Source organism: Streptomyces showdoensis (genome assembly GCF_039535475.1).
Taxonomy (GTDB): domain Bacteria; phylum Actinomycetota; class Actinomycetes; order Streptomycetales; family Streptomycetaceae; genus Streptomyces; species Streptomyces showdoensis.
In genome coordinates this window covers 285,319-342,989 of the sequence record NZ_BAAAXG010000028.1, presented here as the reverse complement: position 1 = coordinate 342,989, position 57,671 = coordinate 285,319, and the positions used below count along the sequence as shown (strand labels likewise).

At 73.1% G+C, this 57,671-nt stretch carries 44 protein-coding genes and 1 riboswitch (2 of these 45 only partly in view); of the genes, 30 read left to right on the top strand and 14 right to left on the bottom strand.

From position 1 onward, the window contains the following. Together ABD981_RS36235 and ABD981_RS36230 are read left to right on the top strand one after the other, a co-directional pair. Nucleotides 1–199 carry the final stretch of a ribonuclease HII gene (locus ABD981_RS36235; RefSeq protein ID WP_046912397.1) on the top strand. The gene continues 512 nt to the left of window position 1, outside the view, so only the last 199 of its 711 coding nucleotides appear in the window; its start codon lies beyond the left edge, outside the window; it ends in the stop codon at nt 197–199. 133 nt (nt 200–332) lie between these two features. Beyond that, nucleotides 333–965 (top strand): hypothetical protein, encoded by a 633-nt coding sequence (locus ABD981_RS36230; protein ID WP_046912398.1) that lies wholly within the window; start codon nt 333–335, stop codon nt 963–965. 334 nt (nt 966–1,299) lie between these two features. Here the strand turns inward: ABD981_RS36230 and ABD981_RS36225 are convergent, their stop codons facing one another. Further along, a complete protein-coding gene (locus ABD981_RS36225; protein ID WP_046912399.1) occupies nt 1,300–1,926 on the bottom strand; it encodes a hypothetical protein in 627 nt (208 codons plus the stop codon). Nucleotides 1,927–2,147: 221 nt separating this feature from the next. After that, nucleotides 2,148–4,331 carry a RecQ family ATP-dependent DNA helicase gene (locus ABD981_RS36220; RefSeq protein WP_046912400.1) on the bottom strand — a complete coding sequence of 728 codons (2,184 nt, stop codon included), beginning with the start codon at nt 4,329–4,331 and terminating at the stop codon, nt 2,148–2,150. Nucleotides 4,332–4,464: 133 nt separating this feature from the next. Here ABD981_RS36220 and ABD981_RS36215 point away from each other — a divergent pair, with 133 nt between their 5' ends. The 7 genes from ABD981_RS36215 (at nt 4,465) to ABD981_RS36185 (ending at nt 15,261) form a co-directional block, all read left to right on the top strand. Continuing rightward, nucleotides 4,465–6,027 carry a DUF4192 domain-containing protein gene (locus ABD981_RS36215; RefSeq protein ID WP_345530520.1) on the top strand — a complete coding sequence of 521 codons (1,563 nt, stop codon included), beginning with the start codon at nt 4,465–4,467 and terminating at the stop codon, nt 6,025–6,027. A gap of 169 nt (nt 6,028–6,196) precedes the next feature. Next, nucleotides 6,197–8,233 (top strand): glycogen debranching N-terminal domain-containing protein, encoded by a 2,037-nt coding sequence (locus ABD981_RS36210; protein WP_123955326.1) that lies wholly within the window; start codon nt 6,197–6,199, stop codon nt 8,231–8,233. Nucleotides 8,234–8,412: 179 nt separating this feature from the next. After that, nucleotides 8,413–9,183: an NUDIX hydrolase gene (locus ABD981_RS36205; protein WP_046910807.1), complete on the top strand. Its 771-nt coding sequence runs from the start codon at nt 8,413–8,415 to the stop codon at nt 9,181–9,183. 120 nt (nt 9,184–9,303) lie between these two features. Continuing rightward, nucleotides 9,304–11,139: an ABC transporter ATP-binding protein gene (locus tag ABD981_RS36200; RefSeq protein ID WP_046910808.1), complete on the top strand. Its 1,836-nt coding sequence runs from the start codon at nt 9,304–9,306 to the stop codon at nt 11,137–11,139. A gap of 160 nt (nt 11,140–11,299) precedes the next feature. Then, entirely contained in the window at nt 11,300–12,187 is an 888-nt protein-coding gene (locus tag ABD981_RS36195) for a FadR/GntR family transcriptional regulator (RefSeq protein WP_123955009.1), read from the top strand. A gap of 581 nt (nt 12,188–12,768) precedes the next feature. Next, on the top strand, nt 12,769–14,310 hold the full coding sequence (locus ABD981_RS36190; protein ID WP_046910837.1) for an RNA polymerase sigma factor: 1,542 nt from the start codon (nt 12,769–12,771) through the stop codon (nt 14,308–14,310). A 132-nt stretch (nt 14,311–14,442) separates the two neighbouring features. Next, entirely contained in the window at nt 14,443–15,261 is an 819-nt protein-coding gene (locus ABD981_RS36185; RefSeq protein ID WP_046910810.1) for a serine protease, read from the top strand. 100 nt (nt 15,262–15,361) lie between these two features. Here the strand turns inward: ABD981_RS36185 and ABD981_RS36180 are convergent, their stop codons facing one another. Further along, nucleotides 15,362–15,592: a DUF7455 domain-containing protein gene (locus ABD981_RS36180; RefSeq protein ID WP_046910811.1), complete on the bottom strand. Its 231-nt coding sequence runs from the start codon at nt 15,590–15,592 to the stop codon at nt 15,362–15,364. Between the two features lie 435 nt (nt 15,593–16,027). Between ABD981_RS36180 and ABD981_RS36175 the strand changes: the two genes are divergently transcribed. From ABD981_RS36175 to ABD981_RS36165, 3 genes are all read left to right on the top strand, one after another. After that, entirely contained in the window at nt 16,028–18,145 is a 2,118-nt protein-coding gene (locus ABD981_RS36175) for a DNA gyrase/topoisomerase IV subunit B (RefSeq protein ID WP_046910812.1), read from the top strand. 192 nt (nt 18,146–18,337) lie between these two features. Then, nucleotides 18,338–18,811: a DUF485 domain-containing protein gene (locus ABD981_RS36170; protein ID WP_046910813.1), complete on the top strand. Its 474-nt coding sequence runs from the start codon at nt 18,338–18,340 to the stop codon at nt 18,809–18,811. Further along, nucleotides 18,808–20,400, top strand: coding sequence for a solute symporter family protein (locus tag ABD981_RS36165; RefSeq protein ID WP_046910814.1), 1,593 nt, complete (start codon nt 18,808–18,810; stop codon nt 20,398–20,400). The genes ABD981_RS36170 and ABD981_RS36165 overlap by 4 nt, the downstream gene beginning before the upstream one ends. Before the next feature lie 212 nt (nt 20,401–20,612). On the opposite strand, the gene ABD981_RS36160 is transcribed toward ABD981_RS36165, so the two are convergent. Beyond that, on the bottom strand, nt 20,613–21,305 hold the full coding sequence (locus ABD981_RS36160) for a response regulator (protein ID WP_046910815.1): 693 nt from the start codon (nt 21,303–21,305) through the stop codon (nt 20,613–20,615). Then, entirely contained in the window at nt 21,302–23,047 is a 1,746-nt protein-coding gene (locus ABD981_RS36155; protein ID WP_123955011.1) for a sensor histidine kinase, read from the bottom strand. Before ABD981_RS36155 ends, ABD981_RS36160 begins: the two co-directional genes overlap by 4 nt. A gap of 137 nt (nt 23,048–23,184) precedes the next feature. On the opposite strand from ABD981_RS36155, the gene ABD981_RS36150 reads away from it, so the two are divergent. After that, nucleotides 23,185–24,252, top strand: a complete 1,068-nt coding sequence (locus tag ABD981_RS36150; RefSeq protein WP_046910816.1) for a CobW family GTP-binding protein — start codon at nt 23,185–23,187, stop codon at nt 24,250–24,252. A gap of 15 nt (nt 24,253–24,267) precedes the next feature. On the opposite strand, the gene ABD981_RS36145 is transcribed toward ABD981_RS36150, so the two are convergent. Further along, nucleotides 24,268–25,785: an FAD-dependent monooxygenase gene (locus ABD981_RS36145; RefSeq protein WP_123955012.1), complete on the bottom strand. Its 1,518-nt coding sequence runs from the start codon at nt 25,783–25,785 to the stop codon at nt 24,268–24,270. A gap of 100 nt (nt 25,786–25,885) precedes the next feature. Between ABD981_RS36145 and ABD981_RS36140 the strand changes: the two genes are divergently transcribed. Further along, nucleotides 25,886–26,557 (top strand): TetR/AcrR family transcriptional regulator C-terminal domain-containing protein, encoded by a 672-nt coding sequence (locus tag ABD981_RS36140; RefSeq protein WP_046910817.1) that lies wholly within the window; start codon nt 25,886–25,888, stop codon nt 26,555–26,557. A 237-nt stretch (nt 26,558–26,794) separates the two neighbouring features. Here the strand turns inward: ABD981_RS36140 and ABD981_RS36135 are convergent, their stop codons facing one another. Beyond that, nucleotides 26,795–29,254: a DNA gyrase/topoisomerase IV subunit A gene (locus ABD981_RS36135; protein WP_046910818.1), complete on the bottom strand. Its 2,460-nt coding sequence runs from the start codon at nt 29,252–29,254 to the stop codon at nt 26,795–26,797. 231 nt (nt 29,255–29,485) lie between these two features. On the opposite strand from ABD981_RS36135, the gene ABD981_RS36130 reads away from it, so the two are divergent. The 4 genes from ABD981_RS36130 (at nt 29,486) to ABD981_RS36115 (ending at nt 34,229) form a co-directional block, all read left to right on the top strand. After that, nucleotides 29,486–30,829, top strand: coding sequence for a M16 family metallopeptidase (locus tag ABD981_RS36130; RefSeq protein WP_046910819.1), 1,344 nt, complete (start codon nt 29,486–29,488; stop codon nt 30,827–30,829). Nucleotides 30,830–30,855: 26 nt separating this feature from the next. Then, nucleotides 30,856–32,223, top strand: a complete 1,368-nt coding sequence (locus ABD981_RS36125) for a M16 family metallopeptidase (protein WP_382748611.1) — start codon at nt 30,856–30,858, stop codon at nt 32,221–32,223. A gap of 203 nt (nt 32,224–32,426) precedes the next feature. Next, nucleotides 32,427–32,593, top strand: a riboswitch (cyclic di-AMP (ydaO/yuaA leader). Between the two features lie 12 nt (nt 32,594–32,605). Then, nucleotides 32,606–33,376: a M23 family metallopeptidase gene (locus ABD981_RS36120; protein WP_046910821.1), complete on the top strand. Its 771-nt coding sequence runs from the start codon at nt 32,606–32,608 to the stop codon at nt 33,374–33,376. A 169-nt stretch (nt 33,377–33,545) separates the two neighbouring features. Further along, on the top strand, nt 33,546–34,229 hold the full coding sequence (locus ABD981_RS36115) for a GntR family transcriptional regulator (protein ID WP_046910822.1): 684 nt from the start codon (nt 33,546–33,548) through the stop codon (nt 34,227–34,229). A 191-nt stretch (nt 34,230–34,420) separates the two neighbouring features. Here ABD981_RS36115 and ABD981_RS36110 read toward each other — a convergent pair whose 3' ends face one another. Continuing rightward, nucleotides 34,421–34,702: an HPr family phosphocarrier protein gene (locus ABD981_RS36110; protein WP_046910823.1), complete on the bottom strand. Its 282-nt coding sequence runs from the start codon at nt 34,700–34,702 to the stop codon at nt 34,421–34,423. A gap of 175 nt (nt 34,703–34,877) precedes the next feature. On the opposite strand from ABD981_RS36110, the gene ABD981_RS36105 reads away from it, so the two are divergent. The 4 genes from ABD981_RS36105 to ABD981_RS36090 all read left to right on the top strand — a co-directional run bounded on the left by ABD981_RS36105 (nt 34,878) and on the right by ABD981_RS36090 (nt 40,514). Next, the gene (locus ABD981_RS36105; RefSeq protein WP_123955015.1) at nt 34,878–37,901 is read left to right on the top strand and encodes a bifunctional acetate--CoA ligase family protein/GNAT family N-acetyltransferase; all 3,024 of its coding nucleotides are present in this window, start codon (nt 34,878–34,880) and stop codon (nt 37,899–37,901) included. A gap of 86 nt (nt 37,902–37,987) precedes the next feature. After that, nucleotides 37,988–38,581: a DUF5998 family protein gene (locus tag ABD981_RS36100; protein WP_046910841.1), complete on the top strand. Its 594-nt coding sequence runs from the start codon at nt 37,988–37,990 to the stop codon at nt 38,579–38,581. Further along, nucleotides 38,581–39,786 (top strand): alkaline phosphatase family protein, encoded by a 1,206-nt coding sequence (locus tag ABD981_RS36095; RefSeq protein ID WP_046910824.1) that lies wholly within the window; start codon nt 38,581–38,583, stop codon nt 39,784–39,786. The genes ABD981_RS36100 and ABD981_RS36095 overlap by 1 nt, the downstream gene beginning before the upstream one ends. A gap of 80 nt (nt 39,787–39,866) precedes the next feature. After that, nucleotides 39,867–40,514 carry a thymidine kinase gene (locus ABD981_RS36090; protein ID WP_046910825.1) on the top strand — a complete coding sequence of 216 codons (648 nt, stop codon included), beginning with the start codon at nt 39,867–39,869 and terminating at the stop codon, nt 40,512–40,514. Between the two features lie 210 nt (nt 40,515–40,724). Here the strand turns inward: ABD981_RS36090 and ABD981_RS36085 are convergent, their stop codons facing one another. Further along, nucleotides 40,725–42,407 (bottom strand): recombinase family protein, encoded by a 1,683-nt coding sequence (locus ABD981_RS36085; RefSeq protein WP_046910826.1) that lies wholly within the window; start codon nt 42,405–42,407, stop codon nt 40,725–40,727. Nucleotides 42,408–42,447: 40 nt separating this feature from the next. Here ABD981_RS36085 and ABD981_RS36080 point away from each other — a divergent pair, with 40 nt between their 5' ends. Continuing rightward, entirely contained in the window at nt 42,448–43,050 is a 603-nt protein-coding gene (locus tag ABD981_RS36080; RefSeq protein ID WP_123955016.1) for a thymidine kinase, read from the top strand. A 13-nt stretch (nt 43,051–43,063) separates the two neighbouring features. On the opposite strand, the gene ABD981_RS36075 is transcribed toward ABD981_RS36080, so the two are convergent. Beyond that, on the bottom strand, nt 43,064–44,056 hold the full coding sequence (locus ABD981_RS36075) for a GlxA family transcriptional regulator (RefSeq protein WP_046910827.1): 993 nt from the start codon (nt 44,054–44,056) through the stop codon (nt 43,064–43,066). Between the two features lie 254 nt (nt 44,057–44,310). On the opposite strand from ABD981_RS36075, the gene ABD981_RS36070 reads away from it, so the two are divergent. From ABD981_RS36070 to ABD981_RS36060, 3 genes are read left to right on the top strand one after another with little or no spacing between them, the layout of a single operon-like run. Continuing rightward, nucleotides 44,311–46,941 carry a YfhO family protein gene (locus ABD981_RS36070; RefSeq protein WP_046910828.1) on the top strand — a complete coding sequence of 877 codons (2,631 nt, stop codon included), beginning with the start codon at nt 44,311–44,313 and terminating at the stop codon, nt 46,939–46,941. 48 nt (nt 46,942–46,989) lie between these two features. After that, nucleotides 46,990–47,955: a glycosyltransferase family 2 protein gene (locus tag ABD981_RS36065; protein ID WP_046910829.1), complete on the top strand. Its 966-nt coding sequence runs from the start codon at nt 46,990–46,992 to the stop codon at nt 47,953–47,955. 2 nt (nt 47,956–47,957) lie between these two features. Beyond that, the gene (locus tag ABD981_RS36060; RefSeq protein ID WP_046910830.1) at nt 47,958–49,232 is read left to right on the top strand and encodes a polysialyltransferase family glycosyltransferase; all 1,275 of its coding nucleotides are present in this window, start codon (nt 47,958–47,960) and stop codon (nt 49,230–49,232) included. 98 nt (nt 49,233–49,330) lie between these two features. Here the strand turns inward: ABD981_RS36060 and ABD981_RS36055 are convergent, their stop codons facing one another. Next, complete coding sequence (locus ABD981_RS36055) at nt 49,331–50,107, bottom strand: VOC family protein (RefSeq protein ID WP_046910831.1); 777 nt, start codon at nt 50,105–50,107, stop codon at nt 49,331–49,333. A gap of 210 nt (nt 50,108–50,317) precedes the next feature. On the opposite strand from ABD981_RS36055, the gene ABD981_RS36050 reads away from it, so the two are divergent. Further along, nucleotides 50,318–51,145 carry a sulfurtransferase gene (locus ABD981_RS36050; RefSeq protein ID WP_046910832.1) on the top strand — a complete coding sequence of 276 codons (828 nt, stop codon included), beginning with the start codon at nt 50,318–50,320 and terminating at the stop codon, nt 51,143–51,145. A gap of 73 nt (nt 51,146–51,218) precedes the next feature. Here the strand turns inward: ABD981_RS36050 and sepH are convergent, their stop codons facing one another. Continuing rightward, a complete protein-coding gene (gene sepH / locus ABD981_RS36045) occupies nt 51,219–52,274 on the bottom strand; it encodes a septation protein SepH (RefSeq protein ID WP_123955018.1) in 1,056 nt (351 codons plus the stop codon). A 454-nt stretch (nt 52,275–52,728) separates the two neighbouring features. Here sepH and ABD981_RS36040 point away from each other — a divergent pair, with 454 nt between their 5' ends. Further along, nucleotides 52,729–53,508 (top strand): hypothetical protein, encoded by a 780-nt coding sequence (locus ABD981_RS36040; RefSeq protein WP_240495418.1) that lies wholly within the window; start codon nt 52,729–52,731, stop codon nt 53,506–53,508. A gap of 3 nt (nt 53,509–53,511) precedes the next feature. Here the strand turns inward: ABD981_RS36040 and ABD981_RS36035 are convergent, their stop codons facing one another. Then, nucleotides 53,512–54,852 carry a D-arabinono-1,4-lactone oxidase gene (locus ABD981_RS36035; protein WP_046910835.1) on the bottom strand — a complete coding sequence of 447 codons (1,341 nt, stop codon included), beginning with the start codon at nt 54,850–54,852 and terminating at the stop codon, nt 53,512–53,514. Then, entirely contained in the window at nt 54,791–56,053 is a 1,263-nt protein-coding gene (locus ABD981_RS36030; protein WP_046910836.1) for an MFS transporter, read from the bottom strand. The genes ABD981_RS36035 and ABD981_RS36030 overlap by 62 nt, the downstream gene beginning before the upstream one ends. A gap of 160 nt (nt 56,054–56,213) precedes the next feature. Here ABD981_RS36030 and ABD981_RS36025 point away from each other — a divergent pair, with 160 nt between their 5' ends. Both ABD981_RS36025 and ABD981_RS36020 read left to right on the top strand, forming a co-directional pair. Further along, a complete protein-coding gene (locus tag ABD981_RS36025) occupies nt 56,214–57,341 on the top strand; it encodes a ferrochelatase (protein ID WP_345530519.1) in 1,128 nt (375 codons plus the stop codon). 44 nt (nt 57,342–57,385) lie between these two features. Next, a protein-coding gene (locus ABD981_RS36020; RefSeq protein ID WP_046911488.1) for an inositol monophosphatase family protein crosses the window boundary here: on the top strand, nt 57,386–57,671 show its beginning. The gene runs 515 nt beyond the window's last position; only the first 286 of its 801 coding nucleotides appear in the window; its start codon is at nt 57,386–57,388; its stop codon lies beyond the right edge, outside the window.

Sequence of the window (57,671 nt, the reverse complement as noted above, 5' to 3'; positions counted from 1 at the left end):
GTACGCCTTCGGGGCCAACGCGGGCTACCCCTCGCCGGTTCACAAAGCCGCGCTGGAGGAGCGGGGTCCGACCCCGTACCACCGGCTGTCCTGGTCGTACCTCGACGCCATGCCCCGCTGGCGGCATCTGAAGAAGGTCCGCCTCTCCGCCGAGGCGGCCGCGCTGGAAAGCGGGGGCCAACTCGGCTTCGACTTCTGACTTCCGACCGCTGGTTCTTCTCCGGCGGGATCCCGTACGGGGTCCTCTCGGCGGAGCCTTCCCAGTGGCCGGGGCACCCCTGCGTGCCCACCCGCCGGAGCTTCCCGCGACGGCGTTTGATAGACATCCACCCATGCCTCTCATCCCCGAGGAGCCTCAGATTTCTGAGAGTGCCCAGGGTCCCCGCGCGACTGCGGCCGCCGGCCGCCCCGTGCCGACCCCCCGACCCGTACCCGGCCCGCGCACCGCGGCCACCCCGCGACCCGGACGCCCGGGCCCCGGCCCGGTCCGGCCCGCGCCGCCGGTGCCGCGCCCGCAGCCCGCTGCCGGACCGACCGCTCCGAGTGACCTGGAGAATCGTTCCGACCAGCGGTCCGGTGCCCAGATCCAGCTGATCCCGGCCACCGCCGACGGCGCTCTCGACGCCGCCGAGGAGGCCGTGGACCTGCTGCTGGAGTCCGGCCGCGCCCCCGGTGACGTGCTGGTGCTCACCACCGGCGAGCAGCACCCCTGGGCGGCGCACGAGCTGTCCTTCGGTGAGCCCGCCTACTGGGCGCAGCAGGATGCCCGCGAGGACGTGTTCTTCGCGGACGCCGCCGCCGTGGAGCGGGCCGCGGCCCGTCCCGTGGTGGTCGTCGCCGTCAACGGCGGTTCCGGCGACGCCGTCTCCCGATCCCTGCCCGAGGCGCTGAAGCGGGCGACCGCGCTGCTGATCGTCTGCGGCGACGCCGAGCGCGTCAACGCCGCACTGGGCGCCGGCGTCTGACCGACGCCCGCCCGGGACCCGGCTGCCCCTGAGGGGGCGGCCGGGCGGCGGTGCTCCACCGAGCAGTACTTCCCCGGCGGTGCTTCCCTGGGCAGTACTTCCCCGGCGGTGCTTCACCGAGCACTACTTCCCCGACGGTGCTCCACCGAGCAGCGCTTCTCCGGCGGTGCTCACCGGCGGTGCCCCTCGGGGCAGTGCTTCTCCGGTGGCTTCGCCGATGGTGCTTCCTCCGGCGCCGCGCCGGACGGGTCGCGCACGTGCCTGCCTCCGACGACCGCGCGCCGATGTCCCGGGCCGGCCGTCCGACGCCCGACGGGTCCGTGGCGGTCGTGCGTCAGCGTGCGGCGGCCCGGCGCAACGGCTCCGGCGCCCCGCTCGCGATCCGCGGCACGAGCCGGTCGAACGCGGACTCCTCGCCCAGTGGCACGGGCGGAGAGTCGGAGCTCGGCCGTCGGCCGCCGCGGCCCTCGCCGAGCACCTGCCAGCCCCCTCGGGTCAGCGTGATGTACGCACCACAGCGCAGCCCGTGGAGCGTGCAGGCGTCCCGCAGCCCCCACATCCAGGCCCCGTCTTCCTCCGTCCAGCGCTCGTCGCCCTCGCGGCAGTAGAGCAGGACGGCCGTCCGCACCGGAGCCCGCCGGCGCAGGTCGTGCGGGATGACCCGGCGCAGATGGGCGAGGAGCGCGTTACGGAACTCCCAGCCGTCCGCCGGGGCGGACCTCCGGGTGAACGAGGCGCTGGCGGCCACCCGTTCCTCATGGTCCAGGACGGCGACCACCGCGGTCGCGGGAGTGGGCAGATGCCGGGAATGCAGGCCGCTGACGACCTCACGGGGATTGCGCAGCAGCGGGATCCCGGCCGCGGCCCACTCGGCCGGTTCGAGCATCCGAGCGAGGCGGCTGGCCGACCCGGACGACGAACTGATCGAAGAGGCGGAGGACGGAGCGAATCCGAGGGTCACGATCCTCCCTTCGGATACACGCCCGCTCCGCGGGCAGGGACGGGTGGGTGAGGGCGCACCACGGCACGGTCCATCCGGACCGCGTACGGGCCGTGCGGGGGCGGATTCCCAATTCTTCCTGGCCCGTGCGCGGGCGGCAACGAGCAATTGAGGCCGCTGACTGGAATGATCCGGTATGACTCTCATATCCCTGCCCAGTTGCCCATTGTTCACTCCCCGTTTCACCCCTGGACGGCAAGCACCAGCGGAAACACCCCCTCCGCTCCCGCCCGCCGCAGCAGCCTCGCCGCCACCGCCAACGTCCAGCCACTGTCGGCCAGATCGTCCACCAGCAGAACGGGCCCTCCCGCCGTGGCCAGCCGCTCCGCGAGCTCGTCCGGGACGAGCAGCGTCCGCTGCAGTCCGACCACCCGCTGCGCGCTGTTGGTCCGGGAGATCCGCAGGTCGGCAGCTTCCGGCGCGTACTCCACCGTGCCGAGCAGCGGCATCCGGCCGATCTCGGAGATCCGCCGGCCGAGCGAACCCACCAGCCGGGGCTTCCGGTGCGAGGCGACCATGACCACACCGGCCGGCCGCGGCGGCGCGTCCGGCCCGCCGGAGGCCCAACCACCCGGGCCCTTCGCCCAGTCGGCGAGCACCCGCACCACCGCCTGCACCACGTCGTCCGGCACCTCGCCGTCCGGCGCGCCGTCCGAAAGCATCGGCCGGAGCCGGTTGCCCCAGCCGATGTCCGACAGCCGCCCGAGCGCCCGGCCTGCGTACGACTGCTCGCCGGCCGGGATACGGCCCTTCAGATCCACACCGACGGCGGCGAGACCGGTCGGCCACATCTTGCGCGGCTCCACCTCGACGCCCGCCCGCCGCAGCTCCCCCTTCGCCGTGTCGAGCGCCGAGTCGGAGACCTTCGCGTCGAACCTGACGCCCGCACAGTTGTCGCAACGGCCGCACGGGGCCGCCGCCTCGTCGTCCAGCTGACGGCGCAGGAACTCCATCCGGCAGCCGTCCGTCGCCGCGTACTCCCGCATGGCCTGCTGCTCCGCCGACCGCTGCCGCGCCACCCAGGCGTACCGCTCGGTGTCGTACACCCAGGGCTCCCCGGTGCTCTCCCAGCCGCCCTTCACCCGCTTCACGGCCCCGTCCACGTCCAGGACCTTCAGCATCGTCTCCAGCCGGGTCCTGCGCAGCTCGACCAGCGGCTCCAGCGCGGGCAGCGACAACGGACGGCCCGCCTGTGCGAGCACGTCCAGCGTGCGGCGCACCTGCTCCTCGGGCGGGAAGGCGACCGACGCGAAGTACTGCCAGATCGCCTCGTCCTCCTTGCCCGGGAGCAGCAGCACCTCCGCGTGCTCCACACCACGCCCCGCACGCCCCACCTGCTGGTAGTACGCGATGGGCGACGAGGGCGAGCCGAGATGGACGACGAAGCCGAGGTCCGGCTTGTCGAAGCCCATGCCGAGCGCCGAGGTCGCCACCAGCGCCTTGACCCGGTTCGCCTGCAGATCGTCCTCCGCCTGCTGCCGGTCGGCGTTCTCCGTCCGCCCCGTGTACGAGGAGACCGTGTGCCCGCACTGGCGCAGATGGGCCGTCACCTCCTCGGCGGCCGCAACCGTCAGCGTGTAGACGATCCCGGAGCCGGGCAGCTCGTGCAGATGGTCCGCCAGCCAGGCCAGCCGGTGGGCCGCGTCCGGCAGCCGCACCACACCGAGACTCAGACTCTCGCGGTCCAGCGGCCCCCGCAGCACCAGCGCGTCCGTGTCCCCGCCGGTCCCCAGCTGCTCGGCGACGTCCGCCGTCACCCGGGCATTCGCCGTCGCCGTCGTCGCGAGGACCGGCACCCCCGCCGGCAGGTCGGCGAGCATCGTGCGCAGCCGCCGGTAGTCCGGCCGGAAGTCATGACCCCAGTCCGAGATGCAGTGCGCCTCGTCGACCACGAGCAGCCCGGTCGCCGCGGCGAGGCTCGGCAGCACCTGATCGCGGAAGTCGGGATTGTTGAGCCGCTCCGGGCTGACCAGCAGCACATCCACGTCACCGGCGGCGACCTCCTGCTGGACGGTCTCCCACTCCTCCGTGTTCGACGAGTTGATCGTGCGGGCGCGGATGCCCGCCCGCGCCGCCGCTTCGACCTGGTTGCGCATCAGGGCGAGCAGCGGCGAGACGATCACCGTCGGGCCGGCCCCCCGCTCGCGCAGCAGCGAGGTCGCCACGAAGTACACCGCCGACTTGCCCCAGCCCGTGCGCTGCACGACCAGCGCCCGGCGTCTGTCCGCGACCAGCGCCTCGATGGCCCGCCACTGGTCCTCGCGCAGTCTCGCCGCACCCGTCGGGTCGGAGACGAGACGGGCGAGCACGGCGTCGGCGGCGGCGTGGAGGGCGACGCGGTCTTCGGGACGGTCTGCGTGGGTCATGACCCCATGCAACCCGATCGGTCGGACAATCGGCGAACGGACCGCTCCACCTGTGGATAACTCGCTGGGACGGTCACCGAGAGTTATCCACAGGGGTTTCGCGATCGGCGGTGTCCGCGGGACCGTCTGGACCATGAACACGAACCACCACGAATCCCACGGTCCCTCCACAGCCCCGCAGATCACCCTCCGCGGCCCCGCCGAACTGGCCGACGCGCTGCCGTTCATGCTCGGCTTCCACCCCAGCGACTCCGTCGTGCTCGTCGCGCTCCACGGCGAGCGCGGACGCTTCGGGGGCCGCGTCAGGCTCGGCATTCCCCGCTCGCCCCACGAATGGTCCGAGACCGCCGAGCACCTGGCCGAATGCCTCGTCGAAGGCTGCACCCGACGCGGCGACCGCCCCGACGCCATCGTCGTCTTCCTCTGTCAGGACCCCGCACCCGGCGAGACCGGCCGCCGGGTCATGGAGCGGCTGCGCCCCTTCTCCCAGCGCCTCCGCACCGCCTGCGGCGCCCTGGACGTCCCCGTCATGGAAGCCCTCTGCCTCTCCGACGGCCTGTACTTCTCGTACTGCTGCCCCGACAGCCGCTGCTGCCCACCGGACGGCACGCCCCTCGCCCTGTCCGGTACGTCGGTGATGGCGGCGTCCGCCGCCTACGCCGGGATCCAGGTGCGCGGCTCCCTCAAGGACATGGAGGCCCGGCTGAAGCCGAGGGAGTCCGACGACGATCCGTCACGCCCCTCGGCCCAGCGCGCCGCTCTGGGCGAGGCCGCCTCCCTCCTCGTGCCCAAGATCCTCGACGCCCCGGCCGGGCAGGGACGACAGGAGGTCCGCACCACCACGATCGCACTCGCCAGCACACTCATCGAGCGGCTCACCGAGCCCCCCGAGAGCCCGGCGCCCCGTGCGACCGACAGCCCGCACGACGTGCTGACCGGCCGGGCGGGCCTCACGGCAGGCCGCGGGCACGTGACCGCCGACGCCGCCGACGACGCCCGTCTCACCACCGAGGAAGCCGCCGCACTGATCCTCGGACTCCAGGACCGGGACACCCGTGACCAGGCCGCCGAATGGATGGAAGGACCCGAGGCCGACGGCGCCCTGCGGCTCTGGCGGGCGCTCTCCCGGCGCTGCGTCGCCCCGTACCAGGAGTACGCCGCCGCCCCGCTGGCCCTGGCCGGCTGGGTCGTCTGGTCCAGCGGCGACGAGCCCTCCGCCCGCGTCGCCCTCAGCCTCGCCCTGGACGCCGACCCGGAGTACCTCTTCGCCCGCCTGCTCCACCAGGCGTGCAACGAAGGCCTCGACCCGGAGTCCCTCCGCAGCTGCCTGCGCCGGGAGCGCGACACGCGGCAGGCGGCCGCGGCGGCGGGAGACCGGACGACGGACCCGGGCGGCGCCGGTGACGCGAGCGACGCACAGGGCGCCGAGCAGGGTTCCGGACAGGGCCCCGAGCACGGACTCGGGCAGCCGCCGGAGCAGTCGCGTCGCCGGGCGGCGGCGCCGCGGACCCGCCCGCGGGTCGCCGACCGGCCCGCCGGACCGCGCCCCCGGGTGGCGGCCATGCGTGCCACGCGCCGGGGCGGCGCCGGACGCGCACCCGCGGAGGCCGCAGGGGCGGTTCGGCGCGGGGCGACGGCCCCCAGGAGTGTGGTGGTCCGGCGGGCCGGGCGGCGCGGGACGAGGAGCGGCGAATGAGGCCCGTGACCCCGCGGGCCGCCGCGGCGTTCACCTGTGTGGCGGTTCCGCACGACCCGGGCCGCCGCCCCACAGCCGGAAGCGCGGACCGACCCAGCGGCTCCCGGCGCAGCCGCCGCCCGGGCCGGCCGAGCCGCCCGGACCGCACAGAGAGCATCACGCACCCGTCATGGCCTCCAGCTCCGCCCAGGCCCCCGGGCCCCCCGCCGGACCCCCGCCCCCCTTCGGAGCCACCGGCGCGAACCGCCCCGGTGAACTGCCCGCCGTGCACGACGCCCTCGTCTGCGTCGCCCTGCCCGCCCTCTCCGTCAGTCCCCGGCACGCACAGCTCACCGGCGCCGGCCTCGAAGGGGTCTACCTCTTCGGACGCAGACTCCTCTCCCGCTGCGTCCTGCGCGTCGCCGGCCGCGAACCCGTCCCGCTCCAGGGCCGGACGACCACGGCCGGCCACGCCGACTTCCTCGGCGTCGTGCGCACGCCCGGCGACCCCGGGCCCGACCCCGGCCTCACCGTGGAGCGTTCGCGGGAGGCGGACGGGACCGAACGGATCACCCTGCGCAGCTCCGCCGCCCGCGCCCTGCGGCTCCCCGTGGAGATCGCTCTGGGCACGGATCTCGCGGACCTGGGCGCGGCCTCGGCCGGGCGGGCGGGTCCCGAACTCCCCGCGAGCGTCCACGGCACCGGGCTGCGCTGGACGTCCCCTGACGGAAGCGCGAGCGCCGTCACGGCCGACCCCCCGCCCAGCGACGCCCTCGCCGCGGCAGGACTGCTCCGCTGGGAGGCCGAGCTCGCCCCCGGAGACAGCTTCGTCCTCACCCTCCGGGTCCGCGGCGAGCGGACCGCCCGACACCCGGGCCCCGGCGCCGGCCGCCCGGGCGGCCACGTCCTCGCCGACGCCACCGCCGAGGGCGACGACCCCCGCCTCGGCGAACTGCTGCGCACCTCGATCGACGACCTGCGCGCCCTGCTCCAGCGCGACCCCGTCCACCCCGTCGACGTGCACCTCGCTGCCGGAGTCCCCTGGCGGTGCGGACCCGTCACCGCCGAAGCCCTGTGGGCCGCCCGGATGGCCCTTCCCCTCGGGACCCGGCTCTCCGTCACCACCCTGCGCGCCCTCGCCCGCACCCAACTCCGAGAAGCCGGAACCGCATCGGGCCGCATCCCCGGGCCGCTCAGGGACGCGGGCCCCCACCTTCCGCCCCGATGCACCGGGGTCGAGGCCACTCTCGCCCTACCCGCGGTCCTCGCCGAGGCCCGGCGCTGGGGGCTGCCCGAGCAGGACCTCGCCGAACTGCTGCCGGTGGCGGAGCGGTGCCTGGAGTGGCTGCGCGGGTCCCTCGACGACAGCGGCTTCGTCCAGGAGTCGGGGCCCGCCGGACCGGCCCGGGCCGAGACCCAGGCTCACGCGCACCGCGCCGCCGTCCTCGGCGCCGACCTCCTCGACGCCTGCGGCCGGCCGGGCGGGGACGCCTGGCGGGAGTGGGCGCGGGCCCTGCGCGAGCGGTTCCGCGACCGGTTCTGGATCGAGGACCCCTCCGGCGGACGCCCCGCGCTCGCCAGGACCCCCGACGGACGCCTCCTGCCCTACCTCGGAGGCTGGGCGGCACACCTCCTGGACACCGGGCTCACGGCCTCGGGCGGGCACGCGCCGGGCCTGCTCGACAAGAGCCAGACGGAGCGGCTGGCCCGGCTGCTCACGACTCCCGCGATGGATTCCGGATGGGGGCTGCGCGGCCTCGGTACGAAGGAGCCGGGGCACAACCCGTTCGGGCACCGCTCCGGAGCGGTGCGGGTGCACGAGACCTCGGTGGCCGTCGCCGGGCTCGCCGCGGCGGGGTACGAGGCGGAGGCGGCCACGTTGCTGCGCGGGATCCTCGACGCGGCGGCGGCCTTCGACCACCGGCTTCCCGAGATGTACGCGGGTGAGCGGCGGACATCCGGTTCCCGGCCCGTGCCGCACCCGGCCGCTTGCCGGCCCGCGGCGGTGGCGGCGGCCGCCGGAGTCCAGCTGCTGACCGTGCTGGTCGGCGTCCGGCCCGACGCACCCGGCCGGACGGTCGCCCTGCATCCGCTCCGCTCGGCACCGCTCGGCGAGGTCCGGCTGTCGGGACTCCGCGTCGCGGGCGAGCCCTTCGCGGCTCGGGTCGGCCGGCTCGGCCTCGGCATGGTCGAAGAGGCCGCCCCGGGCCTCCAGCTGGGGGTGTGACGGCATGCCGAGCGGAGGGCGTGGGGACCGGGCGGGGGGCTGCGGTACCTGAGTGCGGGGGTGGGGGAGTGGGGTGGGGTGGGCCGGGGGGGAGGGGGGGAGGGGAGGGCCCCCGAGAAGTGGAAGGCGATCCTTCCCTCGGGCGTGTTTATCGTCAGGGAGACGACTATGATCGCCGCATGCCTCCCTACGACCCGTCGGCCTTTCCGCCCTTCGCCGTCACCGTCGACCTGGTCGTGCTCACCGTGCGGCGCCACGCCCTGTGCGCCCTGGTCGTGAAACGGGGAGAGCAGCCGTTCCAGGGGCGCTGGGCGCTGCCGGGCGGGTTCGTGCGGGCCGACGAGGACCTCGACGGCGCCGCCGCGCGCGAGCTGGTGGAGGAGACCGGTCTGTGCGTGCACGACCCGGCCGCCCCCGCGCCCGTACCGGGGACCGGGGCGCACCTGGAGCAGCTGGCGACCTACGGGGCGCCGGACCGGGACCCGCGGATGCGGGTGGTCAGCGTGGCTCATCTGGCGTTGGCCCCGGATCTTCCGGCGCCGCGTGCGGGCGGCGACGCGAACAGCGCGCGCTGGGCTCCGGTCGAGGACCTGCTGGGGCCGGAGGGGGCCGGTGCGCACGAGGACGGGCAGGCGGAGCCGCTCGCCTTCGACCACGCCCGGATCCTGTCCGACGGTGTGGAACGCGCCCGTTCCAAGATCGAGTACTCCTCGCTGGCCACGGCGTTCTGCCCGCCCGAGTTCACGGTCGGCGAGCTCCGCCGGGTCTACGAGGCGGTGTGGGGCGTGGCGCTCGACCCGCGCAACTTCCACCGGAAGGTGACCGGCACGCCCGGCTTCCTCGTGCCGGCCGGCGGCACCACGACCCGTCAGGGCGGGCGCCCCGCCCAGCTGTTCCGCGCTGGTGGGGCCACCCTGCTGAACCCGCCGATGCTCCGCCCGGAGGTCTGACGGGCGGTTCCCCGGCCGCCCCGACCTGCCAACCCTGCGCCAAAAGTCCGAAATGTAGCGTTATCTTGCTGGGATAGCCGCCCTGCCGCGGAGCGGTCTCACCTACCCGCGAGAGAAGCGATGCTCCAGGCCATCGGACTCACCAGCACACCCCGCCGGGACCGCCCGCCCGCTGTGGACGACCTCACCTTCGAGGCCCGGCCGGGCACCGTCACCGCCCTGCTCGGGCCGGCCGGATCCGGCAAGACCACCGCCCTCCGGCTCATGCTCCAGCTCGAACCGGGCCGTGGCGTCACCTACTTCCGGGGCCGGCCGCTGCACCGGGTGGCGCACCCGGCCCGCGAGGTCGGCGTGCTGTTCGGCGACGTCCCCGGGCACCCCTCGCGCACCCTGCGCAGCCAGCTGCGCATGCTCTGTGCCGCCGCAGGGGTACCCGGCACCCGGGCCGACGAGATGCTGCAGGCCGTGGGCCTCACCGGTGTCCACGACCAGCGCATCGGCACGCTGCCGCTCGCCATGGACCGCCGACTCGGCCTCGCCTCCGCCCTGTTGGGCGACCCCCACGCCCTGCTGCTCGACGAGCCCGCCGCCGGCCTCTCCGTACGCGAGAGCGCCTGGCTCTACGAACTGCTGCGTGCCCACGCCGACGAGGGCGGCACCGTCCTCTACGCCACCGCGGACCCCAAGGACGCGGCCCGCAACGCCGACCGGATCGTCGCGCTCGACGGCGGGCGGCTCACCGCCGATCAGGACGCCGCCGAGTTCGCCCGCACCCGGCTGCGCCCCCGGGTCGCCGTCCGTACCCCGCACGCGGCCCGGCTCGCCGCCGTCCTCACCCAGGAGTCGCGCGCCGCCCGTCGCCCCGTCGAAGTGGTCACGGAGGGCGGAAACCGCCTCTCCGTCTACGGCAGCGACTGCGCCACCGTCGGCGAGAGCGCCTTCCGCAACGGCGTGCTCATCCACCGGCTCGCCGACGAGACCGGTGACACCCGCTCGCCGGCCGACACCGCCGCGGCCCGTCTCTCCGATGGCTCCGCGCCCGACGCCGGTGGGTCCCCGGGGCCCGCCGGGCCCGTGGGCCCGGCCCACCCGGCCGACGGCCCCGTCCCGGCGGAGAGGCTCCCCGGCCCCTCCGCCCCCCGTCCCGCCGAGCCCTCCGCCCCCCGTACGCACCGCGCCCGGAACCGTTCGCCGCTGCGGCCCCTGCGCTACGAGGTCCGGCGGCTGCTCGGGGTGCCGTCCACGTTCCTCGTCGTCGCGGGCGTCCTCGTCGTGTCGGTGGCCCTCTCCGTACTGCTCGCCCGCAGCGGACGCACGCCGCTGCCCGCCGTCCTGGCCGGCTGGCCCGGGATCTCCCCGCTGCCGCCCGCGGCCCTCGGGGCCGGGCTGCTCGGCGCCTTCTCCTTCGGGGAGGAGTACCGCTACCCGGCGCTCACCACCGGGCGCGGGGCCGTCCCGCGCCGCCTGGGGCTGCTGCTGGCCAAGCTGGCCGTCGCGGCGGCCGTCGGGGCGTTCCTCGCCGTCCTGGTCGTCGTGGCCGACCTGGAGGCGCTGCGCCTCGTCTACGGCGGTGAGTTGATCCCCGTACCGGGGAACTGGGCCGGTCTGTGCGCGAATTGGTTCGGGCTCGTGATCGGCTGCGCCTGGGCCGGGGTGCTCGGCGCGGGTGTCTTCCGGGCCGCCGCGGCGGGGGTCGCCGCGGTCCTCGCCGTGCCGGTGCTGTTCGCCCCGCCGCTGCGGACGGTGCTCGCGGGGGCGTCAGGGCGCTCGGTGGCGGGACTCCCGGCCCGGTTGCGCGAGTTCGCCAGCATCGAGTGGTCCTCGGCGGCCGACCGCTGGGTGATGGGGGCGCTGCGGGTGGTCGGGCAGCCCGTAGGAGTGGCCCTCGCAATGACGTTGACGGTCCTGCTCTGCGCCTATGTGCTCACCGGCCTTCGAGGTAGGGCTCGTTGGTGATCATCGGCGGATCGAAAGGTTCCGGATCGCCGCCAACTTCCTTAAAAGAAGCCCTTTATGTCCGATTAATCGTCAATTGTGTAGGGGGTGCCGATCACCCTTTCGTGTGCTTTTCACCAAAGACCTCAAGGGTCACGAGAGGCACGCCGACAAAGGATGCGTGAGTACCCTTGCGCACACGATGATGACCGCCGCCCGTTCCGTCGAGTCCGGCCTCGGCGCCCCGGGCGATCTCGACCGCTACCCCTACGCGGAGGCTCCCGGAGCCGACCGCGTCGGCCCGCCCTCCTGGGAGGGCGCGGAGGCCGACCTCGGCCGCGTCGGCCGCAGGACCGCCGGCAGCCGCGGCCGCGGACTGCACGGCCAGCTCGTCCAGCAGCTCGGCCAGATGATCGTCTCGGGCGACCTGGGTGCCGACCGTCCCCTCGTACCGGAGGAGATCGGTCAGCGCTTCGAGGTGTCCCGCACGGTCGTCCGCGAGTCGCTGCGCGTGCTCGAGGCCAAGGGCCTCGTCAGCGCCCGGCCCAACGTCGGCACCCGGGTCCGGCCGGTCAGCGACTGGAACCTCCTGGACCCCGACATCATCGAGTGGCGGGCCTTCGGCCCGCAGCGCGACGACCAGCGCCGCGAGCTGAACGAGCTCCGCTGGACCATCGAGCCCCTCGCCGCCCGGCTCGCCGCCGGTCACGGCCGTGAGGACGTCCAGCAGCGCCTCGCCGACATGGTCGAGATCATGGGCCACGCCTACGCCCAGGGTGACGGGATCACCTTCTCCCGCGCCGACGCCGAGTTCCACGCCCTGCTCATCCAGCTCGCCGGCAACCGCATGCTGGAGCACCTCTCCGGCATCGTCGGCGCCGCGCTCCAGGTGTCCGGCGCCCCCGCCACCAGCTGTGACCGCCCCGGCGAGGCCTGCCTCGCGCACCACGCCCGGATCGTCGACGCCCTGGCCGCCGGCGACGCCCACGGCGCCGAGACGGCCATGCGCCAGCTGCTGACCGTCCACCCCGAGGTGGAGCGTGTCGTCCCGGCCCCCCGCGAGCACTGACGCGCGCGGCGGCGCCGCGGCCGGAAGTGACCGGACGCCCCGCCGCGTGCCGCCGGACCCGAGCGGAGCCCCGGGGCGGAGGGTCCTCCCCGGCTGCGCCAGGGTCGGGCGGCGCGAAGGCACGGGCCGGGGAGTGCCGGGCCGTCGGGGCGTGCCGCGCGGACGGGTCGCGCGGACGGGTCGCGTCGGGGCGGCCGGACGTGCCGCACGGGCCGGTCGTGCCGGGCGGGCGGGCCGTGTCCGGCGGGCGGATCGTGCCGAACGGGCCGATCGCGCCGAGTCAGGGTGATCACGAAGAAGCGGCTGATCGGGCCGACAGGGTCACCTTCGGACCGTTTCGTTCAATAATGGGCGTGAATGGGGTGTGACTCGGGCCACGCGGATTGGGCGTAACACTCCTCGAAGCCGCGCGATGACCTAAGAGGTGACAGCCGAGGAAGGAATACAGCCGCCGCTGAGGGCGCTGTGCAGTTCCCCGGTCCAGCCCGCGCCGTCGGCACATTTCCGGCCGACGGTCGTCGGCTCCAGCCTGATCCAGGGCGGGGCCGGAAGCCGTTTTCCATCGTTCCGAGAGGTTGTTCGTGTCGGCCAGCACATCCCGTACGCTCCCGCCGGAGATCGCCGAGTCCGAGTCTGTGATGGCGCTCATCGAGCGGGGAAAGGCTGATGGGCAGATCGCCGGCGATGACGTGCGTCGGGCCTTCGAGGCTGACCAGATTCCGCCAACCCAGTGGAAGAATGTTCTGCGCAGCCTCAATCAGATCCTCGAGGAAGAGGGTGTGACGCTGATGGTCAGTGCAGCGGAGTCGCCGAAGCGCGCCCGCAAGAGCGTCGCTGCGAAGAGCCCGGCCAAGCGCACCGCCACCAAGACCGTCACCGCCAGGACGACCGTGACGAAGACCGTCTCGGCCGCCTCCGCGGCCCCGGCGGCCGAGAGCGCGGACCCGTCCGACGAGGCCGGCTCGCCCGCCAAGAAGGCTGCCGCCAAGAAGACCGTCGCCAAGAAGGCGGTGGCCAAGAAGACCGTCGCCAAGAAGACGGCCGCGAAGAAGACGTCCAAGAAGGACGACGAAGAGCTGCTCGAGGGCGAGGAGCTGCTCGAGGACGTCGCGCCCGGCAAGGACGAGGAAGAGTCCGAGGGCGAGAGCAAGGGCTTCGTCCTGTCCGACGAGGACGAGGACGACGCGCCGGCCCAGCAGGTCGCCGTCGCCGGTGCCACCGCGGACCCGGTCAAGGACTACCTCAAGCAGATCGGCAAGGTCCCGCTGCTCAACGCCGAGCAGGAGGTCGAGCTCGCCAAGCGCATCGAGGCCGGTCTGTTCGCCGAGGACAAGCTGGCGAACTCCGACAAGCTGGCCCCCAAGCTCAAGCGCGAGCTGGAGATCATCGCCGAGGACGGCCGCCGCGCCAAGAACCACCTCCTGGAGGCCAACCTCCGTCTGGTGGTCTCGCTGGCCAAGCGCTACACCGGCCGCGGCATGCTCTTCCTGGACCTGATCCAGGAGGGCAACCTGGGTCTGATCCGTGCGGTCGAGAAGTTCGACTACACCAAGGGCTACAAGTTCTCCACGTACGCCACCTGGTGGATCCGTCAGGCGATCACCCGCGCCATGGCCGACCAGGCCCGCACCATCCGTATCCCGGTGCACATGGTCGAGGTCATCAACAAGCTCGCCCGTGTGCAGCGCCAGATGCTCCAGGACCTGGGCCGCGAGCCCACGCCGGAGGAGCTGGCCAAGGAGCTCGACATGACCCCGGAGAAGGTCATCGAGGTCCAGAAGTACGGTCGCGAGCCGATCTCGCTGCACACCCCGCTCGGCGAGGACGGCGACAGCGAGTTCGGTGACCTCATCGAGGACTCCGAGGCGGTCGTCCCGGCCGACGCGGTCAGCTTCACGCTGCTGCAGGAGCAGCTGCACTCCGTCCTCGACACGCTCTCCGAGCGTGAGGCGGGCGTCGTCTCCATGCGCTTCGGTCTCACCGACGGGCAGCCGAAGACGCTCGACGAGATCGGCAAGGTCTACGGCGTGACGCGTGAGCGCATCCGCCAGATCGAGTCGAAGACCATGTCGAAGCTGCGTCACCCGTCGCGTTCGCAGGTGCTGCGCGACTACCTCGACTGATCCTCGACGGCGAGGCGCGAAGGGCCCGGTTCCCCCGGAAGGGGGCCGGGCCCTTCGTCGTGCGCGCGTGCGGGAGCGGCGGGCGTGGCGGACTCTGGGTGAAGCGACATCACCGGAGAGTCAGGAGGCTTCATGCGTCGTCCCCTCGCCCGAGCATTGACCGGTGCCCTGGGCCTGATCGCGGCGGCGGCCCCGCCGCTCGCCGCCGCCGCACCCGCGGCCGCGGACAGCGTCGTGGTCGGCGGGCAGCCGGCCAGGATCACCGACGCGCCGTGGGTAGTGGCGCTCTCCAGCCGTGACCGGTTCGGGGGTACCCGGGCGGGGCAGTTCTGCGGCGGTGTGGTCGTCGCGCCCACCAAGGTGCTCACGGCGGCCCACTGCCTGGGGCGTGAGGCCCTCGGGGGCGAGCCGTGGCAGCTGCCCGACTTCAAGGTGATCGCGGGCCGCAGCTCGCTGCGCGGACAGGGCGGGCAGGAGATCCGGGTCGCCGGGACCTGGGTCAACCCCGACTACGACTCCCGGACCAACTCGGGCGACTTCGGGGTCCTCACCCTGGAGGAGGCGCTGCCGGCCTCGTACGTGATCGCGGTCGCGGCCCCGGGCGATCCGGCGCTCGACCCGGGAACGGCGGCGGACGTGTACGGCTGGGGCGACACGACCGGCAGCGGCACGTACGCGATGTCGCTGCGCTCGGCGCGGGTCCAGGTGCTGCCGGACGCGGCCTGTGAGCGGGCGTATCCGGGCGGTACGGGCGTGGCGTACCGCGGTGACACGATGCTGTGCGCGGGAGATCCCGAGGGGGGCAGGGACGCCTGCCAGGGGGACAGCGGAGGGCCGTTGGTGGCCAGGGGCCGGCTGATCGGCCTGGTGTCCTGGGGGAGCGGCTGCGGACAGGCGGAGAACCCCGGGGTCTACACCCGGGTCTCCGCGGTGCCGCCACAGCGGTTCTGACGGTGTGAGAACGGGCGGTCACCCCCCTTGTGCTGCGGGGGTGACCGCCCGTCGGCCGGTCGTCAGCTACCGGCTCCTGGCTCGTCGTGGATGAGAAGCGTCAGTGCTCGTCGCCCATCGTGCGGGCCGGCACGTCGGTGAGCCGGTCCGTCTCGTCCTGTATTTCTGCGGCGATCTTCTTGAGTTCCGGCTCGAACTTGCGTCCGTGGTGGGCGCAGAAGAGCAAGTCACCGCCGCTCGTCAGGACGACGCGCAGGTATGCCTGGGCGCCGCAGCGGTCGCAGCGGTCAGCGGCCGTCAGGGGGCTCGCGGGGGTCAGAACAGTAGTCACGTCGCCTCTTCTCTAGCTCGACGAGCTGTCGTACCAGGGTCAACATCCAACCAGGCCGAAAACGTTCCCGCTCGTGGCTTTTCCTCGAAACTTCTTCTTCCCAAGGTGGCTGTCTGCTGCCGGTTGGCGGCGAATGAGCCGTATTGCTTCGCTCTACGGGTTTCGCATTGCTGTGTGTGGTCGCATCCTCCCGGCGGGTTGCCGGTTGTTCATGAGGACGTGCCCGAACCCTAAATGGTTCATGCCTGGAAGGGAACGTGATGTTCGCGTCACCCCATCGAGGGATCGAACATCCATGCGACCCTGGACTAGCATGAGGAATCAGGTGGGTGGCGTTACAACGGCTCTACCAGGCATCGGTACCCTCTGACCGGTGACCGACGCCGGGCCTTACCCCACCGGGCCAGATTTCAAATTCAGCGAGGAGCGAACCGCGTGACCGCCGAGACGTCCGTGCCGTCCAGTGCGCTGCTGACCGCAGACCGTGACGGTTCCAACTACACCGCGCGGCACCTGCTCGTCCTGGAAGGGCTCGAAGCGGTTCGCAAGCGACCCGGTATGTACATCGGGTCCACCGACAGCCGCGGCCTGATGCACTGCCTCTGGGAGATCATCGACAACTCCGTCGACGAGGCCCTGGGCGGGTACTGCGACCACATCGACGTGATCCTCCACGAGGACGGCTCCGTCGAGGTCCGCGACAACGGGCGCGGCATCCCCGTCGACATCGAGCCCAAGACCGGGCTCTCCGGCGTCGAGGTCGTCATGACCAAGCTGCACGCCGGCGGAAAGTTCGGCGGCGGCTCGTACGCGGCCTCCGGCGGTCTGCACGGCGTCGGCGCCTCCGTGGTCAACGCCCTCTCCGCCCGCCTCGACGTCGAGGTCGACCGCAACGGTGCCACGCACGCGGTCAGCTTCCGCCGCGGCGTCCCCGGGATGTTCACCGAGCAGGGACCCGACAGCCCCTTCGACCCGTCCGGCGGCCTCCTCAAGGGCAAGCGCGTCCCCAAGACCCGCACCGGCACCCGCATCCGCTACTGGGCCGACCGCCAGATCTTCCTCAAGGACGCCAAGCTCAACCTGGAGACGCTGCACCAGCGTGCCCGCCAGACCGCCTTCCTCGTGCCCGGCCTCACCCTGGTCGTCCGCGACGAGCGCGACCTGGAGGGCGTGGGCAAGAGCGAGGAGACGTTCCGCTTCGACGGCGGCATCAGCGAGTTCTGCGAGTTCCTCGCGCAGGACAAGGCCGTCTGCGACGTGCTGCGCCTCACCGGCCAGGGCACCTTCAAGGAGACCGTCCCGGTCCTCGACGACCGCGGCCACATGACCCCCACCGAGGTCACCCGGGAGCTCGGCGTCGACGTCGCCCTGCGCTGGGGCACCGGCTACGACACCACGGTCAAGTCCTTCGTCAACATCATCGCCACCCCCAAGGGCGGCACCCACGTCTCCGGTTTCGAGCAGGCGATCACCAAGACGGTGAACGAGGTGCTCCGCTCCGCCAAGCTGCTGCGCGTCGCCGAGGACGACATCGTCAAGGACGACGCTCTGGAGGGCCTCACCGCGGTCGTCACCGTCCGCCTCGCCGAGCCGCAGTTCGAGGGCCAGACCAAGGAGGTGCTCGGCACCTCCGCGGCCCGCCGGATCGTCGCCACCGTGGTCGCCCGCGAGCTCAAGGCCTTCCTGACCTCCACCAAGCGCGACGCCAAGGCCCAGGCCCGCGCCGTCCTGGAGAAGGCCGTCGCCGCCGCCCGCACCCGGATCGCGGCCCGCCAGCACAAGGAGGCGCAGCGCAGGAAGACAGCGCTGGAGACCTCCTCGCTGCCGGCCAAGCTGGCCGACTGCCGCAGCGACGACGTCGAGCGCAGCGAGCTCTTCATCGTCGAGGGAGACTCCGCGCTCGGCACCGCCAAGCTGGCCCGCAACAGCGAGTTCCAGGCGCTGCTGCCGATCCGCGGCAAGATCCTCAACGTCCAGAAGTCCTCCGTCTCGGACATGCTCAAGAACGCCGAGTGCGGAGCGATCATCCAGGTCATAGGGGCGGGCTCGGGCCGCACCTTCGACATCGACGCCGCCCGCTACGGCAAGATCGTGCTGCTGGTCGACGCCGACGTCGACGGCGCGCACATCCGCTGCCTGCTGCTGACCCTCTTCCAGCGCTACATGCGCCCCATGGTCGAGGCCGGCCGGGTCTTCGCCGCCGTGCCGCCGCTGCACCGCATCGAGCTGATCCAGCCCAAGAAGGGCCAGGACAAGTACGTCTACACGTACTCGGACGGCGAACTGCGCCAGACGCTGCTCGAGTTCCAGCGCAAGGGCGTCCGCTACAAGGACTCCATCCAGCGCTACAAGGGCCTCGGCGAGATGGACGCGGACCAGCTGGCGGAGACCACGATGGACCCGCGCCACCGCACCCTGCGCCGGATCAACATCGGCGACCTGGAGGCGGCCGAGCAGGTCTTCGACCTCCTCATGGGCAACGACGTGGCTCCCCGCAAGGAGTTCATCACCAGCTCCGCGGCGACCCTCGACCGCTCGCGCATCGACGCCTGACGCGCGCCGGCGCGCCCGGCACCACCCCCTGACCGGCCCGCCCGATATGCCTATCGGACGGGCCGGTCAGGCGTATAGGGGGATCCGTCACCTAATGGGGTGAAGAGCACGGGAGAAGAGTCCGGGATCTTCCCGCTCTGTCCATCCTTGGGCACGCGGCCGAAACGGTTCGCTGACAAGGAGAGTTCACCGGTGGAGAAGCAGGACGGGCGCGAACCCGCGGCGGTGCGGGTCGACGACCCCTGGTACGAGGTGCCGGCCGCCGGCCGGGGCGGGCACGACGAGGTCGATACAGCCGCCGCGGGACCGCACGGCGGCTTCCCCCGGCAGCAGGCCCCCAGCGCGGCCGACATTTATCTGGAGGTCCAGCGCAGCCCCGCCTTCCAGGAGGTGCGCAGCCGCTACCGCCGGTTCGTCTTCCCGGCCGCCGCCGGCTTCCTCCTCTGGTACCTCGCCTACGTCGTCGCCGCGACCGCCGCCCCCGGCCTCATGGCCCGGCCGGTCGCGGGAGCCGTGAACGTGGCGATGCTCGCCGGACTCGGCCAGTTCGCCACCACCTTCCTGCTGACCTGGGCGTACGCCCGGCACGCCCGGCTGCGCCGGGACCGGGCCGCCCTCGAACTGCGCTGGGACACCCAGGAGATGACCCGGGGGGTGCGCCGGTGACCGGAAACCACCAGACCCTGTCCCTGGTGCTGTTCAGCCTCTTCATCGCGGTCACCCTCGGGATCACCACCTGGGTCGGCCGCAAACGGCAGGGCTCGGCCGAGGAGTTCTACGCCGGAGGGCGGCTCTTCTCGCCCATGGAGAACGGCTTCGCCATCGCCGGCGACTACATGTCCGCCGCCTCCTTCCTCGGCATCTCCGGGCTGATCGCCCTCTTCGGCTACGACGGCATGCTGTACTCCGTCGGCTTCCTCGTCGCCTGGCTGGTCGTGCTCCTGCTCGTCGCGGAACTGGTCCGCAACTGCGGCCGGTTCACCCTCGCCGACGTCGTCGCCTCCCGGATGGCCGAGCGCCCCGTCCGCATCGCCGCCGGCACCTCCTCGGTCACCGTCTCCGTGCTCTACCTCGTGGCCCAGATGGTCGGCGCCGGAAGCCTGGTCGCCCTCCTCCTCGGCGGCACCAGCGAAGCGGCCCGCTCCTGGACCGTGATCGGCGTCGGGGCGCTGATGGTCGTGTACGTGTCGCTCGGCGGCATGCGCGCCACCACCTGGATCCAGATCGTCAAGGCCGTGCTCCTGATGGCCGGCACGATCACCCTCACCGTGCTCGTCCTGCTCCGCTTCCACGGCGACTTCGACCAGCTGCTCACCGCCGCCGCCGACCGCAGTGGCCACGGCCGGGCCTTCCTCGCCCCCGGGCTGCGCTACGGCGGCGACTGGACCGCCCGCGTCGACTTCGTCAGCCTCGGCCTCGCCCTGGTCCTCGGCACCGCGGGACTGCCGCACATCCTGTCCCGCTTCTACACCGTGCCCACCGCGCGGGCCGCCCGCCGCTCGGTCGTGTGGTCCATTGGCCTCATCGGCTGTTTCTACCTCATGACGATCGTCCTGGGCTTCGGCGCCGCGGCCCTGGTCGGCCCCGACGCCGTCCGCGCCTCCAACAGCGCCGGCAACACCGCCGTACCCCTCCTCGCCCTCGATCTCGGCGGCGGCGCGGGCTCCACCGGCGGCACCGTCCTCTTCGCGGTCGTCGCCGCCGTCGCCTTCGCCACCATCCTCGCCGTCGTGGCCGGCATCACGCTCGCCTCCTCGGCCTCCGTCGCCCACGACCTCTACGCCTCGCTGCGCCGCAGCCACGCGAAGCAGTACAGCGAGGTGACCGTCGCGCGGTGGGCCGCCGCCGGGATCGGGGTGGCGGCGATCGGCCTCGGCCTGCTCGCCCGCGACCTCAACGTGGCCTTCCTCGTCGGACTCGCCTTCGCCGTCGCGGCCTCCGCGAACCTCCCGGTGCTGCTCTACTCGCTGTTCTGGCGCCGCTTCACCACCCGGGGCGCGGTCTGGTCGGTGTACGGCGGACTGCTCCCCGCCGTCCTGCTCGTCCTGGTCTCCCCGGTGGTCTCCGGCAGCCCGGAATCCCTCTTCCCGGGCGTCGACTTCCAGCTCTTCCCGCTGCAGAACCCGGGGGTGGTCTCCATCCCGCTCGGCTTCCTCGCGGGCTGGCTGGGCACGGTCACCTCACCGGAGCCGCCGGACGAGGCCCGGCACGCCGAGACGGAGGTACGGGCGCTCACGGGCGCGGGCGCCGTCTGAGCAGGACCGAGGGCGGGCCGAGACGGGGAGAGGGGCGGCCAGGGGTGGCTCCGGACGGCCAGGGCGGGCCAGGCGCTCCACGGGCGGTCCATGGCGCTCTACGGCGGTGTGAGTGCCGGTACGAGTGCCGGGGCGGGTGCCGGGGCGGGTGCCCCGGCAGTCTCCGCCGTGCGCCGTGCGCCGTCCGCCGTCCGCCGTCCGCCGTGCGCGCCTCAGCGGCTCGCGGAGGCGGCCCACTCGTACCGGTGCTCCGGGCGGCCCGTCTCGCCGTACTTCAGGGAGAGCCGGACCCGGCCGGTCCGCTCCAGGAGCTTGAGATAACGCTGGGCGGTCTGCCGGCTCACCCCGGCCCGCTCGGCGATCTCCTGCGTCGACAGCGCGCCCTCCGCCGCGAGCAGCACCTGCCGCACCAGCTCGGCCGTCGTGGGGGAGTGGCCCTTCGGCAGCTCGGGGGCGACCGTGCCCGCCGAGAGCGCCGCGAAGATCCGGTCCACCTCGGCCTGCTCGGCCTCCCCGCCACCCTCCAGGGCCCGCCGCAGCGCCGCGTACGCCTCCAGCTTGGCCCGCAGCCCAGCGAAGCTGAACGGCTTGACCAGGTACTGCAGGGCCCCGTGCCGCATCGCCGCCTGGACCGTCGCCACGTCGCGCGCCGCGGTCACCATGATCACGTCGCTCTGGTGGCCGCGGGCGCGCAGCTCGCGCACCACCGCGAGGCCGTTGCCGTCGGGGAGGTAGTGGTCGAGCAGGATCAGGTCCACGAGGGTCTCGGCCTCGTCGAGCCGGGCCAGGGCCTCCGCCGCCGAGTGGGCGACGGCGACCACCTGGAAGCCGGGCACCTTGGCCACGTAGGCGGCGTTGATCGACGCCACCCGCGTGTCGTCGTCGACGACCAGGACGCCGATCACCGGGCCTCCCCGAAGGTGTGGGGAGCGTCCTCGGAGGCTCCTGCGAAGCCCCGGGACGCGATCCCTCCGGCGCTCTCCCCGGCGATCCCTCCGGAGGGAGCGGGCACCGACGGTTCGGCCTCGCGCAGCGCGTCCGGCAGGACGACGGTGAACTCCGCGCCCCCCTCCGCGCCCGTGCCGACCCGGGCGGCGCCGCCCCGGCGCTCCGCGAGCCGGCGCACCAGGGCGAGCCCCAGGCCGCGCTTGCCGTGTGCCGGGAGCTCCTTGGTGGTCCAGCCCTCGGTGAAGATCAGTTCGCGCCGCTCGGCCGGAACGCCGGGGCCGCTGTCGGTGACCCGCAGGACGACCGCGCGGCCCTCGGCCCGCAGGTCCACCTCCACGCGCGCGTCGGCGGTGCCGGAGGCGGCGTCCAGGGCGTTGTCGACGAGATTGCCGACGACCGTGACCAGCTCGCGCGGGTCGACCAGGCGGTCCGGGAGCAGCGAGCCGGGGGCGATGCGCAGGGAGACGCCCCGCTCGGCGGCGACGGTGGCCTTGCCGACGAGCAGCGCGGCGACCAGCGGGTCGCGGACCTTCTCGGTGACCTGTTCGGCAGTGGTGCGGTGCACCCCGACGACCTCGTTGACGAAGTCGGCCGCCTCCTCGTACATCTCCAGTTCGAGCAGGCCGAGCAGGGTGTGCATCCGGTTGGCGTGCTCGTGGTCCTGAGCGCGCAGGGCGTCGATCAGGCCGCGCGTCGAGTCCAGCTCGCGGCCCAGCCGCTCCAGCTCGGTGCGGTCGCGCAGGGTGGCCACCGCGCCGCCGTCGTGGGTCGGCATCCGGTTGGCGATCAGCACCCGGTTGCCGCGCACCGTCACCAGGTCCTCGCCCGTGGCGCGACCCGCGAGGACGTCCGCGGTGCGGCCGGATCCCAGCACCTCGTCCAGCGGGCGCCCGGTCGCCTCGGGGCCGATTCCGAGCAGCCGCTGGGCCTCGTCGTTCATCAGCCGGATCCTGCCCGTGCGGTCGAGGGCCACCACGCCCTCGCGGATGCCGTGCAGCATCGCCTCGCGCTCGGCGAGCAGCGCCGAGATGTCGGAGAAGGCCAGGTCGTGGGTCTGGCGCTGGAGCCTGCGCGAGATCAGGTAGGCGGCGAGCGCGCCCGCGGCCAGGGCACCGCCGGCGTACGCGAGCAGGCCGGGGATCGCGGCCAGGAGCCGGTCGCGGACGCTGTCGTACTCGATGCCGACGGAGACCGCGCCGACGATCTCGCCCCTGCCGTCCCGCAGCGGCGCCTTGCCGCGCGCGGAGCGGCCCAGGGTGCCGCTGTCGATCTCCATCACCTCGTGGCCGGCGAGCACCTCGCTGGGGTCGGTGGAGACGATCCGGCCGATCTGGGCGGGATCGGTGTGGGACCAGCGGATCCCGTGGGTGTCCATCACCACCACGTACTCGGCGCCCGTGGACCGCCGGATCCGCTCCGCCTCGGCCTGCACCGGCCCCTGTGCGGAGGGCCGGGTGGACAGCAGGTCGGCGGCCACCCGCGGGGAGGCCGTGGTGTGGGCGATCGCGAGGGCCCGGCGCATCGCCTGGTCGTCGAGCTGGGCGCTCAGCGGAGCCAGGAAGAGCCCGGTGGCCAGCACCGTCACACCGGTGGCGATGGCCAGCTGCATCAGCAGGACCTGCGAGAACATCCGGCGCGGCCACCCGAACCTGCGCCGGCGGACGGGCGGCCGCGCGGGGGTGGGGGCTGCGGGGCTCATGGCGGAAACCGTACGGGGACGAGGGCGCCGACCGGAAATGCCGCTGCCCGGATCCTGGGCACGGCCTGCCTATCCTGGGGGCTTCGCGCGGGCACCGACGACCCGCGCGGGCACCGAAGGGACCGGAGGAAAGACCCGTGACCACCCAGCAGATCCCCGTCGTCGTCCTGGCAGGGTTTCTCGGGGCGGGGAAGACCACCCTGCTCAACCATCTGCTGCGCAGCGCGCGCGGGACGCGGATCGGGGTCATGGTCAACGACTTCGGAGACATCGGCATCGACGCCATGACCGTCGCCGGGCAGGTCGGCTCCACCGTCTCGCTCGGCAACGGTTGTCTGTGCTGCGCGGTGGACGCGAGCGAGCTCGACGAGTACCTGGAGGTGCTCACCCGGCCCGAGGTCCGCCTGGACGTGATCGTGATCGAGGCCAGCGGCCTCGCGGAGCCGCAGGAACTGGTCCGCATGCTGCTGGCCAGCGAGAACGAGCGGATCGTGTACGGCGGGCTGATCGAGGTGGTCGACGCCGCGGAGTTCGCCGCCACCCGCGCGCGGCACCCGGAGACCGACCGGCATCTCGCCGCGGCCGACCTGGTGGTCGTCAACAAGGCCGACCGGGTCCCGGCCGAGGCGCTGCGGACCGTACGCGAGACGGTCGCCGCGCTCGCCCCGAGGGCGGCGGTCACCGAGGCCGCGCACGGACGGATCGACCCCGAGCTGCTCTTCGACCGGGTCGTGCCGGAGGACGAGATCGAGGGGCAGATGTCCATCGAGGACATCCTGTACGGATACGACGAGACGGGCGGGGCGGACGGGCACGCCCACCCGCACGCCGCCTACGACACGGTCTCCCTCAGCACGGCGACGCCGCTGCACCCGCGCCGCCTGATGGCCTTCCTGGACGGGCGCCCCGAGGGCCTCTACCGGATCAAGGGCTTCGTCGACTTCGGAGCCGCCGACCCGGCCAACCGCTACGGCGTCCACGCGGTCGGCCGCTTCCTGCGATTCCGTCCCGAGCCCTGGCCCGCGGGCGAGGAGCGGCTGACCCAGTTGGTCCTCATCGGCACCGGCGTCGACGCCGCCGCCCTGCGCAAGGAGCTCGCCGGCTGCGAGCAGAACGGCCCGGGGGACCTCCCCGACGACCACGCCATGTGGGGCGTCCTGCGGTACGTGCCCGGCAGCGAGGACGAGCCGGAGGTCACGGCGTAGGCCGCGTCCTTCGGATCATGCCGGGCCCGCGACGGCGGAGCAGGAGGCGCCGACGACGGCGAGGTAGTCGTCGAGGCCCTCGGCGCTCGTGCCGGCCCAGCCCACGTACCCGTCCGGGCGGATCAGGAACAGCCCCGTGCCGTACGGCTCGTACGCGGCGAGGCGGGCCGTGCGCACCGTGCCGCCCGTCAGGGCCGGGAGCGGGACGCCGACCGCGAGCAGCGTGAGGTGCGGGCCCCGGAAGAGGTCGAAGAGCCGGCCTCCGCCGTACGGGCCGTCCGGTGCGCGGTCGCCGGCGCGCAGGGCGTCGGGGGCCGCCCCGGTCCGGGTCTCCACGGCGAGCGGCGAGTCCCGGTAGCCGAGCCCGAGCTGCTGGACCTCCTCGCCCCGCTGGGTGTTCGCGCCCTCGGAGCTAGCCCGGTGGAGGCGGGTGCTGATGCCGAGAACCTCGGCGGCGACGGGCAGCCGCTCGGTCTCGTAGGAGTCGAGGAGCGCGGCCGGGGCGCCGTGCCGCAGCACCTGCCCCAGCTTCCAGCCGAGGTTGTACGCGTCCTGGATGCTGGTGTTGAGGCCCTGGCCGCCCGCGGGGGAGTGCACATGCGCCGCGTCGCCCGCGAGGAAGACCCGGCCGTCGCGGAACCGGTCCGCCATCGCCGCGCGGGCACGGAAGTCGGAGGCCCACAGCACCTCGACGACGTCCGCGTCCGCGAGCGGCGTGCGCGCGGCGAGGAGCTCGCGCACCGCGCGGGGCGCGGTGTCCACTGCGGCGGCCTCGTCGTCGAAGGCGGCGATGAGCTGGAAGTGGTCGCCCCCGGGCAGCGGGCACAGCGCCACGGCTCCGCCCGGCGCCTTCGGCCAGACGTGCCAGTTGCCGCGGTCCACGACCGTGGAGGGGGCGAGGCGGACGTCCGCGACGAGCATCGGGCGGGGGTCGACGGTCTCGCCCGTCATGCCGATGCCGAGCGCCCTGCGGACGGTGGAGCGCCCGCCGTCGGCCGCGACCAGATAGGCGGCCCGGACGGTCTCGCCGGTGGAGAGCTCCGCCTCGACGGCTTCCGCGGACTGGCGGAACCCGGTGAGGGCGGCGCCGAAGCGGACGTCACCGCCGAGCTCCCGAAGGCGTGCGTGGAGCACTTCCTGGGTGCGGGACTGCGGGATGAGCAGCACATTGGCGTACGGCACCTGCTCGGTCGGCTCCGAGCGCGCCATCATGTCCCACTCGCCCTGTCGCTCGGCGCCCTCCCAGGCGCGCATCCGCGGGTAGAGCGAGCCCGCCGCCAGGATCCCGGGCAGGGCCCCCAGGTCGTCGAGCACCTCCAGGCTGCGCGGCTGGATCCCCTTGCCGCGCGAGCCGGGGAAGAGCCGGTCCGCCTTCTCGACGAGCAGGGCGCGCACGCCCCGGCGGGCCAGGTCGACGGCGAGCACCAGCCCGGTGGGTCCCGCCCCGACGATGACGACGTCCGTCTCCACGGCGGCAGCGCCCTCCGTGCCAGGCGCGGCATCCACGAGCCCCGCGGCCTTGATGGTCCCCATGGCGTCTCCTCCGGTCTCCCGCGTCCTTAATGGCGTTAAGTTCCGACATGGAGAGCATCTCCTTAACGCCGTTAAGCTGTCAAGGGGATACCGTGACGGAGTGGCGACCAAGAAGACGACCCGGCTGGACCCCGCATCGGTGGCGGAGACCGCCCTCAGCCTGCTCAACGAGCGTGGCCTCGACGGGCTGACGCTGCGCGCGATCGCCCAGGAGCTGAACGTCCAGGCGCCCGCGCTCTACTGGCACTTCAAGAACAAGCAGGCGCTGCTCGACGAGATGGCGACCGTGATGTACCGGCGGATGGTGGCCGACCCCGAGACCCGCCCGCCCGGCGACCTCGACTGGCAGGAACGGATCCTCGCGGTCAACCGGGGCCTGCGCGCCGGACTGCTGCGCTACCGCGACGGCGCCAAGGTCTACAGCGGGGCCCGCTTCACCGGGACGGACTTCGCCGCGGACATGGAACTCCAGCTGGGCGCGCTCGTCGACGCGGGCTTCTCGCTGCACCAGGCGGTGCGGGCCAGCACCACCGCGTACATGTACACCCTCGGCTTCGTCACCGAGGAGCAGGGCACCGAGTCGGCGCCGGGGGAGCCCCGCGAGGGCTTCGACGTGGAGCGGCGCGCGGAGTGGCTCGCGGACTACCCGCTCGCGGCGGCGGCCGGGGCGGAGATCTTCGCCGACCACGACAACGGCTTCGAGGAGGGGCTGCGCCTGATCGTCGCCGGGATCGAGGCCGTCTACGCCCCCACCGCGGCCCGCCCGGCATAGCGAAAGCCCCCGCCCCGCGCGAAGACGCGGAACAGGGGGCTTCCGTACGGAGCGAGGCCGGGGGCCCAGCAGGGCGGCCGGGGCCGGGACTCGGGCCGGCGACCAGCCCGGGACTCGGGCCGGCGACCGGGGCCGGCACTCAGGCCGGCTACCGGGCCCGGAGCCCAGTCCGGTTCAGCCCGGAGCCGGGTCCCGGACCGGCCGGCCGACAGGACGACCGGCCGGCCGATCGGCCGGCTAGCCGATCGGGCCCGCCACGACCTCCACCGGCTTCGCCAGCGGGGTGCCCGAGCCGTCGCGGCGCGGGTCCGGGTCCGGGAGCTCGGACGGGGTGCCGTTCTTCTGGGCGGCGTGGGCCGGGACGGCGCCCGCCCAGGCCAGGACGAGGACGTCCTCGCCCTTCAGGAAGCGCTGGCAGCGCACACCGCCCGTCGCGCGGCCCTTGCGCGGGTACTGGTCGAACGGGGTCAGCTTCGCCGACGTGCCGGCCGAGGCGTCCAGCGTGCCCGTGGAGCCGGCGACCGTGAACACCACCGCGTCCACGGCCGGGTCCACGGCGGTGAAGGAGATGACCTCGGCGCCCGCCGTCAGCTTGATGCCGGCCATACCGCCCGCGGGACGTCCCTGCGGCCGCACCTGAGAGGCCGGATAGCGCAGCAGCTGGGCGTCGGAGGTGATGAAGACCAGGTCCTCCTCGCCGGTCCTCAGCTCCGTCGCGCCGACGATCCGGTCGCCGTCCTTGAGGCCGATGACCTCCAGCTCGTCCTTGTTGGCCGGGTAGTCCGGCACGACGCGCTTGACCACGCCCTGCAGCGTGCCGATCGCGAGGCCGGGCGAGGTCTCGGCGAGCGTGGTCAGGCAGACCACCGTCTCGTCCGCCTCCAGCGAGAGGAACTCGGCCAGCGGCGCCCCGCCCGACAGGTTCGGCGCGGCCGCCGTGTCGGGGAGCTGCGGGAGGTCGATCACCGCGAGCCGCAGCAGCCGTCCGGCCGAGGTCACCGCACCGACGTCGCCGCGCTGGGTGGCCGCCACCGAGGAGACGATCGCGTCGTGCTTGACGCGCTTGGCCTCCGGGTCGGCGGGCGCGACCTCGGCCGTCGCCGTACGGGCGAGCAGGCCCGTGGAGGACAGCAGCACCCGGCACGGGTCGTCGGCGACCTCCAGGGCCACGGCCGTGACGGGGGCGCCCGCCGACTCCAGCAGGACCGTGCGCCGGTCGGTGGCGAACTTCTTCGCGACCGCCGCCAGTTCCGCCGAGACCAGCTTGCGCAGCTCGCTGTCGGACTCCAGGATCCCGGTCAGCTCGTCGATCTCGCCGGTGAGCCGGTCGCGCTCGGTCTCCAGCTCCAGCCGGTCGAACTTGGTGAGCCGGCGCAGCGGGGTGTCCAGGATGTACTGCGTCTGGACCTCGCTCAGGGAGAAGCGCTCCATCAGGCGCTCCTTCGCCTGCGCCGAGTTCTCGCTCTCCCGGATCAGCCGGATGACCTCGTCGATGTCGAGCAGCGCGACGAGCAGGCCCTCGACCAGGTGCAGCCGGTCGCGCTTCTTGCCGCGGCGGAACTCGGAGCGGCGCCGGACCACCTCGAAGCGGTGGTCGAGGTAGACCTCCAGGAGCTCCTTGAGGCCGAGGGTGAGCGGCTGGCCGTCGACCAGGGCCACGTTGTTGATGCCGAAGGACTCCTCCATCGGCGTCAGCTTGTAGAGCTGCTCCAGGACCGCCTCCGGCACGAAGCCGTTCTTGATCTCGATCACCAGGCGCAGGCCGTGGTTGCGGTCGGTGAGGTCCTTGACGTCGGCGATGCCCTGGAGCTTCTTGGAGCCGACCAGGTCCTTGATCTTGGAGATCACCTTCTCCGGGCCGACGCTGAAGGGGAGTTCGGTGACGACGATGCCCTTGCGGCGGGCCGTCACGGTCTCCACGGACGTCGTCGCGCGGATCTTGAAGGTGCCGCGGCCCGTCTCGTACGCGTCCTTGACGCCGGACAGGCCGACGATCCGGCCGCCGGTCGGCAGGTCGGGACCCGGCACGAAGCGCATCAGCGCCTCCAGGTCCGCGTTCGGGTAGCGGATCAGGTGGCGGGCGGCCGCGATGACCTCGCCCAGGTTGTGCGGCGGCATGTTGGTGGCCATGCCGACCGCGATGCCGGAGGCGCCGTTGACCAGGAGGTTCGGATACGCGGCGGGGAGCGCGACGGGCTCCTGCTCCTGGCCGTCGTAGTTCGGCGCGAAGTCGACGGTGTCCTCGTCGATGGACTCCGTCATCATGAGCGCGGCCGGAGCCATCCGCGACTCCGTGTACCGCATGGCGGCCGGCGGGTCGTCGTTGCCGAGGGAGCCGAAGTTGCCGTGGCCGTCGACCAGCGGCAGGCGCATGGAGAAGGGCTGCGCCATGCGCACCATCGCGTCGTAGATCGACGCGTCGCCGTGCGGGTGCAGCTTGCCCATGACCTCGCCGACGACGCGGGCGCACTTCACGAACCCGCGCTCGGGCCGCAGACCCATCTCGCTCATCTGGTAGACGATCCGGCGCTGCACGGGCTTCATCCCGTCGCGGGCGTCGGGCAGCGCGCGCGAGTAGATCACCGAGTACGCGTACTCGAGGAAGGAGCCCTGCATCTCGTCGACGACGTCGATGTCGAGGATTCTCTCCTCGAACGCGTCGTCCGGCGGCGGTGTCTTCGTGCTGCGGCGGGCCATCGCGGCTGCGGCTCCTTCACCAACAAGGTTGATCTGACGCGGACCATTGTGGACCGTCCCGCTGACAACCGGGACCGCGACCCGGGCCTGAGGCCGTGCGCGGTCACGCGCGCGCCCCGTGGCTACCCGGAAGAGGGACGTTGTGGAGGGACGGGAACTTCGCCAGGTGTCGGCGCGCTTGCATACAGTGGCAGGACTTTCCACATCGCGATCGAAGGGACGTACATGCCCATGGGTCACACGGCCACGGCCGAGGCCGGCTCCGGCGGCCTGACAGCGACCGAGCACCGGCTGGCCAACGGCCTGCGCGTGGTGCTCTCGGAGGACCACCTGACCCCGGTCGCCGCGGTCTGCCTCTGGTACGACGTCGGCTCGCGCCACGAGGTCGCGGGCCGCACCGGTCTCGCCCACCTCTTCGAGCACCTGATGTTCCAGGGCTCGAAGCAGGTCCACGGCAACGGCCACTTCGAGCTCGTGCAGGGCGCCGGCGGCTCGCTCAACGGCACCACGAGCTTCGAGCGCACCAACTACTTCGAGACCATGCCGGCGCACCAGCTGGAGCTCGCGCTCTGGCTGGAGGCCGACCGGATGGGCTCGCTGCTCGCCGCCCTGGACGACGAGTCCATGGAGAACCAGCGCGACGTCGTCAAGAACGAGCGCCGCCAGCGGTACGACAACGTGCCGTACGGCACCGCGTTCGAGCGCCTCACCGCCCTCGCGTACCCCGAGGGCCACCCGTACCACCACACGCCGATCGGCTCCATGGCCGACCTGGACGCCGCCACCCTCGAGGACGCGCGGAACTTCTTCCGTACGTACTACGCGCCGAACAACGCGGTGCTGTCGGTCGTCGGCGACATCGACCCCGAGCAGACGCTCGCCTGGGTCGAGAAGTACTTCGGCTCGATCCCGGGCCACGACGGGAAGCCCGAGCCGCGCTCCGGCGACCTGCCCGAGGTCATCGGCGGGCAGCTGCGCGAGGTCATCGAGGAGGAGGTCCCGGCCCGCGCGCTGATGGCCGCCTACCGGCTGCCGCACGACGGCACCCGCGCGTGTGACGCGGCCGACCTGGCCCTGACGATCCTCGGCGGCGGCGAGTCCTCCCGTCTCCACAACCGTCTGGTCCGCCGCGACCGCACGGCCGTCGCCGCGGGCTTCGGGCTGCTGCGGCTGGCCGGCGCGCCCTCCCTGGGCTGGCTGGACGTGAAGACCTCCGGCGGTGTCGAGGTGCCGCGGATCGAGTCGGCCGTCGACGACGAGCTGGCCCGTTTCGCCGCCGAGGGCCCGACGCCCGAGGAGATGGAGCGCGCGCAGGCACAGTTGGAGCGCGAGTGGCTGGACCGGCTCGGCACGGTCGCCGGCCGCGCCGACGAACTGTGCCGGTACGCGGTGCTGTTCGGCGACCCCCAGCTGGCCCTGACCGCCGTGCACCGGGTCCTCGACATCAGCGCCGAGGAGGTGCAGGAGGTCGCCAAGGCCAAGCTGCGCCCGGACAACCGCGCGGTGCTGGTCTACGAACCGGTGGGCGCCGACGGCGACAGCGAGAGCGACGAGGAAGAGGGAGCGGACCAGTGACCGACGCTGCCGCGTCTTTGACGAGCATGACCTTCCACCCGCAGCCCCAGCCGGGCGAGGCCAAGCCCTGGGCCTTCCCGGCCCCGGAGCGCGGCGCGCTGGACAACGGGCTGACGGTGCTGCGCTGCCACCGCCCCGGCCAGCAGGTGGTGGCCGTCGAGATCTCCCTCGACGCCCCGCTGGACGCCGAGCCGGAGGGCCTGGACGGCGTGGCCACGATCATGGCCCGCGCCCTGTCCGAGGGCACCGACCAGCACACCGCCGAGGAGTTCGCCGCGGAGCTGGAGCGCTGCGGCGCCACCCTCGACGCGGCCGCCGACCACCCGGGCGTGCGGGTCTCCCTGGAGGTCCCGGTCTCCCGGCTGCCCAAGGCGCTCGGCCTGCTCTCCGAGGCGCTGATCGCCCCGGCGTTCGAGGAGTCCGAGATCGAGCGGCTGGTGAACAACCGGCTCGACGAGATCCCGCACGAGACGGCCAATCCGGCCCGTCGCGCGGCCAAGCAGCTCTCCAAGGAGCTGTTCCCGGCCGACGCGCGCGTCTCCCGGCCGCGCCAGGGCACGGAGGAGACCGTCGCCGCGATCGACGCCGCCGCCGTCCGCGCCTTCTTCGACGCGCACGTCCGGCCCGCCACGGCCACCGCCGTGGTCGTCGGCGACCTCACCGACGTCGACCTCGACAAGGTGCTCGCCGAGACGCTCGGCGCCTGGACGGGCACCCCGGCCGCCCTGCGGCCCATGCCGCCCGTCACGGCCGACGACACCGGCCGCGTCGTCATCGTGGACCGCCCCGGAGCCGTCCAGACCCAGCTGCTCATCGGCCGTGTCGGCGCCGACCGCCACGACCGCGTCTGGGCGGCCCAGGTGCTCGGCACGTACTGCCTCGGCGGCACCCTCACCTCCCGCCTGGACCGCGTCCTGCGCGAGGAGAAGGGCTACACGTACGGCGTGCGCGCCTTCGGCCAGGTGCTGCGCTCCGACGGCGAGGGCAACGGGGCGTCGCTGCTCGCCATCAGCGGCTCGGTCGACACCCCCAACACGGGTCCGGCACTTGACGACCTGTGGAAGGTGCTGCGCACCCTCGCCGCCGACGGCCTGACGGACGCCGAGCGCGACGTGGCCGTGCAGAACCTGGTGGGGGTCGCGCCGCTCAAGTACGAGACGGCCGCCTCCGTCGCGGGCACGCTCGCCGACCAGGTCGAGCAGCACCTCGCGGACGACTACCAGGCGCAGTTGTACGCGCGGCTCGCCGAGACCGGCACGGTGGAGGCGACCGCGGCCGTGGTCAACGCCTTCCCGGTGGACCGGCTCGTCACCGTGCTCGTCGGTGACGCGGCGCAGATCGAGGAGCCGGTGCGGGCCCTCGGCATCGGCGAAGTGACCGTCGTGACCGGCTGATTGAGCCGCTGTCACGCGGGTACGGGGACCCCGACGACCTGGTTCGTCGGGGTCATTCCTTTTTGTCCGTATTGGCAGTGAGTGTGATCTTCTGCCCTGTGGCATGTCTTACAAAAGCGCGTGTCTGTTTGGCGATTGACAGAAGATCGGCCTAGCTTCGATCCGTCTGTCCGGCCGTTGTACGACGCCGCATCCGCGGCAACGGACAGTCATCGCCGAGTCCCCGTAAGGCGCGAGCCTGGGGAGCCGGGGACCCATCGCAGTCCCTGGGGTGAATCGGACGCCTTCGCTCGGCGAGCGGAGGGGCCCGTAGGAGACCTTCCTGCTCCGAACCCGTCAGCTAACCCGGTAGGCGAGAGGGAAGGAAAGGATCAGCCACTACATGGCGTTCACCCGTGCCACCGGGAAGCATCGTGGTCCGAGCCGCATGGCGCGCCGCTCCGTGGGCATCGCCGGTGTGGCGACCCTCGCGACGACCGGCGTCATCGGCACCCTGGCCTCCCCGGCGCTCGCCGCCGACACGGAGCCCGCTTCCCCGGAGGACACCGGCCTCACCCAGGTGATCACGGCCGAGTCGCTCTCCGACCGCGTCGACGCCCAGGCCGACGCCCAGGAGAAGGAGGCCGTCGAGGCCGCCGCCCGGGTCAAGGCCGCCGCCGAGGCGAAGCGCAAGGCCGAGGCCCGCGCCAAGGAGATCCGTGCCGCCCAGGAGCGCGCCGCCCGCGAGGCCGAGCGCAAGCGCCTGAACTCCTTCCAGCTCCCCGTCGCCGGCTCCTACGTGAGCACCGGCTACAAGACCGGTGGCTCGCTCTGGTCCTCCGGCAGCCACTCCGGCATCGACTTCCACGCCTCCTACGGCAGCACGGTCGTCTCCGTCGGCTCCGGCACCGTCATCGAGGCCGGCTGGGGCGGCGCGTACGGCAACAACATCGTCATCCGGATGAACGACGGCACGTACACCCAGTACGGCCACCTCTCCTCGATCGGTGTCCACGTCGGCCAGAAGGTCACCCCGGGCGATCAGATCGGCGTCTCCGGCTCCTCCGGCAACTCGACCGGCCCGCACCTCCACTTCGAGGCCCGCACGAGCGCCGAGTACGGATCGGACATCAACCCGATCTCCTACCTCCGCGCCCGCGGAGTCCACGTCTGACGTGTGAATTCTGTGAAGAAGCCCCGGCTCGAACGAGCCGGGGCTTCTTTTTTGTGTCCGTATTACCGGGCGGCATCGGAAATTCCGGCGTCCTGCAATAGAGTCGCAAGAGTCGCCGGACAGGCGCCACTCGATGGGGTTTCGCGCGGATCAAATGCGGAGGTCGGACATGCGTGTTCCCGCGCACTCGGTATGCACGGCGATCCGGGACGACATCGTCTCCGGCGTCTTCGGGAGGGGCGCCCGGCTGACGGAGGAACAGCTCGCCCGCCGCTACGGGGTCTCCCGGGTTCCGGTCCGCGAGGCCCTGCGCACCCTGGAGTCCGAGGGCTTCGTGGTCACCCGCCGGCACGCCGGCGCCCATGTCGCCGAGCCCACCGAGCAGGAGGCGGCCGACCTGCTCGACGTGCGGACCCTGCTGGAGCCGCTGGGCGCCGCCCGGGCCGCCCAGCGCCGCACCGACGCCCACCTCAAGGTGCTGCGCGGGCTGGTCAGGCTGGGCCAGGAACGGGCCAGGAGCGGCCAGGGCGAGGACCTGCGCTCGCTCGGCGCCTGGTTCCACGAGACGCTGGCCCAGGCCTCCGGCAGTCCGCCGCTCACCGCGCTCCTCACCCAGCTGCGGCACAAGATCGCCTGGATGTACGCGGTCGAGCCCGCCGCGCGGCCCATGGAGGCCTGGGCCGAGCACGGCGCCATCGTCGACGCCGTCGCGCGCGGGGACGCCGAGCGCGCCCGCGCCCTGACCGCGCTGCACGTGGAGCGTTCGCTGCCGCTGCACCGGCCGAGGCGGCCGGAGCGTACCCGTGTGAGGGTTCCGCAACATGTCGTCAACATCGCGGGTCCGCGGAATTAACACGGGCACCGTATACAAGAGGAAGACAATTCACGGATCCGCTTATTTCGTGCTGCCCGAATTCTTGTGACGGGCGGGGGCGTCACGCGGAATCGAATGCGGAAAGTGGAAGCGGGAACAGAAAGGGCCGCAGCCGCCGGAATTCCGGCAGGTGCGGCCCTCTCGCGATCCGTCGTCGGGGAGGAGACGGGTCAGACGGTCTCGGGGAGCTCCTCGAGACCCTCGGCGACCAGCTTCGCCAGGCGGTCGAGCGCGGCCTCGGCGCCATCGGCGTCCGAAGCGAGCACGATCTCCTCGCCGCCCTGGGCACCCAGGCCGAGCACCGCGAGCATGGACGCGGCGTTGACCGGGTTGCCGTCGGCCTTGGCGATCGTCACGGGGACGCCGGCGGCCGTGGCGGCACGGACGAAGATGGAGGCGGGGCGGGCGTGCAGGCCCTCGGCCCAGCCGACGTTGACGCGGCGCTCAGCCATGGTGGTTGCCCTTCAACTTTCAGCGGTTGTCTAGACCAGTCTCTCACGGGTGGCGACATGCTCGTACCGACCTTCGGCCCCTTTGGGGGCGGCCGTTAGGCCCTCCCTACCTTGCACGGCGGGCACCCGCCGCGCGACCGGTGCCACTGTCGGACCCCGGCCGTAGTCTTGCCCCATGCAGAGCGCGTCGGAACAGTCCGAACAGCCGGAACACGCGTATCCCGACCACTGGGAAGCGGACGTGGTCCTCCGCGACGGCGGCACCGCGCGCATCCGGCCGATCACCGCCGACGACGCCGAGCGGCTGGTCAGCTTCTACGAGCAGGTCTCGGACGAATCGAAGTACTACCGCTTCTTCGCGCCCTACCCGCGGCTCTCCGCCAAGGACGTGCACCGCTTCACCCACCACGACTTCGTGGACCGGGTGGGCCTCGCGGCCACGGTGGGCGGGGACTTCATCGCCACCGTGCGCTACGACCGCATCAACGCCCAGGGACGCCCCGCCTCGGCCCCGGCCGACGAGGCCGAGGTCGCCTTCCTCGTCCAGGACGCCCACCAGGGGCGCGGGGTCGCCTCCGCCCTGCTGGAGCACATCGCGGCGGTCGCGCGGGAGCGCGGCATCCGCCGGTTCGTCGCCGAGGTGCTGCCCGCGAACACCAAGATGATCAAGGTGTTCACGGACGCCGGCTACACCCAGAAGCGCAGCTTCGAGGACGGCTCCGTCCGCCTCCACCTCGACCTGGAGCCCACCGACCGCTCCCTCGCCGTCCAGCGCGCCCGCGAGCAGCGCGCCGAGGCCCGGTCCGTGCAGCGGCTCCTCACGCCCGGCTCCGTCGCCGTGATCGGCGTGGGGCGCGCCCCCGGCGGGGTCGGCAGGGCCGTACTGCGCAATCTCCTCGACGCCGGCTACACCGGCCGCGTCCACGCCGTGAACAGCGCCCTGGGGGAGGGACGGCACGAGCTCGAGGGCGTCCCCGCCTTCCGCGGCGTCGCCGACATCGGCGAGGACGTCGACCTCGCCGTCGTCGCCGTCCCCGCCGAACGGGTCCCCGACGTCGTCGCCGACTGCGGCGAGCACGGGGTGCGGGGCCTGGTCGTCCTCTCCGCCGGATACGCCGAGAGCGGGGCCGAGGGCCGCGAGCGCCAGCGCGCCCTGGTCCGCCAGGCCCGCTCGTACGGCATGCGGATCATCGGGCCGAACGCCTTCGGGATCATCAATACGGCCGAGTCCGTCCGGCTGAACGCCTCGCTGGCCCCGCAGATGCCGACCGCCGGACGCATCGGGCTCTTCACCCAGTCCGGCGCCATCGGCATCGCCCTGCTCGCCGGACTGCACCGGCGCGGCGCCGGACTCTCCGCCTTCCTCTCCGCCGGCAACCGGGCCGACGTCTCCGGCAACGACCTCCTCCAGCACTGGTACGACGACCCCGCGACCGACGTCGTCCTCCTCTACCTGGAGTCGATCGGCAACCCCCGGAAGTTCACCCGGCTCGCCCGCCGCACCGCCGCCGTCAAGCCGGTCGTCGTCGTCAAGGGCGCCCGGCACAGCGGCAGCGCCCCGCCCGGCCACCGCGTCCCGGTCACCCGCATCCCGCACGCCACCGTCTCCGCGCTGCTCCGGCAGGCCGGCGTCATCCGGGTCGACACCGTCACCGAACTCGTCGACGCGGGCCTCCTCCTCGCCGACCAGCCCCTGCCCGCCGGCCCCCGGGTCGCCATCCTCGGCAACTCCGAGTCCCTCGGGCTGCTCACCTACGACGCCTGCCTCACCGAGGGCCTGCGCCCGCTGCGGCCCCTCGACCTCACCACCGGGGCCACCCCGGCCGACTTCCGCACCGCGCTCGCCGCCGCCCTCGCGGACGACGCCTGCGACGCCGTGGTCGTCACCGCCATCCCCTGGGTCGGCGAGAACGGCGCCACCGAGTCCGGCGACGGCGAGGTCCTGGCCGCCGCCCTCCGCTCCGCCGTCGCGGGCGCCGAGGGCACGGCCAAGCCGGTGGTCGTCGTCCACGTGGAGATGGGCGCCCTGGCCGAAGCCCTGGCGGAGGCGACCCGCACCCGGCCGACCGGCGGCCGGGCCGGGCAGGCGGCAGGGGCACCGGGGACACCCGCGGCGTCCGGCACCGCGCCCGCCCAGGCGCCCGCCCTGCCCCCCGCCCAAGCCATCTCCGTACCGCAGGCACCGCCGGCACCGCCTGGACCACAGGCACCGCCTGGACCACAGGCACCGCCGGGAACGGCCGACCCGTCCGTACGGGGCGACCGCGCCGAGTACGCCGAGCAGCCCGAGCCCGCCCGGGGGCCCGAGCCCCCCGCCGCCCGCCCCATCCCCGCCTACCCCGCCGCCGAACGGGCCGTACGCGCCCTCGCGGAGTCCGTGCGCTACGCGCAGTGGCGCCGCCAGGCCGCCGCCGACCCCGGGCGGGTGCCCGAGTTCGACACCATCGACGAGGCGGGGGCCGCCCTGCTCGTCGAGCGGGCCCTCGGCGAGGAGGGCGCCGACCCGCGCGGGGTCACCCTCGACACCGAGGGGACGAGGCAGCTCCTCGGGCGGTACGGGATCGGCGTCCTGCCCACGCTGCCCGCGCCCACCCCCGACGAGGCCGTCCGCGCCGCCGCCCGGCTCGGCTTCCCCGTCGCCCTCAAGACCACGGCACCGCACCTGCGCCACCGCCCCGACCTCGGCGGCGTCCGGCTCGACCTGGCGACCGAGGAACAGCTCCGCACCGCGTACGCCGAGCTCACCGAGGCCCTCGGCAAGCCCGAGGAGCTCCAGCCGGTCGTCCAGGCCATGGTCCCGCGCGGGGTCGACACCGTGGTCCGCGCCGCCATCGACCCCGCCGTCGGAGCCGTCCTCTCCTTCGGCCTGGCCGGCGCCGCCTCCGAACTCCTCGGCGACATGTCCCACCGGCTCGTCCCCGCCACCGACCGGGACGCCGCCGAGCTCGTCCGCTCCATCCGCACCGCACCGCTCCTCTTCGGCTGGCGCGGCTCCGCCCCCGTCGACACCCCCGCCCTCGAAGAGCTGCTGCTCCGGGTCTCCCGGCTGGTCGACGACCACCCCGAGGTCGTCGCCATCTCCCTCGAACCCGTCGTCGTCGCCCCCCGGGGCCTCTCCGTCCTCGGCGCCACCGTCCGTCTCGCCCCGCCCCCGCCCCGCACCGATCTCGGCCCGCGCCACCTCCCGAGCTACCAGTGACCCCACCCGACCCCATGGACACGAGCGGGCCGACGGGCCCCGCGGGAGGGCGGGACGGGGGCCCGGGGCCCCGTAGGATGGAGTCCATGGCAAAGACCGGTACGACGACCCAGGGGCTGCGCGCGGCGATCGAGCGCAGCGGCTACTACCCGGCCCTCGTGGCCGAGGCGGTGGAGTCCGCCGTCGGCGGCGAGGCCGTCTCGTCGTACGTGGTCCACCAGGAGACCACCTTCGACGCGAACGAGGTCCGCCGCCACGTCACCGTCCTCGTCCTGACGGCCCACCGCTTCATCGTCAGCCACACCGACGAGCAGGCCGCCGACACCAGCTCCCCGACGCCGTACGCCACGACCTCCACCGAGTCCGTGAAGCTCGACCGGATCTCCTCGATCGTCGTCAGCCGCGTCGTCGCCAACCCGGAGTCGTACACCCCGGGCACCCTGCCCCGCGAGGTCGTCCTGACCATCGGCTGGGGCGCCGTCTCCCGCATCGACCTGGAACCCGCCGCCTGCGGCGACCCCAACTGCGACGCCGACCACGGCTACACCGGCAACTCCACCGCCGACGACCTCAGCCTCCGCGTCAGCGACGCCGGCGACGGCCCGGACACCGTCCGCCAGACCCTGGCCTTCGCCCAGGCGCTCTCCGAAGCCACCGCGGACACCGCGGTCAGCCGCTGATGGTCCACCCCACGGCTGTTGCCCACGGGTGGCCGGACGAACCCGTCCCGCTCGACCCCGCCACCGCGCCGCTCCCCGAGTACGGCAGCGGTTCCCTCGGCGACCTGCTCCCGACGCTCGTCGCCGGACAGGCCGTGCCCGGCTTCGAGCCCCGGATCGCCGAGCTCGCCCCCGCCGACCGCAACTGCGTCTTCCTCATCGACGGGCTCGGCTGGGAACAGATCAAGGCCCATCCGGACGAGGCCCCGTACCTCACCTCCCTGCTCGGCAGCTCGCGCGGCGGCACGGGACGCCCGCTCACCGCCGGCTTCCCGGCCACCACGGCGACCTCGCTCGCCTCGGTCGGCACCGGCCTCTTCCCCGGCTCCCACGGCCTGCCCGGCTACACCGTGCGCAACCCGGCGACCGGTGAGCTGATGAACCAGCTCCGCTGGAAGCCCTGGACCTCGCCGCGCGCCTGGCAGCCGTACCCGACGGTCTTCCAGCTCGCCCACGAGGCCGGGATCCACACCGCCCAGGTCTCCTCGCCGATATTCCAGGACACCCCGCTCACCAAGATCGCGCTGAGCGGCGGCACGTTCCACGGTCGGCTGTCCGGCGAGGAGCGGATGGACTTCGCCGCCGAGCAGCTGGCCGGGGGCGACCGCTCCCTCGTCTACACGTACTACAGCGAGCTCGACGGCGCCGGACACCGCTTCGGCATCGACTCCGACGCCTGGCGCGGCCAGCTGATGTTCGTCGACCGGCTCGTCCAGCGCCTGGCCGAGCAGCTCCCGCCGCGCTCCGCGCTCTACGTCACCGCCGACCACGGCATGGTCGACATCCCCTTCGACGAGGACCACCGGATCGACTTCGACGAGGACTGGGAGCTGCGCGCCGGCGTCGCCCTCCTCGGCGGCGAGGGCCGCGCCCGGCACGTCTACGCCGTTCCCGGCGCCGAGGCCGACGTCCTCACCTGCTGGAGCGAGGTCCTCGGCGACCGGTTCTGGGTGGCGAGCCGGGACGAGGCGATCGCGCTCGGCTGGTTCGGCGACCAGGTCGACGAGCGGGTGTACGGACGCATCGGCGACGTGGTCGCCGCGGCCGAGGACGACCTCGCGATCACGGCCTCCGTCAACGAGCCGAACGAGTCCGCCATGGTGGGCATGCACGGTTCGATGACCGCGGCGGAGCAACTCGTGCCGCTGCTCGAAGTACGCACCTGAGGCCCCGGCCACCGACCGCCTCCCGCCCCGCCCGCCCCTTCCCCCGTCACTCCCCTGACCCGAAAGGTCCCCGACCTCCCATGCCCGAGCTGGTGTTCTTCTCCGGAACGATGGACTGCGGGAAGAGCACGCTGGCGCTGCAAATCACACACAACCGCTCCGCCCGCGGTCTGCAGAGTGTGATCTTCACCCGCCAGGACCGTGCCGGCGAGGGTAAGCTCTCGTCCCGCCTGGGTCTCGTCACCGACGCGGTCGAGGTGACCGATGCGATGGACTTGTACGCGTACGTGGTCGGCGAGCTGTCCCAGGGTGGAAAAGCAGACTATGTGATCGTGGACGAGGCCCAGTTCCTGGCGTCGGAGCAGATCGACCAGCTGGCCCGGATCGTGGACGACCTCGACATGGACGTCTTCGCCTTCGGGATCACGACGGACTTCCGTACGAAGCTCTTTCCAGGCTCGCAGCGCCTCATCGAACTCGCGGACCGCGTCGAGCAGCTCCAGGTGGAGGCGCTGTGCTGGTGCGGCGCACGTGCCACTCACAACGCCCGTACGGTCGACGGGGAGATGGTCGTCGAGGGCGAGCAGGTCGTCGTCGGCGACGTCAACCGCCCTGTGGAGGTCGGCTACGAGGTCCTGTGCCGGCGCCACCACCGTCGCCGCATGACCTCAGCCTCTGCGCACGCCGCCGCCCTCTCCCCGGACGTCCTCCCCGTCAATCGCGCCTGACGACAGTGGGCCGTGTGTGTCCACCGGCCCTTGGCCGGTGCGATGCTGGCCAACTGCATGAAGTGCCTCACCCCGGTAGACAGGGCAGCACAGATCCTGGACGACCTGCGTAGGGCCCGTCAGTTCCTCATGAGCGAGATCGAGCGCGTTCGGCGTGAGTCGGCGCGTGGCGGATGCCCCTGAAGCCACGTGCCGCCTCGCCCATGCCGGCTACTGAGGATCGGTCAGCCCGAAGGACGCCTCCATCGCGTTGACCACGTCCATACCGATGCGAAGCTGCCGTTCGTCGAGCTGGCCGGCCAGAAGGTGCTCCTGCGTCGGCAGGTTGTGCGTGGCCACCCCGTGCACGAGGTTGCCGGCCAGTTCGACGTGCACGGCCCTGGCCATTTGCTCTACGTCGCCGAGCTGGACCAGGAACCCGAACTTCTCGCCGGGAATCGGGTCGCGGTACAGCTTGACGGCCACCTGGTGCTGCTTGAGGAAGAGCTGCTTTCCCTCGTCGTCCCGCGAGTTCCAGATGTCGGCGAAGGTGCGTCCGGTGAGGGCAAACTCTCCACGCTGCTGCTCGTACTCGATCAGTTGACCGCGCAGGCGTGCCAGCTTGGCGGACTGGGAGTTCAGAAGTGACCAGTAGACCTCTTCCTTCTCCGGGGCGTCGTACTTGCCTGCTCCGAAGTCGGCTTTGAGGCGTTCGAGTCGAGCCTCCGTGGCCGTGATGTCTGATGTGGGGTCGTGTAGGTCGGCCACCAACTCGCGTGCTTCGGGGAGGTGGCCCATGTGCTCCAGGAACACGTTGGTGAACGCAGCCTCGAAGTCTGCCGAGTTCACTGCTGCGGGGCTCGCGCATGTGCCCTGAACCTTCTGGCGGCTGCACTTGTATCGGGAGTAGTGCCACTCCTTCGCCGGGCGGTCGCCCACGGAAGGCTTTCGGTTGGTGTACACGGCCCTCGTCAGCGGCCCCCCGCACGAGCCGCACGTGGCGACTCCGACGAGCATCGCCCTGCTCTTGGTGACCTTCGGGCCGAAGGCGCGGTTGTCCTGGAGCTTCAGGGCAACTTTGTTCCAAGTGGCGAGGTCGAGCAGGGGGTTGTCGGCGATCAGGCGGGGGTTGCCCTCGCCGTCCTCCACGATCTCGCCCTTATAGGTGTACAGACCTGCGATTTTGGGGTTGAGGAGTAGGCCGCGGATCGACGAGTTCGACCACTTGCTCTCCTGGGCCCGCTTGCTGTTCGGCTGGATGCGCGACAGCCAAGTCGGCTCACCTCTGGCGGTGAGATCGCGTGCCACCGACCGCAGGCTTTCTCCGTCGAGCACTCTTCTTGCGATCTCTTCTGCGAGTTCGCGGTAGTGGTCGATGGGCTCCAGGCGCTTGCCTGCTCCGGGGCCGACCGGGACGATTTCGTAGCCGAAGGGCGGTAGGCCGGCCACCCAGGTTCCGGCCGTGAGCCGGGTCTGGACGGCGTCGATCGCCCGGGACCTGATCGTGTCGAGCTCGCCCTCGGCGAACACGGCCAGGATCTGGGCGAACATCTTGCCCATGGGCGTCGACATGTCGATGCCCTCCTGGGTCGACACGATGACCTTGCCGTTCTCCTGGCACCACTGCACGACTTCGCTGAAGTGGGCGACCCTGCGGCTCAGCCGGTCTACCTTCATCACGCAAAGCGCGTCCCAGAGGCCCTTGTGGTCATCGTCGAACCACTTGCCCAGGCCGGGGCGCTTGAAGGGGTGAAGCCCGCCAGAGACATCTGTGTCCTTGGCCCAGGCCACGACGTGTGCGTCCCGGCCGGGTGCGTCCACCCAGTGCTGTACGTGTTCCTGCTGCCGGGGGATGGAGGTCGAGTCGTCCGTGTCGACGGAGAGACGGAGGGAACCTAAGACGCGAAGAGGCATGCGGGGACTCTAGCCAGGAGATGGCGAATGCCTCAGCAAAATAACCCTCGCCCTTCAGATCGAACACAACCGGTCCGCCCGCGGGCTCCAGGGCATGATCTTCACCCGGGACGACCGCGCCGGCGCGGGCAAGCTCTCCTCCCGGCTCGGGCTCGTCACCGACGCCGTCGAGGCCGCGGAGGGCTTCGACTTCTACGCGTACCTCGTGGCCCACCTGTCGAAGGGCGGGCGCTGCGACTACGTCATCGCCGACGAGGCCCAGTTCCTCGCGCCCGAGCAGATCGACCAGCTCGCCCGGGTCGTCGACGACCTGGAACTCGACGTCTTCGCCTTCGGCATCACCACCGACTTCCGGTCCAAGCTCTTCCCGGGCTCGCAGCGGCTCGTCGAGCTCGCCGACCGGGTGGAGGTGCTCCAGGTCGAGGCCCTGTGCTGGTGCGGCGCGCGCGCCACCCACAACGCGCGCACCGTCGGCGGCGAGATGGTCGTCGAGGGCGCCCAGGTGGTGGTCGGCGACGTCAACGCGGGGGACCAGGTCGGCTACGAGGTGCTGTGCCGTCGCCACCACCGGCGCCGGATGACGGCCGCGTCCGCCCGTGCGGCCGCCCTCTCCCCGGACGTCCTGCCGGTCCCGCAGGGCTGAGGCGCCGCCCGGCTCAGTCCGGGACGGCCCGGAAGCGGCGCCGGTACTCCATGGGCGTCGTGTCGAGGCGCCGGCGGAACGCCCGGATCAGGGTGTCCGTCGTGCCGAACCCGCAGAGGGTCGTGATCCGTTCGAGGGTCGCGTCGGTGGACTCCAGCTGATGGCGGGCCCGCTCCACCCGCGCCGACTCGACGTACGCGCTCGGGGTCGTGCCGAGCTCGGCCTTGAAGATCCGGGTGAGCTGGCGCTCGCTGATGTGGGCGGCCGCGGCGAGGTCCGCGAGCGTGAGCGGCTCGTCGAGGTGGCGCGTGATGTGGTGGCGCAGGTCCTCGATCCGGCGGGTGGTGGAGACGGGTTCGAGGGGGACGCTGAACTGGCTCTGTCCGCTCGGCCGCTTCAGGTACATCACGAGCTGGCGGGCCACCCGCAGCGCCACCGTCTCTCCGAAGTCGTCGGCGACGAGCGCGAGGGCCAGGTCGAGGCAGGAGCTGATGCCCGCCCCCGTCCACACGTCGCCGTCGCGGATGAAGATCGGGTCGGCGTCGACCTCGACCGCCGGGTGCTCGGCGGCCAGCTGCTGCGCGGTCGACCAGTGGGTCGTGGCCCGCTTGCCGTCCAGCAGCCCGGCGGCGGCGAGGATGTGGGCGCCGACGCAGACCGAGGTCACCCGCCGGGTCCGCCCGGCCAGCTTCCGCACCCACGTGACGACGGCCGGGTCGACCAGGGCCCGCACGCGGCGCCGGTCGTCCGTCTCGACCGAACCGGGCACCAGGAGGGTGTCGATCGGGCGCCCGGCCACCTCCTCGAAGGTGATGTCCGGGAGCACCCGCACCCCGGCCGAGGTGGTGACGGGGTCCGTCGTCTCGGCGGCGAGCAGCACCTGATAGCCCGTCGCGTCGTCCGTCTCGCGCCGCAGGAGGGCGAAGACCTCCGGCGGCCCGGTGACGTCGAGCAGGTCGACGCCCTCGAAGAGGACGATGACGACGAGTCGTCCGACGCTGCTCATGTGTCTCCGTACGGGTGCGGCGAGCGGGATGTCCGGATCCGCATGTTAGGGGACGTCACCGACATCGCGCGGGCGCCGGTGTCCATGGCCGGGGGAGGGGCGGCGCTCCGGTGGCCCGGGCGGGTGCGGGCACCGGCTGTTCACCTGAGGTGCGCCCGGGGACCTCCTCCCGCTCGGTCGCGGGTCGTGCGGCTCGGCGGTAATGCCTCTCTACGACGATCACCCGCCCGGCCGAACCCGCCCCTGGAGGACGTGTGCCACCCGCTGCCGAGACCGCGCCCTCCCCGTTCCGGCCGAGGCTGCGGGCGGCGGCGGGCGCGGCCCTCCTCACCGGCCTGCTCTTCTGTCTCGCCGGAGCGCTCGCGGGCAGCTACCCGTTCGGATCCAGGACCCGCAACATCGTCGACCTGGGGCAGCAGTACCTGCCGTTCCACGCGTACTGGCGGAAGCTGATCCTCGGTCAGACCCACGGGGACCTCTTCCTCAACTGGTCCTCGGGCTTCGGATCCAACTTCCTCGGCGACTTCGGCACCTATCTGAGCAGCCCCTTCGACCTGCTCGTCCTCCTCTTCCCGGCCGACCGGCCCGAACTCGCCCTGTACGTCGTCACCGCGGCCAAGATCGCGACCGCGGCGGCGGGCATGGCGGCCCTGCTGCTCACCCTGCGCCGCGGCCCCTGGTCCGTGGCGGCGGTGCTCGGCACCGCGTACGCGCTCTCCGGCTGGACCTTCAACTACGGCGCCACCGTGCCGATGTGGCTGGACGGCCTCGCCGCCTTCCCGCTGCTCTGCCTGGTGGGGGAGTGGGCCCGGCGCGGACGCAGGCCGGTCCTCGGCCCGCTGGTCGTGGCCCTCGCCTGGTTCGCCAACTTCTACACGGCGTACATGGCGACGATCGGCGCCGCCGTCGTCCTCGCCGTCCGCCTCCTGACGACCGACGACAGCGGTGCGGATACGCCTTCGGGGGGAGCCGCCGACCCCGGTACGGGCGCGGGCGCGGGCGCGAACACCGGGTCCGGCCCCGCCGCCACCGCCCGCCGGGCCCGCCTCGCCGCCGTGCTGAGGGCCGCCCGGAGCGTCCTCATCGGCATCGGGCTCGCCGCCCCGCTCGTCGTCGTCATCTTCCTCGGCACCCGGGTCGCCGACCCCACCCCGCCCACCGCCTTCGCCCCCGCCGACTGGACCGACGTCCTGGCCCGGCTGCTGCCGGCCACGGCGAGCGTGGCCACCCCGGCGCTGTTCATCGGCACCCCCGCCTTGGCGCTCGCCCTCACGCTGCCCTTCAACGGCGCGGTCGCGGCCCGCACCCGGACCGGCTGGACGGCCGCGATCGTCCTGGTCACGCTGTCCCTCCAGTGGGAGCCGACCCACCTGCTCTGGCACGCCGGAGCCTCGCCCAACGGGATCCCGTACCGCCAGACCTTCGTCCTCTGCGGGCTCCTGCTGATCGCCGCCTGGCTGTCGACGGCCCAGGGCCTGCCCCGGCCCCCGGCGCTCCTCGCCGGCGGCGCGCTGCTCGGGGGCGCCGCCTGGGCCGCCCGCGGCAGCGCGGACATCGACCGCTGGACCTATCCCGCCGTCGCCGCGGCCGCCGCCCTGGCGGTGCTCGCGGCGACGGCCGCGCTGCTCGCAGGCCGCCGCACCGGGAAGGCCCTCCCCGTCCTCGCCGTCGTCCTGCTGCTCGCCGCCCAGGCCGGCGAGACCCTCGTCACCGGCAAGCGCATCGAGGAGCAGCAGCTCGCCAAGGTCTCCTGGGCGCCGCGGATCGGCCCCTGGCACACCGACATGGCCCGCGCCGTGGCCGAGAAGGACGCCTGGCCGCGCCACCGCACCGACCCCGGCGAGGTCCCCGGCGGCAACGACGTCCTCCTCGTCGGCGGCGAGGGCGCCGACTACTACAGCAGCCTCACCGCCGACACGTACTCCCGGACCCTGGCCGGCCTCGGCTTCGGCTACTACGCCAAGGGCCGGCACCCCGTCAGCCTCGACAACCCGGTCACCGACGCGATCTTCTCCATCGGCACCCGGATGCGCTCGACCCCCGAGGCGCCCCTCGCCGTCGACCGGCGGCCCAGGGCCACGATCACCGTCACCGACAGCCCCGCACCGCCCCTCGTCACCGTCCACCCCGAGGCGCCCCCGACGGGCGACGCCGGCTCCGCCTTCGTCCGCCAGGAACGCCTCCTCGGCCACACCGTGTACGAGGTCCCCGACGTCCGCACGAGCGGGGGCACCCTCACCGCGCGGTGCCCGGCGGGCTCCCAGGTCTGGTTCTGGGCCCCCGAGTACCAGGGCGCCGCCGCCCTCGACGGCCGCCCGTCCGCCGCGTTCGCCGGCAAGCTGCCGTCCGTCCTCGCCCCCATGCAGCCGCTCGGCACCGTCCCGGACACCGGCGAGGTCCGGATCGAGCTGACGCCGAAGGCCAAGGCCCGGCCCCGGCTCACGCTGCCCGCGCACCCCGTCGGCTGTCTCGACCGGGATCGCCTCGCCACCGCCGTACGGCAGCTCACCGCCACCGGCGCGACCGGGGTCCGCACCACCGGACACGCCCTCACCGCCGACCTGCCGCCCGGCAGCACCGGCACCGCCGTCCTCGCCGTGCCCCGCGTCTCCGGCTGGCGCTGCGCCGCGGGCGACGCGCCCCTGACCCCCGCCCGCAGCCGCCTCGGCCTCGTCGCCGTCCCCCTGGACGGCCGGGCCACCTCCGTGACCTGCTCCTTCCGGCCGCCCGGGCTCAAGCTGGGCGGCGCGGTCGGCGCCGCCGCCCTCGCCGCCCTCCTGGCCACGGCGTGGCTCCACCGCCGCCGCACCCGCGAACCCGCAGGACCACAAGAGTTCACCGCCCGTGCACACGCGGCTCGTCCAGCCGAGAAAAGCACTGTCTAATCTGCCCGCGAGTACCTGTACGCGCGTACGCGATTTGGGGATCCCCGAGTGCCGAAACTGTCCGTCGTCGTGCCTTTCCACAATGTCGGGCCCTATGCCCCCGACACGCTGCGCAGTCTCGCGGACAATGCGGATGCGGACACCGAATTCCTGCTGGTGGACGACCATTCCACGGACGAGACGCCCGATCTCCTGGAACGCTGGAAGGACCGCATTCCGCAGACCAGGGTCATCCGCCACGAGACCAATCTCGGGGTCGCCCAGGCCCGTAACACCGGAATCGACGCGGCCACCGGCGACTACCTCACCTTCCTCGACGGCGACGACTGGTACGCCCCCGGCCACCTGGCCGCCATGACGGCCGGGATCCACCGCCTGGGCTGCGACTTCGCGCGCACCGACCACGTCCTGTCCACGGCGCGCACCCGCCAGATCCGCTACGCCCCGGCGAAGCGGCGCGACGCCGTCATGGACCCCCGGGACGGAATCGCCCCGGCCAGCATGGTGACGATGGTCGACTATCCGTTCGTCCCGTTCGGCATTTACAGCGCGCGCCTGTTCGAAAACGGTGCCTCGCGATTCGAGACGAAACTGCGCACCGCCGAGGACCGCCTCTGGATCTGGCGGCTCCACCTCACCGCCCGCACCTATGCGGCGCTTTCCCTGCACGGCGTCTTCTACCGGCGCGGGGTCACCACCTCGCTCACCCAGATCACCGACAACCGCCAGCTGGACTTCATTCCCTCCTACGACCTGCTGCTCGAAGAGGTCGCACGCGACCGCGACGCCGACCGATTCCTGCCGAAGGCCGTCCGCACCTACTGCGCGATGATCGCCTTCCACACGGCGAAGTCCGACCAGTACGAGCCGGCCGTGGCCAAGCGGCTCCGGCGCGACGTGACCGACGCCCTGCGGCGGATGCCGCAGGGCGTCCTCGACGGGACCCTCGCGACGATGGACACCCCCCGCAGCACCCTCCTCCGGAGCCTGCGCGACACCGGAAAGGCCGCCTGACCATGCCGACCGACGCTCGCGTCCAGATCTTCCAGGTGTCGACGCTGTACGGGGCGGCCACGGTCGCCGCCGCCCTCGACGCCGGGCAGTTCGGCGCCCCCGGCGAAGCCCGCCGCCTCCTGCTCGTCTCGAACAACGCCGAGATCCCCGAGACCGCCCTCCGCCTCTCCACGATGACCGGCTACGAGCGGATCGCCGGCCGCTTCGACGAGGTGATCGACTGGAACGAGGCGATCCACCCGCACCACCCCGGCTCCTGGTCGCCCCGCCCCGAGGAGTCCCCGCTCTGGCAGCGCGTCTTCCGCACGGCCTGGGGGCTCGGCGCCGCCACCGTCGAACTCGTCGTCGAGTCGATCCAGGTGAACCCCGCCAAGGCGCTCGCCGCCGTCTTCGCCGAGAGCACCGTCCAGGTCTACGCCGACGGGCTGATGAGCTACGGCCCGACCCGGGACGAGCTGCCCCAGTCCATCGCCTGCCGGATCCGCCGCGTCCTCCACCTCGACCTGGTGCCCGGACTGCGCCCGCTGCTGCTCACCGAGTACGGGGTCGGGGCCGAGCTCGTCCCCGACGACGCCTTCCGCGCGGTGCTGCGGGAGATCGCCGCCGCCGCGGCGGACGACCCCCGGCTCGCCGCCGCGACCGCCGCCGCGCCCACCGCCCTGCTGCTCGGCCAGTACCTCGCCGTCCTCGGCATCCTCACCGCCGACGAGGAGGAGGAGCTGCACGGACGCATGCTGCGCGGTGCCGCGGCCGCCGGGCACCGCAGCATCGTCTTCAAGCCGCACCCCACGGCCCCGGCACGCCACTCCCAGGCGCTGCACGAGGAGGCGGCCCGCGCGGGCGTCACCCTCACCGTCCTGGACGGCCCCCTGCTCGCGGAGACCTTCTACGAGCGCTGCCGGCCGGAGCTCGTCGTCGGCTGCTTCTCCACCGCGATGCTGACGGCCGCCGTCTACTACGGCGTCCCCGTCGCCCGCGTGGGCACGGAGACCGTCCTGGCCCGGCTCACCCCGTACGAGAACAGCAACCGCATCCCGCTGACCGTCGTCGACCACCTCGTTCCCGGCCTGGAGGACGGTGCCGCCCCCCGTGTACCCGGCGCCGCACCCGGCACCCTCGCCCCTCTGGTCCGGGCGGTCGGCTACTGCATGCGGCCGACCGCGCACCCGGGGCTGCGCGAGGAGACGCTCGGGTACCTGGGGGAGCACCGGGAGGAGCTCCACTTCCCGGCGGAGCGGCTGCGGGAGCTCGACCTGCGGGTTCCGGCCGGCCGGTAGGGCCGGCGCGGGCGGATCCCCGATCCGGCCGTCCCGGCGGTCGCCCCGTTCCGCCGGCCCGTTCGGCCGGCCCCGGTGCCCGCCCCGTCCGCCCCGTCCTAGCGTCCGCCCGTCGACCGCACCAGCGTGAACACCGCCCCCTCCGGATCGGCCACCAGCGCCAGCCGCCCCGCCGTACCCTCGCGGGGCGGGCGCAGCACCTGGCCGCCCAGTTCGGTGACCAGCCGGGCGGACGCGTCCACGTCCTCGACCTCGAAGTACGTCATCCAGTGCGCGCCCTTGTCGCGGGGCAGGGCGGAGCCCACGCCGTGCAGGGAGGCGACCGGACGGCCGTCGAGGTGGAGGGTGAGGTAGTCGAAGTCGGCCGAGACGACGGGCTCGACCTCGTACCCGAAGATCGTCCGGTAGAACTTGCCGACCGAGGCCGTCTCGTACGTCAGGAGCTCGTTCCAGACGGGTGTCCCGGGCGGTCCTGACGCCGCGGTCCCGTGGTGGGCCTCGGCCTGCCAGACGCCGAAGACGGCGCCGGCCGGGTCGGAGCAGATCGCCATGCGTCCGGCCTCGCCCGCGTCCAGCGGTCCGACCGCGACGGTGCCGCCGCAGCAGCGGATGCTCTCCGCGGTCTCGTCGGCGTCGTCGGTGGCCAGGTAGGTGGTCCAGGCGATCGGGAGATGCCGGTCCGGGGGCAGCTGGCCGATCCCGGCCACCTCCCGGCCGTCGAGCAGTGCGCGCACGTAGGGGCCGAGCTGCTGCGGACCGGGCACGAACTCCCAGTCGAACAGCGCTCCGTAGAACTCCCGTGTCGCGTCAAGTCCATGCACCATCAAGCTCACCCAACAGGGTGTACCGGGTGTGCGCCGAGTCGCCTCGGTCATCGTCTTCGTCTCCTCGCCAGTGGCCGTACGAGGTGGGGCCGGCGGGCCGCACAGTGGCTCCCCGGCGGGTCCTGCCTGCCGTCCGCCCGTCGTACACGCGGACCGGTCGGGCGTCCCGTGCCGATCGTTGCACCACGGGACGGGCCGCGCGCCCCGGCGATTCGGTGCGAGGGCCGTTCTCAGGGGGTGGGCTGCGCGAGGATGGCACCCATGAAGCCCATCATCTCCGTAAGCGAACTCGTGAGCGAGTCGGCCGGGGCGACGCCCCCGGTGCTCCTGGACGTCCGCTGGACGCTCGGCGGCCCGCCCGGACGGCCCGAGTACGAGGCCGGCCACCTGCCCGGCGCCGTGTACGTGGACCTGGACGCCGACCTCGCCGGCCCGCCCGGGAGCGGCGGCAGGCACCCGCTGCCGGACGTCGCCGCCTTCGGCGCCGTGATGCGCCGCGCGGGTGTCTCGGCGGGCCGCCCGGTCGTCGTCTACGACGGGGGCCTCGGCTGGGGCGCGGCCCGCGCCTGGTGGCTGCTGCGCTGGGCGGGTCACCCGGACGTGCGGGTGCTGGACGGCGGCCTGGCCGCGTGGACGGGAGAGCTGTCGAAGGACACCCCGGCCCCCGAGCCCGGCGACTTCACGCCCGAGCCGGGCGCCCTGGGTCTGCTCGACGCGGACGCCGCCGCCTCCCTGGCCCGCTCGGGCCTGCTCCTGGACGCCCGCGCGGGGGAGCGCTACCGGGGCGAGGTCGAGCCCATCGACCGGATCGGCGGGCACATCCCGGGCGCGGTCTCGGCCCCGACGACGGAGAACGTGGCCGCCGACGGCCGCTTCCTGCCCGCGGACGCCCTCAGGGCGCGTTTCGCCGCCCTGGGAGCCGCCGAGGCCCCCGAGGTGGCCGTCTACTGCGGCTCGGGCGTGTCGGGCGCCCATGAGGTGCTCGCGCTGGAGATCGCGGGCTTCCCCGCCGCGCTCTACGCCGGCTCCTGGTCCGAGTGGTCCTCCGACCCGGCCCGCCCGGTGGCCACCGGGCCCGACCCGCAGTAGCCGACGCCCTCGGGCACGACGAAGGGGCCCGCGCCGTTCCGGTGGCGCGGACCCCTTCCCCGTACGGGAAGCGTCAGTCCTGTTTCTTCCGCCGCGTGCCGAAGACGATCTCGTCCCAGCTCGGGACCGCCGCGCGGCGGCCCGGGCGGACGCCGTCGGCCTCGGCCTGGCGGTCGGTGGTGCCGGTGAGGCGGTCGCGGTGACCCGACACCGCGCGGGGCATCAGGACGTCGGCGTACGCCGAGCCCGCGCCCGCGGAGGCCGCGGGAGCCGGGGGCTCCTCGGCCTCGGCCTCGTCGGAGGGCTCCGTGTCGGCCGGCTCGGGGACGACCATGTCGCCGCGGAAGCTCGGGACCGCCTCCAGGAGGCTGGTCAGGGAGTCGCGTTCCTCCTCCGGCTCGGGGGCCGGCACGGGCGCCCGCTCCATCTGGCGGTCGAGCGCGCGGTCCAGCGGCCTGTCCCGGGGCAGCCGGGCGATCCGAGGGACGAAGGGGAAGCTCGGCTCCGGCACGGCGGCGAGGGTGTCGTCGGTCTCGCCGATCAGCGCCCGCGCCTCGTCGTCGACGGCCTGGACGAGCCGCCTGGGCGGGTCGTACGTCCAGCTGGCCGTGTGCACCTCGCCGGCGACCCGGTAGACGAGCAGCACCTCCCAGGTGCCGTCGTCACGCCGCCAGGAGTCCCACTGCACGGTGTCCTTCTCGGCGCCGCGCAGCAGCAGCCGCTCCTGCACCGCCTCGCCGAGCTGGGGGCCGGTGTTCTCGCCGGGACGCCGTACCGGGGTCTTGCGGGCCCGCTCGGCCATGAACGCGCGCTCGGCGAGCACCGGGCCCTCGAAGCGCCGGACCCGGTCGACGGGGATGCCGGCGAGCTGTGCGACCTCCTCCGCGGACGCACCCGCACGTATCCGTGCCTGGATGTCGCGGGGACGGAGGTGGCTCTCCACCTCGATCTCGATCTGCCCGAGGCGCGCGCGGTCGTTGCGCACGGCGGCGCGCAGCCGCTCGTCGATCGGAAGCGTGTACTCCGTGCTGTCAGCAGCCTTCAGCACCAGTCGTGTGCCGTCGTTCGAGACGGCCACGACACGCAGTTCGGGCATGGGAACCTCCCGGGTGGTGCCTGCCGACGTCACGTGCGTCGCTGCTTCCGCTAGTCGAGTGTGGCCTGCCCGGGTGCAGCCTGCCACAACCCTGCCGAGTTGCCCGGCGTGTCGGGCCTGGACCCTGGAACGCCGCTGTGACACGGTTGCCTTTTCGCCACCCAGAGTGACAGGTCGTCACGCTGCGTCGCGGGCGTCCGTGCGGTGCCATGGCGCCGCCGGTTCGAGTGCCACCTTCGGCCCCCTTCCGTCGATTCCGGACACCCGTGGGGGAATCCGGACCCAGGGTTCGCCACAGTACTCCATTCGGGCCACCTGGGTGGACCGGCGCGCCGCCCAACTTCTCGGGGGGTACGGGAGTTGAGTCTCCGCGATCTCCCGGTGCGCGTGTCCCTCTTCACAGAAGCACCAGAAACGGAACTAATCCCTTCGTTCATCTGTCCCTTCTGGGTGCACGGTGGAACGAATGAACAAGCAGGGGTTGGACATGCGTGACAGGCCGGATCCCGGCACGGAGGCCACGGAAGAGAAGAAACGATTCGACCTGAGTGTGGCTCAGGTCGCGGGCAGTGCCGTCGCGGCGGTCGTCGCCGCCAAGCTGGCCTCCACGCTGGGCGTCTACGGCACCATCCTCGGCGCCGGTGTGATCAGTGTCATCGCCACCTGCGGCGGTCCGCTGCTCCAGCACCTCTTCAAGAGCACCGGTCAGCAGATGCGCGGGGCCACGGCCGCGGGCAGGCCGAAGGGGCAGCAGCTCCCCGCCGCGTACGGGCAGGAGCCCTGCAGCGAGGAGTTCGGCGAGCCCACCACGCACGGCACCCGGGTCCGCGGCTGGAAGCGCTCCGCCGTCGGCGCCGCCGCGGTCTTCCTGCTCGCGATGGGCGGCATCACCGCGTACGAGCTGACCTCCGGTCAGGACCTCAGCGGCACCAAGGGGACCACGACCTTCGGCTCCGCCGTCCGCGGCCCCGGCGGCGACAACGGCGGGCAGCGGCCGGACGGGGGCGGCGCGCCGTCCTCGGTGCCGGGCGAGGGCGGGCGGCAGGAGCAGAAGGGCGGCGGGACCCCGACGCCGGGCACCACCCCGTCGGATCCGGACACCCCGGACCCGACGGCCCCGACGACCCCGCCCGCCCCCACGCCGACGCCCTCGACGTCGGCCGAGCCCACCGGCGGCGCCACCACCCCGCCCCCGACGACGCCGCCGACCACTCCGCCGACGGCTCCGCCGACCGCCCAGGACCAGGCGGCCGGCGGAGCCGGGTGACGGTCAGTCGCCCAGGACCCGGCGCAGGTAGTCGTTGCCGAACCGCCGTTCCGGGTCGAGCCGGTCGCGCAGCGCCGTGAACTCGGCGAACCGCGGATAGGCCTTCTCGAAGTAGGCGGCGTCCCGGGTGTGCACCTTGCCCCAGTGCGGCCGGCCGCCGTGGGCGGTCATGATGCGCTCCACCGCGGTGAAGTACGCACGGTGGGGCGTTCCCCTGTACAGGTGCACGGCGATGTACGCCGACTCCCGGCCCGAGGCGGTCGAGAGCGCGATGTCGTCGGCGGGCGCCGTCCGCACCTCCACCGGGAAGCTCACCTTCAGCGGCGAGCGCTCCACCATCGCCTTGAGCTCGCGCAGCGCCGGCACGGCCGCCTCGCGCGGCAGCGCGTACTCCATCTCCAGGAAGCGCACCCGGCGCGGCGAGGTGAACACCTTGTAGGGGATGTCGGTGTACGTACGGGCCGACAGGGCCCGGCTGGAGACCTTCGCGATCGACGGGATGAGCGGCGGTACGGCGCGCCCGACCGCGCAGGCGACCTGGAAGATCCCGTTGGAGAGCAGCTCGTCCTCGACCCAGCCGCTCAGCTTCCCGGGCGGGGCGGCGGGGCCCGTGCTGCGGTTGTTGCGCTTGGTGTTGCAGTTGTCCGTGTGGGGGAACCAGTAGAACTCGAAGTGCTCGTTCTCCGCGTGGAGCGCGTCGAACTCCGAGGTCACCCGGTCGAAGGACATCGGCTCCTCCCGCGCGGTGAGCAGGAAGACCGGCTCCACGGCGAAGGTGAGGGCGGTGACCACGCCGAGCGCGCCGAGGCCGATCCGGGCGGCGGCGAAGACCTCGGGGTTCTCCGTGGGGGAGCAGGTCATCAGACGGCCGTCGGCGGTGACCAGTTCGAGCGCGCGGATCTGCGCGGCGATCGAGGCCGAGTCCCGCCCGGTGCCGTGGGTGCCCGTGGAGGTTGCCCCGGCGACCGTCTGCTCCATGATGTCGCCCATGTTCGTGAGCGACAGGCCCTCCCGGGCCAGGGCCACGTTGAGCCGCTTCAACGGGGTGCCGGACTCCACGGTCACGGTCATCGCCTCGCGGTCGATCCGGCGGATCCCGGTGAGCAGATGGGGCCGGACCAGCACCCCGTCCGTCGCCGCGATCGAGGTGAAGGAGTGGCCGGTGCCGACCGTCTTCACCCGCAGGCCGTCCTCGGCCGCCCTGCGCACGGCGTCGGCGAGCTCCTCGGCCGAGGCCGGGCTCACCTCCCGCACCGGGCGGGAGGTGACGTTCCCCGCCCAGTTACGCCATGTGGCGCTCGTCGGCCCGCTCTTCCCCCAGCGCTGTGTCGTGCTCTCGCCCACTCTGCCCCTCCCGCGTCGGCACCGGCCTGCGCAGCCGGCGGTGGCCCAGGAGCGCCACCGCGACCGCGAGCGCACCCGAGGCGACGGGCACCACGTACCCCGCCTCCGCCCCGGAGGCGTCGACCACCCAGCCGGCGGCCGAGGAGCCGAGCGCCACGCCGACCGCGAGGCCGGTCCCGGTCCAGGTCATGCCCTCGGTCAGCTGGGTGCGCGGTACGTGCGCTTCGACGAGGGCCATGGTGGTCACCATCGTCGGCGCGATGGAGAGGCCCGCGACAAAGAGCGCCACGGCCAGCAACGGCAGGTTCCCGGCCAGTAGGAGGGGGATCATACTCACGGCCATCGCGCACACGCCCACGAGCCAGCGCACGGACGGCTCGCCCTTGAGGTGGAGCAGTCCGAAGACGGCGCCGGCGACGCAGGAACCGAGCGCGTAGACGGCGAGGACCAGGCTCGCGGCGGCCTTGTGGCCCTGCTCGTCGGCGAAGGCCACCGTGACGACGTCGACCGAGCCGAAGACGGCTCCGGTGGCCACGAAGGCGAGCGCGAGGACCTGGAGCCCGGGGGAGCGCAGCGCGGAGCCGCCGCCGTGGGCGCTGCGCGGGTGCGGGGCGGGCTCGGTGGCGCGCTGTGCGGTGAGCCAGAAGACGCCGATGGCGAGGAAGACGGCGGCGAGCAGCGGGCCGGCCTCCGGGAACCAGATGGTCGACAGGCCGATCGAGATGATCGGGCCGAAGATGAAGCACACCTCGTCGACGATCGACTCCCAGGAGTACGCCGTGTGCAGCCGCTGGGCCTCGCCGCGGTAGATGTCCGCCCACCGGGCCCGGGTCATCGCGCCGACGCTGGGCACGCAGCCGATGAAGGCGGTGAACAGGAACAGCGTCCAGTCCGGGGCCTGCTGCTGGACGCAGAGCAGCAGGCCGGCCCCCGCGGCGAGGGAGATCAGGGTCGCCGGGCGCAGCACCCGGCGCTGGCCGTAGCGGTCGACCAGCCGGGAGATCTGCGGGCCGAGCACGGCGGCGGAGGCGGCGAGGGTCGCGGAGAGCGCTCCGGCGAGCCCGTACCGGCCGGTGACCTGCGAAATCATGGTGACGATGCCGATGCCCATCATGGACAGCGGCATCCGGCCGAGGAAGCCGGCGAGGGAGAAGGCCGTACTGCCGGGGGCCGCGAAGATCGCGCGATAGGGACTGGGCAAGGGGATCTCCGGGCTTCCTGGCAGGGCGGCGAGTCCACACGTGTCGGCTCAACACGTGTAATTAATAGCTAAAGCCTACGGTGTTGAACTGGTCCGGTCACCCACTTTTTCGGTCGGGGCGCGCCTTCGGCCGTCGGAGGCGGGTGGGAGGATCGGTGCCATGTCCGACGAGCTCGATCCCGCCCCGTACGACGCCCTGCTGCTGCTCTCCTTCGGGGGCCCCGAGGGCCCGGACGACGTGGTCCCGTTCCTGGAGAACGTGACCCGCGGCCGTGGCATCCCCAAGGAACGGCTGAAGGAGGTGGGGCAGCACTACTTCCTCTTCGGTGGCGTCAGCCCCATCAACGACCAGAACCGCGCGCTGCTCGACGCCCTGCGCGCGGACTTCGCCGAGGCCGGCCTCGGCCTGCCGGTCTACTGGGGCAACCGGAACTGGGCGCCGTACCTCACCGACACCCTGCGCGAGATGATCACCGACGGCCGGCGTCACATCGCCGTCCTCGCCACCAGCGCCTACGCCTCCTACTCCGGCTGCCGCCAGTACCGCGAGAACCTGGCGGACTCCCTCGCCGAGCTGGAAGCGGAGGGACTCCCGCTGCCCCGCATCGACAAGCTGCGGCACTACTTCAACCACCCCGGCTTCGTCCGCCCCATGGTCGAGGGCGTCCTCGCCTCGCTCGACGAGCTCGACCCGTCCGTGCGGGCCGGGGCGCACCTCGCGTTCACCACGCACTCCATCCCCGACTCCGCCGCCGACACCTCGGGCCCCGTCGCCGACCACGGCGAGGGCGGCGCCTACGTGAAGCAGCACCTGGACGTGGCCCGGCTGGTCGCCGACGCCGTCCGCGAGGAGACCGGCGTCGCACACCCCTGGCAGCTCGTGTACCAGTCGCGCAGCGGCGCCCCGCACGTCCCGTGGCTGGAACCTGACATCTGCGAGCACCTGGAGGAGTTGCACGGCGCCGGGGCGCCCGCGGTCGTCATGGTGCCCATCGGCTTCGTCTCCGACCACATGGAGGTCCTCTACGACCTCGACACCGAGGCCACCGCCAAGGCCGCCGAGCTCGGCCTCCCGGTCCGGCGCTCGGCGACCGTCGGGGCCGACCCGCGGTTCGCGGCGGCCGTGCGCGACCTCGTCCTGGAACGCGCCGCCACCGAACGCGGGCAGCGCGCCGAGCGCTGCGCCCTGGGCGCGCTCGGCCCCTCGCACGACCTCTGCCCGATCGGCTGCTGCCCCGCCCGCGCGGAGCGCCCCGCGGCGGCCGGCGCCGACAGCCCGTACGCCTGAGGAGCCCTCCCGTGACCGATTCCCCCGAGTCCCGCGAGTCCCGCGTGACCGATCCGCTGCTGCGGGAGCTGCTCGACCTGGCCCTGGAGGCCGGGCGCCGGGCCGGAGCGCTGCTGCGTGACGGCCGGCCGGACGACCTGGCCGTGGCCAAGACCAAGACCAGCCCCATCGACGTCGTCACCGAGATGGACATCGCCGCCGAGAAGCTGATCACCGGCTTCCTCTCCGAGCACCGCCCCCAGGACGGCTTCCTCGGCGAGGAGGGCGCCGCCAGCCCCGGCACCAGCGGGATCCGCTGGGTGATCGACCCGCTGGACGGCACCGTGAACT

What these genes read in the sequence shown, in the direction of transcription:
- ABD981_RS36155 (WP_123955011.1), bottom strand. Translation starts at nt 23,047, where the DNA reads ATGAGCCCCGCAGCCCCCACCCCCGCGCGGCCGCCCGTCCGCCGGCGC.
- ABD981_RS36055 (WP_046910831.1), bottom strand. Translation starts at nt 50,107, where the DNA reads ATGACCGAGGCGACTCGGCGCACACCCGGTACACCCTGTTGGGTGAGC.
- ABD981_RS36230 (WP_046912398.1), top strand. Translation starts at nt 333, where the DNA reads ATGCCTCTCATCCCCGAGGAGCCTCAGATTTCTGAGAGTGCCCAGGGT.
- ABD981_RS36210 (WP_123955326.1), top strand. Translation starts at nt 6,197, where the DNA reads ATGGCCTCCAGCTCCGCCCAGGCCCCCGGGCCCCCCGCCGGACCCCCG.
- ABD981_RS36085 (WP_046910826.1), bottom strand. Translation starts at nt 42,407, where the DNA reads ATGCCTCTTCGCGTCTTAGGTTCCCTCCGTCTCTCCGTCGACACGGAC.
- ABD981_RS36100 (WP_046910841.1), top strand. Translation starts at nt 37,988, where the DNA reads ATGGCAAAGACCGGTACGACGACCCAGGGGCTGCGCGCGGCGATCGAG.
- ABD981_RS36220 (WP_046912400.1), bottom strand. Translation starts at nt 4,331, where the DNA reads ATGACCCACGCAGACCGTCCCGAAGACCGCGTCGCCCTCCACGCCGCC.
- ABD981_RS36115 (WP_046910822.1), top strand. Translation starts at nt 33,546, where the DNA reads ATGCGTGTTCCCGCGCACTCGGTATGCACGGCGATCCGGGACGACATC.
- ABD981_RS36105 (WP_123955015.1), top strand. Translation starts at nt 34,878, where the DNA reads ATGCAGAGCGCGTCGGAACAGTCCGAACAGCCGGAACACGCGTATCCC.
- ABD981_RS36215 (WP_345530520.1), top strand. Translation starts at nt 4,465, where the DNA reads ATGAACACGAACCACCACGAATCCCACGGTCCCTCCACAGCCCCGCAG.
- ABD981_RS36050 (WP_046910832.1), top strand. Translation starts at nt 50,318, where the DNA reads ATGAAGCCCATCATCTCCGTAAGCGAACTCGTGAGCGAGTCGGCCGGG.
- ABD981_RS36130 (WP_046910819.1), top strand. Translation starts at nt 29,486, where the DNA reads ATGGGTCACACGGCCACGGCCGAGGCCGGCTCCGGCGGCCTGACAGCG.
- ABD981_RS36145 (WP_123955012.1), bottom strand. Translation starts at nt 25,785, where the DNA reads ATGGGGACCATCAAGGCCGCGGGGCTCGTGGATGCCGCGCCTGGCACG.
- ABD981_RS36025 (WP_345530519.1), top strand. Translation starts at nt 56,214, where the DNA reads ATGTCCGACGAGCTCGATCCCGCCCCGTACGACGCCCTGCTGCTGCTC.
- ABD981_RS36075 (WP_046910827.1), bottom strand. Translation starts at nt 44,056, where the DNA reads ATGAGCAGCGTCGGACGACTCGTCGTCATCGTCCTCTTCGAGGGCGTC.
- ABD981_RS36095 (WP_046910824.1), top strand. Translation starts at nt 38,581, where the DNA reads ATGGTCCACCCCACGGCTGTTGCCCACGGGTGGCCGGACGAACCCGTC.
- ABD981_RS36125 (WP_382748611.1), top strand. Translation starts at nt 30,856, where the DNA reads ATGACCTTCCACCCGCAGCCCCAGCCGGGCGAGGCCAAGCCCTGGGCC.
- ABD981_RS36200 (WP_046910808.1), top strand. Translation starts at nt 9,304, where the DNA reads ATGCTCCAGGCCATCGGACTCACCAGCACACCCCGCCGGGACCGCCCG.
- ABD981_RS36185 (WP_046910810.1), top strand. Translation starts at nt 14,443, where the DNA reads ATGCGTCGTCCCCTCGCCCGAGCATTGACCGGTGCCCTGGGCCTGATC.
- ABD981_RS36120 (WP_046910821.1), top strand. Translation starts at nt 32,606, where the DNA reads ATGGCGTTCACCCGTGCCACCGGGAAGCATCGTGGTCCGAGCCGCATG.
- ABD981_RS36040 (WP_240495418.1), top strand. Translation starts at nt 52,729, where the DNA reads ATGCGTGACAGGCCGGATCCCGGCACGGAGGCCACGGAAGAGAAGAAA.
- ABD981_RS36110 (WP_046910823.1), bottom strand. Translation starts at nt 34,702, where the DNA reads ATGGCTGAGCGCCGCGTCAACGTCGGCTGGGCCGAGGGCCTGCACGCC.
- ABD981_RS36205 (WP_046910807.1), top strand. Translation starts at nt 8,413, where the DNA reads ATGCCTCCCTACGACCCGTCGGCCTTTCCGCCCTTCGCCGTCACCGTC.
- ABD981_RS36135 (WP_046910818.1), bottom strand. Translation starts at nt 29,254, where the DNA reads ATGGCCCGCCGCAGCACGAAGACACCGCCGCCGGACGACGCGTTCGAG.
- ABD981_RS36090 (WP_046910825.1), top strand. Translation starts at nt 39,867, where the DNA reads ATGCCCGAGCTGGTGTTCTTCTCCGGAACGATGGACTGCGGGAAGAGC.
- ABD981_RS36060 (WP_046910830.1), top strand. Translation starts at nt 47,958, where the DNA reads ATGCCGACCGACGCTCGCGTCCAGATCTTCCAGGTGTCGACGCTGTAC.